We start from the raw sequence: 57,671 nt of genomic DNA, 5'->3' as shown, positions 1-57,671 counted from the left end.
CGCAATGTGCCGCTCCGCATTCCCTATCGGGGGGATCTCCTGCTCCGCGGCGAGGCGCTGATGTGCTATTCGGACTTCGACCGGATTAACCGCGAATTGCCGGACACCGATGCCAAGTACAAGAACCCGCGCAATCTCTGCACGGGCACGGTGCGCCAGCTGGACCCCGCAGTGACGGCCGCACGCGGCGTCTACTTCCATGCTTTCTCCCTGGTGGAGGCGGAGGGGGTCGATTTCAACAATTCACGCGCCGCGCAGTTTGCGTGGCTCCGGGATCAGGGATTCGAGGTCGTCGAATTTGAGGCAGTGACGTCCGACACGCTCCGGGAGGCCGTGGCGCGCTTTGAGGCGAAGATTCCGGAGAACGACTTTCCGTCGGACGGACTGGTGCTCTTGCTCGACGACATTGCCTACGGCGACTCGCTCGGCAGAACGGCAAAGTTCCCGCGGAATGCGATTGCGTTCAAGTGGCAGGATGAGCAGGCGGAGACGGTGCTCCGCGAAATCGAGTGGAGTCCCTCGCGGACGGGGCTCATTAACCCGGTTGCGATCTTTGACCCGGTGGATCTTGAGGGCACCGAAGTGCGGCGCGCGAGCGTCCACAATGTGAGTGTGCTGCGCAGTCTGAAACTGGGCCTCGGCGACCACATCCTGGTCTACAAGGCGAATATGATTATCCCGCAGATTGCGGAAAATTTAACAAAGAGCGACACGGCAGAGCCGCCCGCGCACTGCCCGGTCTGCGGCACGGCGACGGAACGCCGCAAGGAAAATGACGCCGAGACCCTCTACTGTGTGAATCCGGACTGCGCGATTAAGCGCGTGAAGCGCTTTGCGCTGATGACGAGCCGCGACGCCTTTCATATCGACGGGCTCTCGGAGACCACGCTCGAGAAACTGATTCAGGAGGGCTTCATCCACCGCTACGCGGATCTCTTTCACTTAAAGCGCGCGGAGGCCGCGATTGCGGCGATGAAAGGCTTCGGCGAGACTTCGGCGGCAAAACTGATCGAGGCGGCCGAGAAGGCGCGGCACTTGCCCCTGTCCCGCTTTGTCTACGGGCTCGGGATTCCGGGCGTCGGCGTGCAGAATGCCAAGGTGCTTGCGAAGGCGTTTCAGGGCGATATACAGGCGCTGCTCTCGGCCGATGTCGAGACGCTGACCGGCATTGACGGCATCGGCGCGGTGATGGCGGCGGATATTGTGACTTTTTTCCGGGACCCGAAGGAGCGGGAGATTATCGACGAACTTCTGCAAGAGGTGACGCTGGAACCCGAGGCGAGCGCGGGCGCGGAGGCGCAGCGCTATGCGGGACAGACCTATGTGATCACGGGCAGTCTCGTGAATTTTCCAAACCGGACGGCGCTCAAAGACTATATCACGGCGCGCGGCGGCAAGGTCGCGGGCGAGGTTTCCGCAAAGACCACGGCGCTTATCAACAACGACATTCACTCGACTTCCGGCAAGAACAAGAAGGCGCACGAGCTTGGCATTCCGATTCTGAGCGAGGCGGAATTTCTCGCGGCGGAGTCGTGAGCAGACAGCGGCAAGGCCGCTGAATCAAAGCAATGAACAGGAGGTGCGGCAATGCCCATACGCATACAGAACGATTTGCCGGCAAAGGCGATTTTGGAACAGGAGAACATCTTCGTGATGGACGAAAAACGCGCGGTGTCGCAGGACATTCGCCCGCTGCAGATCCTGATTCTGAACCTGATGCCGCTCAAAGAGGACACGGAGCTCCAGCTGCTCCGCGCGCTCTCGAATACGCCGCTCCAGGTGGACTGCACCTTTTTGATGACGAGTTCCCACGAGGCGACACACACAAGTAAGAGCCATATCTCGAATTTTTATGTCTTTTTCGAGGAGGTGAAGCACCGTCATTTCGACGGTCTCATCATTACGGGGGCGCCGGTCGAGAACCTGCCCTACGAGGAAGTGAGCTACTGGGCGGAGCTCTGCGGCATCATGGAGTGGTCAAAGACCCATGTGACCTCGACCTTCCATATCTGTTGGGGCGCGCAGGCGGGGCTCTACTATCACTACGGGATTCAGAAGTACCCGCGGAAAGAGAAGCTCTCCGGTGTCTACTGCCACAAGGTGCTGCACCACTCGGTGCCGCTGGTCAGGAGCATGGATGACTATATGAACTGCCCGCACTCCCGCTGGACCGAGGTGCGGCGCGAGGACATTGTAAAGCACCCCGAGCTCGAGATTCTGGCCGAGTCGGACGAGGCGGGTGTGCTCCTCATCATGGACGAGACCGGGCGGCAGATTTTTGTGCAGGGGCATCCGGAGTACGACCGCATGACCTTGGACAGCGAATACCGGCGCGACAAGGCGCGGGGCATGGAGCCGAAGCTCCCGCTTCACTACTATGAGAACGATGACCCGAGTGGCCGGCCCCTGCTCACCTGGCGGAACATGGCAAATACGCTCTACACGAACTGGCTGAACTATTATGTGTATCAGGTGACGCCCTATCTGCTCGAAGAGGGACAGCAGTCGTGATTTATTTCGATCACGCGGCGACTGTGGCGCTCCGCCCGGCAGCGCTCGAGGCCATGCTTCCGTACCTGACGGCGCAGTGCGGAAACCCCTCGGCGCTCTATGAGAGCGGCAGAAAAGCGCGGCAGGCGGTCAGCCGGGCGAGACGGGAGCTTGCGGAGACCCTCGCCTGCCTGCCGGAAGAGCTCTACTTCACCTCCGGCGGCACGGAGGCGGATAACTGGGCGCTGCTTGCGACGGCGGAAGCGGCGCGGGCGCGCGGCGAAGCGCCTTTTCTCGTCAGCACGGCGATTGAGCACCATGCGGTACTCGAGACCCTGCGCTACGGCAGAGAGACGGGAATTCTCGACTATGCGTTGCTCCCGGTCACCGGAGACGGCGTCGCGGAACTTTCGGGGCTCGACGCCCTGTTGGCAAAGAGACCGGTGCTCGTCTCCTGTATGGGGGCAAACAACGAGACCGGAGCCTTGCAGCCGCTCGGTGAACTGCTCGCGCGCTGCAGAGAGCGGAACATTCCGCTGCACAGCGACCTCGTACAGGTTTACGGCCAGCTGCCGCTTAAGAGCTTACTCGGCGAAGAACTGCCGGATCTCTTTTCGGTGAGCGCCCATAAGTTCGGCGGGCCGAAGGGCGTCGGCTTTCTCTATATACGCCGCGGACTGGCTGTCGGCGCGTTTTTACACGGCGGTTCGCAGGAGAGAGGGCGGCGCGCCGGAACCGAAAATGTCGCCGGAATCGTCGGGATGGCAGCGGCGGCGAAGGTCGCTTTCGCAGAGCTGGCGGAGGGCGGAGAAAAGAAGCGGGCGCTCACGGAGCTGTTTTTCCGCCTGCTGCGGGAAGAGCTTCCCACCGTATACCGAAACGGCAGCGAGACCGCGCGGCTTCCCGGACACCTAAATCTCTGTTTTCCCGGTGTCTCGGCGGAACTTTTGCTGATTCTTCTCGATCGGGCGGGCATTGCGGCGAGCGCGGGCGCGGCCTGCGCTTCCGGTGCGCTCGAGCCCTCTCATGTGCTCCTCGCGATGAGGCGAAGCGAACAAGAGGCGCGCTCCTCGCTCCGCTTCAGCTTCGGTGCGGAGAATACGGAGGAGGAAGTGCGGAAAGCCGCACAGATCGTCACGAACTGCGTCAAAGGCTTACAGGAGGAACAAAATGTTTAAAGACTTTCGGAGTGCCTTGTTTCGCTTAAAAGACTATCGGCAGCTCATGCGGCGGCGGACGGGCCGTTTTTTCGCCTACTGCGCCTTTCTCTGCCTGCTGACCTGGCTCACGGGCTTTGTGCTGCCGCTCGGCATGTTCTGGCAGCGGCAGGGCGGTGTGCGCCATTTCTTTGAGGCCAATATCCCCGAATTCACGATTCAAAGCGGCAAGCTCTCGGTGCCGGGTGGCTATCACCGGGAGGGGGCGGACTACTATGTGGACATCAATACGGATGCGAGCCACAAGATTGATTTAAATGCACAGGAGACCCGCACGCTGATGGCGTTGAAGTCGGTCGTGCTTCTCGGCGACGCGGATCAGCTCGTCATGAAAAACGACAGCAGCGGCATTGCCGCAGACCTGCGGACCATTCGGTTTCAGGATTTTCAGGACGGCATCAGCAAAGAAACGCTGCTCTCCCTCACCGGCTATGTCAAATGGGGGCTCGTCATCGCGGGCGTGATTGTCTACGCCGGTCTCCTGATCGGCTTTTTCCTGCTGAATCTCGTGGAAGCCGTGCTCGCGGCGCTGCTTCTGCGCTTTGTCGGCGTCTATACCGATTTCGGCAGCACCTATCGCCTGACCGGCTATGCGCGGACCATGTCCACGCTCATTGTCGCGCTGCTTGCGCTGCTTGGCTTTGACACGGATCTCACCATGTATCCGGCGGTTGTCCTGGACCTCTTTATCGTGGCGCGCGCCGCGCAGTGTATGCGAGCGGCGGGAAATGCGCGGAACACCGGAGACGACCGCGCACCGCATACGGGCGACACAAGTATTCGCGCGCTCACACCGGAACCCGCGCCGGAAGAGAAGCCGAGCGGCGAGGACGAGGCAGCGGACAGCGCAGAGCGTGAGATCGAAGTGCAGACCGAGACAGAAGCACAGACTGCGACGGAAGCAGAGACGGAAGCAAACGACAGCGGAGACAAAGATACAGCGCCGGATGAGAGCGCGGGCGAGGAGAAAGCCGCGGATCATACGGCGGAACCGTCGTCGCGAGACGACATCACGCCGAGCGACGGCTGGAGTTTCTGAGACAGAGAGGAAGTACAGGATGGGAAAGAAGGTAGTCGTCGGGATGTCCGGCGGCGTGGACAGCTCGGTTGCGGCCTATCTCCTGAAGGAGCAGGGCTATGAGGTGATCGGCGTGACCATGCAGATCTGGCAGAGCGAGACAAAGTGCGAGGTCGAGAAGAAGGGCGGCTGTTGCGGCATTTCCGCCGTGGAGGACGCGCGCCGCGTCGCCGAGGTGCTGGACATTCCCTACTATGTGATGAACTTTCGCGCGGAATTCAAGCGCGATGTCATTGATTACTTTGTGCGGGAGTACCGCCTGGGGCGCACCCCGAATCCCTGTATCGCCTGCAACCGCTTTGTGAAGTGGGAGGCGCTGCTGCAGCGGAGTCTCCTGCTCGGCGCGGATTATATCGCGACCGGCCACTATGCGCAGGTTCTTTGCCTCGAGAACGGGCGCTATGCGCTCGGTCTCTCGAAGACCGCCGCAAAGGATCAGACCTATGCGCTCTACAATCTGACCCAGCGGCAGCTCTCGCACACCCTGATGCCGATCGGGGCGTATGAGAAGCCGGAGGTTCGCGCGATTGCGGCGGCAGCCGGGCTTCCGGTCGCCGCGAAACCCGACAGCCAGGAAATCTGCTTCGTGCCGGACGGCGACTACGCGCGCTTTATCGACGAGAGTACGGGAGAGCCGAGTGCGCCGGGCAGTTTTGTGGACACGGCGGGGCAGGTGCTCGGACAGCACAGAGGCATTACCCACTATACGGTCGGGCAGCGGAAGGGGCTCGGGATAGCCTTCGGTGAGCCTCGCTATGTGACCGCGCTTCGCCCCGAAACCAATGAAGTCGTGCTCGGTACGGGTAAAGAGGTCTTTGCGTCAAAGCTTCTCGCGGATGATGTGAACTGGATGGCTGTTTCGCAGCCGGAGATCGGGACAAAGCTTCGCTGTCGCGCAAAGATACGCTATAACCACGGCGGTGCAGACTGCGAGGTCCTTGTGCTACCGGACGGGAAGATACAGGTCATGTTCCCGACACCGCAGCGCGCCGTGACGCCGGGACAGGCCGTTGTGCTCTATACGGAGGCGGGAATCGTGCTCGGAGGAGGAACCATTGAGAGGTAGAAGAATTGCGGCGATGCTCGCATTGCCGCTTGCACTTGCGATGTTCACGGCCTGCGGCAAAAAGAAGCAGGTGACCATAAGTCTTGCGGAGAGCAGTTCCGTGATGGAACTGCATGGCAGCAGTGAGAGCGCGGCTGCTACGGGAACCGTGGAAGCGCGCCCGGAGGACATTGTAAACGGCTACCGCTTCAGCGGCAGCAATCAGATTGTCTACTGCAAGGCAGAGGAGAGCGAACTCCGCGACCGCCCCGGCACGGACGGAACCGTCGCGGGCAAGATAAAGCGGGGCGAAGCGCTGCGCTGCACCGCGATCAATGTGCGCTGGCTCCGCTTTGACCGGAACGGGAAAATCGTCTACGGCGCGGCGGAGGACTTTGAGACGGCAGACCACAGCGCGCCGGGCGCCGAGGTACAGACGGAATATGAGAGCGCGGAGATCGGCGTCGCACCGCACTGAGAAATGCAAAATTTTGCGTGACAAAGCCGGAAAGCTCTGCTATACTTTTTGGGTATTCGGAGAGTTACCCAAGCGGTTCAAGGGGGCGCACTCGAAATGCGTTAGGCCGGGTGACCGGTGCGTGGGTTCGAATCCCATGCTCTCCGCGAAGCAAAGAGCTGTAGAGAAGAAGTTCTCTACAGCTCTTTTTTGTCGTTCCGGATAAGTCGTGCGGGTTTCTTCCGCGAGCCTGTCTCTGTCTCGTCCCTTGGAAAGCCGGGAGCGGCGTGTTACAATGACGGCGATACCAGTCAAAACATACCGGTGCGCGCGGCGCAGAGGAGAGAAGATGGGAGATATCGCAGAGATTGTCGGAATGTTTGAGCGGGAGATGCCGATTAAGCTCTTCTGGATGGATGAGGACAAGCGGGAGCACGAGGAAGAAGCGCCGCTCCGCATGATCGAGGCGGTGAATCTGCTCGGCTACATCGCCCCGACGGTAAAAACCCTGGACTGGCTCTTTGACGAACTCAGGAATCGCGTTTCGCGGCGCTTTATCCGTCAGCACGAGAACAGCGGTCTGGAGCGCGCCTATGTGGACGGCAAGGTGCGCATGGACAACGAGGCGGTCTATAAGTACTTAGACGCCTTCGATGCGATTGTTCTGGAGCTCCGCGACAACATCACCTTTGTGCGGCTCTCCGAGCGCGGCCGGAAGATTTACCGCGAGGCGGCTGTCCGGGAGTTCAAAGAGAAAGTACAGGAAGACTGAGCGCCATGTACAGTACGACGCTTTGCTATCTGGAGCGCGACGGGAAATGGCTCATGCTGCACCGCGTGACCAAGAAAAATGACATCAACGAGGGCAAGTATGTGGGTGTCGGCGGTAAGTTCCTGGAGGGTGAGAGCCCGGAGGACTGTGTGATTCGGGAGGTCTTTGAGGAGACCGGCTACCGGCTCACGAACTATCGCTACGCGGGGCTCGTGACCTTTGTTTCGGACCGCTATGAGGCGGAACACATGCACCTCTTTACGGCGGACGGGTTCACCGGCGACTATCACGACACCGACGAGGGCATTTCCGCCTGGATTCCGAAGGAGGAGGTTTTGGGACTCCCGCTCTGGGCGGGCGACCGCATTTTCCTGCCGCTCTTACAGCAGAATCTTCCCTTCTTTTCGCTGAAACTCTGCTATGAAGGCGATAGCCTGATTGCGGCGACACTGAACGGGAAACCGCTCTCCTCAGCAGTCTGAAAAAAGAGACGGAAGACCGCGGGATAGGAATCAAAAAACCGTTTTTTTGTGAACTTGCACAGGAAAACGGGGCTATGCTACACTGGGCGGGTAACCGCGAAACGAGGCGGGTCGTCTGACCTGCGGGGGGGCTATGCTCGACAATATTACAAATCTGTTTCTCTTTATCGGAGGACTCGGAATGTTCCTCTACGGCATGCATGTCATGGCGGAAGGAACACAAAAGTCTGTCGGCAGTAAGATGAAGGACTTCCTGGGGATGCTGACTTCGAACCGGCTGAAAGCCGTGCTGGTCGGAACCCTGATCACCGGTATCATCCAGAGTTCGGGCGCGACCACGGTCATGGTCGTCGGTTTCGTGAGCGCCGGTCTCATGACACTGAGCCAGGCGGTCGGCGTCATCATGGGCGCAAACATCGGTACCACGGTGACCGCATGGATTGTCTCGCTGAGCCAGATCGGCGACTCGATGAAGTTTTTGAACCCGGAGTTCTACGCACCGGTCTTAATCGGCATCGGCGCGGGCATCATCATGTTCTCGAAGTCCGACACCAAGAAGAACCGCGCGGAGATTATCATCGGTTTCGGTCTTCTGTTCCAGGGTCTCAAGTTCATGTCGGAGTCGGTCGCGCCTTACACCGACGCGCCGATTTTTGCGACAGTGTTCACGACGCTCGGCTCGAATCCGTTTCTCGGCATGCTCGCCGGTGCGGTCGTCACGGCGCTCTTACAGAGTTCTTCGGTCTCGGTCGGTATTTTGCAGATGCTCGCCGGCAACGGCCTGATTATGACAAATGCCGCGATTTTCATCACCCTCGGTGAGAACATCGGCTCCTGCGTGACCGCCATGCTCTCGTCGATCGGCGGCTCGCGCGATGCGCGGCGTGCGGCGGTCATGCACCTCTCGTTCAACATGATAGGTGCGCTGCTCTTTACGGTCATCAGCATTGTGCTCTTTGCGCTGAAGCCGACACTCGCGCACTATCACATCAGCCCCGTGCAGATTTCCGTGTTCCACACGGGCTTTAAGCTGACCATGACCATTTTGCTGTTCCCGTTCGGCGAGCAGCTGGTCAAGCTCTCGGGCATGCTGGTGCCGGAGAAGCAGGCGCTGCTCACGGGCGAGAAGAAGGAAGAAGAGTTTGTGACCCGCCTGGATCCGCGTATCTTTGAGCAGCCGGCGATTGCGGTCGCGGCGCTCTCGAATGCGGTCGCGACCATGGGCAAGCTCACGCTCCGCAATGTGGAGCGCGCCTGCGAGGTCTGCTTTACGCAGGATGAGGCGGTCATCGCCGAAATTTTCGAGACCGAGAAGAAAATTAATGCGATGAACCGCGAGCTCTCGGAGTATTTAATCAAGGCGAACACGCTGCCGGTCAACGACCACCAGCGCCTGGTCGTCACGGATCTCTTCAATACGCTGACGGATCTGGAGCGCTCGGGCGATCACGCGGAAAATGTCGCCAAGGAAGTGCAGCTCCTGATGACGCGTCAGCTCACGCTCTCGGAGACCGGCAAGAAGGATCTCCGCGATATGACGGACGCCGTGCAGGAAGCCTTCCGCTGCGCGGTCAAGGCGCGGGAAGAGCGGAGTGTGACCAGCGCGAGAAAAGTGAGCGCTTGCGAGGATCTTGTGGACTCGCTGCGCGATGAGCAGAAGGAGCGTCACATGGACCGCCTCTCGCGGGGCGAGTGCAAGCCGGAGGCAGGTCTGGTCTTTATTGAGATTATCGACAATCTGGAGCGTATCTCCGACCATGCACAAAACATGGCGGAGTACATCATGAATGAAATTTAAATTTAACAAAAGGCCTGACTTCCTAAATTATTGAAAATTAACAAAACAAATGTTAGGATAGCAACAGAGTCCTGACAGAATTGCCGGAGCTTTTGAAAGTGGCGCCTGTGTCGTTCGGACACAGGCGCTTTTTGCGTTACAGAATTGCCGGAGACAGGTAGAACATGCGTGCAACGCGAAAATAAGGAGGCGCAGGGATGGGACAGTGCAAGCATTGTGGCAGTGAGGTGAAGGCAGGCATGCGCTTTTGCGGCAACTGCGGCGCGCCGCAGGAAGCGGCGGCGGAAGCAATCGGAGAGGTTTCCGAAGAGAGTGCCGCGACGGCGGCCGAAGAGAATGCTGTGATGTTTGTCGAAGAAAATGCGGCAGCGACTGCCGGAGAAAGCGGGACAGAAGGACAGGAAGCGCCCGACGAGGCTGTGTATCCGGCAGTACCAAGACCTGCGGCAGAGACTACCGGAGAATCTGTGGCGACAGCTACCGGAGAGAATGCTCCGACGGCTGTCAAAGAGAGCGGGACAGAAGAACGGGAAGCGCCCGGCGAAGCTATGCATCCGGCGTCAGGCAGAGCGGTCGGAGAGGTTTCCGAAGAGAGTGTCGCGACGGCGACCGAAGAGAATGCTGTGATGCCTGTCGAAGAGAGCACGGCAGCGGGACAGGAAGCGCCCGGCGAGACCGCGAAGCGGAAACCGGGCCGTCTGCGGGCGGCTCTTTTTGCCGCCGCGGCGGTCGCGGTTGCGGCGGTCGGCGCGGCTGTGCTACTGCACCGTATGACGGCCATGACGGGGGAACGCTTTGTCCGCGTGCAGGCGGAAGCGCTGCGGCAGGAGGCTGTGCCGTTCGAGGGACTCGGCGCGGTCTTTGAGAACGGTTTCTCGAGCGACTTTGTGCTCAGCATGCAGATGTCGCGCAGCAGACTGCTCGCAATCTCGCGGAGCGGCAATGAGGACTATATGCTGGTCGCAAAGGCTCTGCAGCGCGGCATTCAGGCCAAGGTGGACCTCGGGAGACATCTGGAGACCGCCGTGCTGAACCTGGAGTTTGGCACCGACGATAGCGCGAAACTCAATTTTGACTGCTTTCTGGACAGCGAGAAGTTCGGCTACCGGATTCCGCAGGTCGGCAAGCAGGTCTTTGTTCTGAACTACCCGGAAGTGCTTGGGCAGTACAGCGGCGGGGCGCGCTTCAGCACGGCGGCGCTCGCCGGGCTGGTGCCGTCGAAGGAGCTGCTCTCCGCGTCCGCGGCGCGTTACGGGAATGTGCTCGCGGCCGCTGTCAAACCGAAGGAGATCAAAGTTAAAAAGCGGGCGTATACCTCCCATGTTCTGAAGCGTCAGCTGGACCACGAGATGAAGGGGGAGTATACGGTCTACACCTGGAATCCCGATCAGGAGACTCTGGAGGCACTCTTTCGGAATCTCGCGGTCGAGATGCGGAAGGATAAGGACTTTGCCGACTGGTATAACAAACGGCAGGAGGCGGGCGAAGAGCTTGCCACGGCACTCGGCATGGGACGGGGCAGGGCGGCCCACTTTTCGGATGTCGCCGACTATGTCGAGAAACACGCTGCGGATTGGGCGGAGACACTGGAAAAGCGGAACCTGCGCTGGAAGCTTGTGATGAAGGGGAAGGAAGTCGCGGCCATACGCGTGGTCGACAACGGCGAGAGACCGCTCTTTTGCTACGAGCGGGATCAGGTCGGCGACACGCTCTACCACGGCGTCGGCGGTGAATTGTTTCTCGGTACCTTCGCCGAAGAGCGCAGCAAAAAAGAGAATAGCTATGAGGGGCGGGCCATCGGGCGCCTCGCGATGTTCGGCGACGCCTGGCTCTGGGGCTTCCGGCTGTACTACAGTAAGGTGCCGCTTGACGGAAAGCCTTCGGTGCTCGGATTGCCGAACGGTAGTTATCGCTACACCTACTTTGACGCGGACCGGCCGGACCGGAAGTATACCTTTGAGGTCAAGGAGAAGTGGGGTCGCTCTGTCTACGAGCTTGACGACGGCTACGACAAGTTCACGCTGACGGCGACGCGGAAGGGTAGCGCCGAGAAGCCGACGGGCCGGGAAGTGGATATCAGCGACGAGTTGTCGGGCAGCGGCAAGAGTCTGCCGCAGGAGAAGTTTTCGGACATCATCGAGAAGCTCTGAGCGGAAAAGGAAACACGAAGCAAGCTGGCAAACTTTTCCGGAGAGATGTTCCGGAGAGGTGGCAAAAATTGTCGGAATATCAGAGAGGAAAGGCTCGAAAGAGCCGGAAAGATTGCGGTTTAGCACAACAAATGTTAAGATAAAAAGGAAAGTCCTGACAACATTGCCAGAGATTTTGCGCAAGGCGTCTGTGTCGTTTGGACACAGGCGCCTTTTTGCACGCAACGGGGGAACACACGGTCTCGGATTGAAAAAGGGGGAAGTGACCATGGGCAAATGCAAGCATTGCGGCAGCGAAACGGGGGAAGGCGAGCTCTTTTGCGCGAACTGCGGCGCGAGACTCGAGGAAGAGAAGCCCAGAGGAACCGCGGAAGAAGCGGCGGCAGAAACGAAAGAGGCGGAACATGAAGAGGTGGCGGAGCCCATCGTGAGAGAGGAGCCGACGCCGAAAGAGCCGATTGTGAGCGAGGCTGCGGCGGAGAAAGAGGACGCGGCGGAGCACAAGGACGCGGCGGGCCCTGCCGCGGAAGACAGGACTTCGGGCGCAGAAACCGCGGAGGATGCGGCAGCGGAAGGCAGTGCGGGAAAGAAGAAAAAAATCGGTTCCGCCGCGCTCATCGCCCTCGCCGTGCTGGGACTGGCGATCGGTTTCGGCGCGCGCACCGTGTCGAAAAATCTCGGATCGCCCGGGGAGCGCTTTCTCGCCGGACAGTTCCGGGCACTTTCCAAGGAGGCCGCGGTACTAAGCAGCGCGGAGCAAGTCTTTGAGAACGGTTTCTCAAGCGATTTTCAGCTCACGACAGAGCTCTCGGATAGACAGGTGACAGCGCTCACGCGGCGCGGGCTCTTCTCGGGGCCGTACGAGCGCATCTTGCGGGACGGCAGCGAGGCGCGCATTTTTATCGGCAAGAAATTTGAAAAGGCTGTCTTAAACCTGGAGCTCGGGCGCGGGGATGACCCGGTGCTGCAGGCGGACTGCTTCATCGATCCGGATCGCCTCGGTTTCCGCCTTCCGCAAAAGAGCGACAAGGTCTATGTGACGCGGTATCCGGAGGTATTACAGGAGCTCGGCAGCGAGTCGCGGCTCAGCACCTCTATGTTTGCGGACTTACAGTTTTCGAAGGAGCTCCGCGCCGCTACGGTGAAGCGCTACGGAAAAATTGTGGCGGCGGCCATCAACCGCAACAATCTGAAGACCGAGAAGCGGAGCTACCGCTCGCGCGTCTTAAAGCCCGAGTTAAAGCATTCGCTTGAGAAGGACTATACGATTTACAGCTGGGAGCCGAATGCCGAGGAGCTCGAGCGGCTGTTCCGGAACATTGCGGATGAAATGGAGAAGGACAGGGCGCTCGCTGCCTGGTATGACAGACGGCAGGAAATCGGCGAGCAGTTTGCGAAGGCGAGCGGTCAGCACCCGGGACGGAGCGTCAGGTTTGAAGATCTCGCAGACAGGCTACGGGACAATGCGGAGACCTACGCGAACCGCCTGGAAGACCGCAAGTTCACCTGGAAACTCGTGACGGAGGGGAGTGAAGTCCGTGCGATTCTCCTCCAGCTGGACGGCGGCGACACGCAGATCTTCTGCTATGAGCGGGATACGGACAAGGGCAAGCTGTACCGCGGGGTCAAAGTGTTTGACTCGGTGCTCACGGAAAAGCGGGATCTCGAGAAGAGCGGCTATTACGGCACCGTCGCCTGCCGCTTCAGCTGGTGGTTCCGCACCGAGAGTTTTGCGCTCAAGTACAGCAATGTGGACTTTAAGAAAAAGAGTGTGCTCGGTCTGCCCTGCGGGAAATACCGCCTGCTGCCGGGCGGCGATGAGGACGGAGACGGCATCAAATTCGAGGTGCGAAACGAGGGCGCAAACTCGCTCTATGAGTTGAAGAACGAGCTCGGCAGTTTCACCCTGAAGGCCACGAAGACCGGCACCGCGGCGCTGCCGACCGGGGAGGAAGAGAACATAGACGATGAACTGCTGGACGGCACGACGCCGCAGCAGGGAATTTCGAAGTTTATCGGCGCACTCTGAAGAAAAGCGGGGGAAAAGAGATGTATTGCAGGTATTGCGGGAGCAAGTTAAAGCCGGGGGCAAAATTTTGTACGAGCTGCGGCATGAAAGTCGAGTCGTCCGAAAAAACAGAGGAGACCGGGGCCAAAGCGGCGACAGCGACAGCGCAGACGGATACTGCGGCAACTGCGAGAGCGGAAGCGGAGGCAACGACAGCGGAAGGCGCGGAGAAGAAACTGACAGAGCGGAAAGAGACGGAACCCAAAAAGACGGAACAAAAAAAGGCGGAACAGCCCAAGCCGTCCGCGTCAACGCCGCCGGAAGAAAAGAAGACAGAGGGCGGGAAGTCGAAAAAGGGACTTCTTCTGATTCCCCTCTTTCTGCTGCTCGCCGGGCTCGGCGTGGTTCTCGGCATCCGAATCGGCTCGGGGCTCGGGCCCGGAGGCGGTTCAATCAAGCAAAACGACCCGTTTGCGAAGCGGGACACACAGGAGAGCGGCAAGGCGGCCACAGCGGAAAGCGGCGAGAGCGGCGCAGACAGGGAGAGCGCGGAGAGCAGTGCGAAGAGCGGGAGCGAGGGCGCAAAGCGCGAGGAGAAGCTGGTGCTTGCAGCCGAGAATACCGAGCTCGGCACCCTGCAGCGAAAAATCGCAGAGCTAAACAGCACGGCGGCGGCTGCCCAGCGCATTGACCTGTCGGCGGTCAACCACGCGGTCGGCACCAGAAATCCGGGCGAGAGCTGGAATTCGGATGTCTTTTACACGCTCGAGGGCTATGAGAACCGCCCGGGCTATGTGAACAAGAACCTTTGCCGCCTCGAGCAAAAGCAGCTCATCAACGCGGCGACCGGAAACCGGATTGACTATGTCATCTACATCAACCCGAACGACGGTGTCGCGAACAAGATTGTCGCAATCGAATACCTGGTCAGCGGGAGTTTGCAGGTCACGGAGTACTACTACGACGCGAACCGCATGCCGCGCTTTGTCTATCAGTACGACATTGACAACTATGTCGCGGGCTATGCGGTGCCGGAGAAGCCGGGACAGCGCTTCCTCTTCGGCAGTGACACGCTGCTCACCTGGAGAGAAGTCCGGGACGGCGGCTTCAAGTGGAACTGTGCGGCCAATGCGACGGAGGCTGAGCGGCTCCGGAAGTCCTGGCCCGCCAACACGATTTTTCTCTACCAGAATGAGAGTGCCGATATGCGGCGCGCCTTCGACGAGCGGGAATCGATTATGTTGAATGCCGCGTACAACACCTATGAGACCGTGATGAACGCGCAGAACCTGACGAGTATCAGCGGCTATGCCTACGACGAGCAGGGCAACGGCATAGGCGCGGCGGCGGTCCGGCTTTACCGGAACGAGGACGGCAAGCTGCTCTACGAGAGTCAGACCGATGCGGACGGCAAGTACCAGATTTATGTGCCGAGCGAGGCGAGACAGTACATGCTGCAAATTGCAAAGCAGCCCTATCAGGCCTGCGAAATTTACGGCATCGGTGTCGAGAGCGACCAGCTGGTCGCCTACCAGACACCGGTATACCTCTTCGAGCGCGGCGGCGCGACCATCGACTACCGCCTGAAACTCGGCGATGCGCTCCACTACAACGAGAGCCGGAGCGGCATGCAGACCGTCATCGCCTCGGCGATCAATCTGCGCGAAGGCATCAATAACCGCACGGGTACCATTGTCGCGACCGCAAAGGCCGATGAGTCCGGCGAGGCGGATGTACAGCTGAAGCCGGGCGTCTACACGGTCGAGCTGATTGCGAGCGGCTACGAGACGGTCTACGACACGCTGGTCGCGCGGCAAAACGGCGAGACCGAGCGGGAGTTCTTTGCGGCGCCGACGGTCGGTTCGGGACAGGTGTCGATTGTCCTGACCTGGGGCGCGGTGCCATCGGATCTTGACTCTCACCTCTTTACGCAGCGCGGCACCGAGACCTCGCATGTCTGGTTCGGCAGCAAGGAGGACGCGTTCGGCAACGACCTCGATGTCGACGACACGAGTTCCTACGGGCCGGAGACCGTGACCATCAAGCAGTTCTCCGCGCAGGACTACTACAAGTACTGTGTCTTTGATTTCACGAACGGCGTGCGGGAAAATACGCAGAGCTATGAACTTTCGAACTCGGGCGCGACCGTGCAGGTCTACACAGATCAGGGCCTCGCGGCGACCTACCATGTGCCGACCAACCGGCCGGGCGTAGTCTGGGAAATCTTTGAAATCCGAAACGGCAGAATCACGCCGATTCAGCGCTATTATAACTATGTGAGCAGCCAGGACTGGTGGATGCACAGTTAAAGAAAGCGAGATTTCCTTTCTTGCATTTTTGCAGGCACACGGTTAGAATGAAATAGAAAGATAATTCATTTCCGCAGCAGATACAGGAGGAGAAAAGCCATGGTTAAAGTTGCGATTAACGGATTTGGACGCATCGGACGTCTTGCGTTCCGTCAGATGTTTGAGACCGAGGGCTATGAAGTCGTTGCGATCAACGACCTCACGAAGCCGGAGATGCTCGCACATCTTCTGAAGTACGACACTTCGCAGGGTAGCTTCCTCGGCAAGATCGGCGAGGGCAAGCACACGGTCGAGGCAGGTGAGGATTCCATCACCGTCGACGGCAAGAAGATTACGATTTACAAGGAAGCGGACGCAAAGAACCTTCCGTGGAAGGCTCTGGATGTCGATGTTGTCCTGGAGTGCACCGGTTTCTATACCTCGAAGGAGAAGGCTTCGGCTCACCTCGAGGCAGGCGCAAAGAAGGTTGTCATCTCGGCACCGGCAGGCAACGATCTGCCGACCATCGTGTTCAACGTCAACGAGAAGACGCTGACCAAGGAAGACAAGATTATTTCCGCAGCTTCCTGCACGACGAACTGCCTCGCACCGATGGCAAAGGCACTGAACGACTACGCGCCGATTCAGTCCGGCATCATGAGCACCATTCACGCTTATACCGGCGATCAGATGATTCTCGACGGCCCGCAGAGAAAGGGCGATCTCAGAAGATCGAGAGCCGGCGCTGCGAACATTGTCCCGAACTCCACCGGTGCCGCGAAGGCGATCGGCCTGGTCATCCCGGAGCTGAACGGCAAGCTCATCGGTTCCGCACAGCGTGTCCCGGTCACGACCGGTTCCACGACCATCCTGGTCGCGGTTGTCGCGAAGGATGAGGTCACGAAGGAAGAGATTAACGCAGCGATGAAGGCAGCGGCAAACGAGTCCTTCGGCTACAACACGGACGAGATTGTCTCCTCCGATGTGATCGGCATGCGCTACGGCTCCCTCTTCGATGCGACCCAGACCATGGTCAGCAAGATCGCGGACGGCTGCTATCAGGTGCAGGTGGTCTCCTGGTACGACAACGAGAACTCCTACACGAGCCAGATGGTTCGCACGATCAAGTACTTCGCAGAGCTGTAAGCATCTGCTTTTGCAAGGCGACTCTCGCGGGTCCGGTCTTTGGACCGGGCCCGCTTTTTTATGACAAAGACGGAGGACAAGCATGTTAAACAAGAAGACCGTAGACGATCTCAAAGACTTAAAGGGCAAAAAGGTACTGGTGCGCTGCGACTTCAACGTTCCGCTGAAGGACGGCGTGATTCAGAACTATAACCGCATCGACGGCGCGCTGCCGACCATCAAGAAGCTCCTCGACCAGGGCGCAAAGGTGATTCTCTGCTCCCACCTCGGCAAGCCGAAGGGTGAGCCGCTGCCGGAGATGAGTCTCGCTCCGGTCGCACCGGCACTTTCCGAGCGCCTCGGTGTTCCGGTCAAGTTTATCTCGGACCCGCAGGTGACCGGCGAAGAGACCCGGAAAGCGGCTGCGGACTTAAAGGACGGCGAGGTGCTGCTCCTTGAGAATACGCGCTACCGCGGCGAGGAGACCAAGTACGGCAAGGACGAGGCGGCCGAGAAGTACGCGGAAGAGCTCGCGGCGCTCTGCGACAACGGCATTTTTGTCGATGACGCGTTCGGCACCGCGCACCGCGCGCACTGCTCGAATGTCGGCGTCACGAAGCACTGCAAGGAGAATGTGGTCGGCTACCTCATGGAGAAGGAGATCCGCTTCCTCGGCCAGGCGGTCGAGAACCCGGTGCGCCCCTTTGTCGCGATTCTCGGCGGCGCAAAGGTCTCGGATAAGCTGAATGTCATTAACAACCTGCTCGACAAGGTGGATACGCTGATCATCGGCGGCGGCATGGCGTATACCTTCTTAAAGGCAGAGGGACAGAGCATCGGCAACTCGCTCTGCGAGGAGGATAAGCTCTCGTACTGCCTCGACATGCTGAAGAAGGCGGAGGAGAAGGGCGTGAAGCTTTTACTCCCGGTGGACCATGTTGCGGCGGAGAAGTTTGCGGCCGATGCACCGCACAAGGTGGTCGATGAGATTCCGGAGGGCTACATGGGCCTCGACATCGGACCGAAGAGCATTGCGCGCTTCACCGAGGCGCTGCAGGGCGCAAAGACCGTGGTCTGGAACGGCCCGATGGGCGTCTTCGAGTTTGAGGCGTTTGCGGCGGGCACGCTGGCAATCTGCAAGGCAGTCGCAGAGCTGAAAGATGCGACGACTGTGGTCGGCGGCGGCGACTCCGTGAACGCGGTGAAGCGCCTCGGCTTCGCGGATCGCATGACGCACATCTCGACCGGCGGCGGCGCTTCGCTCGAGTTCCTCGAGGGCAAGGAGCTCCCGGGTGTTGCGGCGGCGGATAACAAGGACTGAAGGAGCGAGAGATGAGAAGAAAGATTATTGCGGGCAACTGGAAGATGAACATGACGCCGACCGAGGCGAAGGCACTGGCGACCACGCTGGCGCCGCTCGTCAAGAACCCGGAGGTCGACGTAGTTTACTGCGTGCCGTTTATCGATATCTTCCCGGTCAAGGAAGTGATTGCGGGCACGGCCGTGCATCTCGGCGCGGAGAATGTCTACTTCGAGGAGAAGGGCGCCTTCACCGGTGAGACTTCCCCGGCGATGTTAAAGGACGCGGGCGTCGAGTATGTGATCATCGGCCACTCCGAGCGGAGAGAGTATTTCCATGAGACCGATGAGATCATCAACAAGAAACTCTTAAAGCTTCTCGAGCACCAGTTTAAACCGATTCTCTGCTGCGGCGAGAGCCTTGCGCAGCGCGAGGCGGGCGTCACGATGGACTTCATCCGGATGCAGTTAAAGCTCGCGTTTCAGGGCGTCAGCGCTTCGGATGCGGCGAAAGTCACGATTGCCTATGAGCCGATTTGGGCGATCGGCACCGGTAAGACCGCAACCGTCGCACAGGCCGAGGAAGTGTGCCGCGGCATCCGCGAGACCGTGAAGGAGCTCTACGGCGAGGCGATTGCCGAGGAAATCCGCATTCAGTACGGCGGTTCGATGAACGAGAAGAACTGCAAGGAGCTGCTTGCGGAGCCGGACATCGACGGCGGCCTGATCGGCGGCGCGTCCTTAAAGCCGGAATTCGGAAAAATCGTAAACTACAAGGCACTCTGAGCCTTTTGGTGGGCTTCATACAGAGGGCGGCATCGCTTCGGCGGGCCGCTCTTCTTTTGTCGGAAAGTAAGTTGACAGAGATAGAGTAACGGTGTATTATGCGGATAGTAAGCTATTTCGCATAACGGTGTGCGGTGAGTTCACGAAAAGTTTACGGACTTTCGAGGACCGTTTGTAATGGTTGCCGGTTATTTATGGTAAAATGGCTTCGTTATAACAGATTCATACAGCAAAGCGAGGTACCGGAATGATTCGTGGAAGAAAATCCCTTGCATGCCTACTGAGTGCGGTCGCGGTGGTGAGCACCGTGGCCTCTCCGCTCAGCGCCTATGCAAATACAAGCAGTAACTTTGCGTATCGCCGTCAGGTCATAGCGCTCTCGGGCATTATGCCGACCACCGGCGGCATGTCCGAAAAGGTGACGCGCGCACAGTTCGCGCAGATGTTGGTCAGAGCCTCCGCGTATCGCAGTGTGCTCACGAAGACCAGCAATGTCTCCGTCTTCGCGGATGTGAAGTCGGGCGATGAATATGCGGCTTCGATTCGGCTTGCGGCGGAGCAGGGCTGGATGACCGGCTATCTCGGCGGCAAGTTTAAGCCGTCCGAACCCGTGCGCTTAAACGAGGCGGCAAAGGGCGTGCTGGGGCTCCTTGGTTACACGGCGGATGATTTTGCGGGCGATCAGTTCAACAAGCGCATGGCGCAGTATGCGAATTCCGACTTAAACGAAAACATCGGCTACAGCGACCCGCAGACCGAACTCACGAAGGCGGACTGTGTGAATCTCTTTTATAACCTCCTGAAGGCAAAGCAGAAGAGCGGCACGGTCTATGCGGGCGTTTTGAATGCCGAGGTCGATTCGAACGGCGAGGTGAACGCGCTCAAGATGGCGGACAATACGACGCGCGGCCCGAAGGTCGCGGAGAGCCGCACCCAGGTCGACAACATCATCCCCTTCCGCCTGGACGATGCGACCATCTTCATGAACGGCAGAGAGGTGCAGAAAGAAGCGCTCTACGCGGCGGCCGCGCAGTATGCGGTCATCTACTACAGCTCGCAGACCAAGACGGTCTGGGCCTACAATGCGGACACCGATTCCGACGCCGACAAGCGCGTGGCGCGCGGCGTGGTCGAGGCCATCTACTATCAGAACACGAACACGCTCACGCCGAGCGCGGTCAAGCTGGACGACGGCAATGTCTATCAGCTCAATTCGACCGAGATGCAGTTTGTGTTTTCGGTCTACGGCAGCGTGAAGGTCGGCGATCATGTCGTATTGATTTACCAGGTTGCGGGAAGCGGCGCGGCGACCGAAGACGGTGAGGCGAGCCAGAGCTTCAGCGTCGTGGACTATGTGGAGCCGTAAGCGGAAAGGGGGCAGGCAGTGGCAGAAGAAGTAAAGCCGAAGAAGAAAGGGCTCAGCAGAGGGGCAAAGCGGAACATCCGGCGCGCGGTCATCGCGCTCGCGGTTCTCGGGCTCGGTGGTGCCTTTGTGCACAGCCGCATGGCGGCGGCCAAAAAAGCGGCGGCGGCAAGCATGGCGGTGGACACCGGCAAGGCGACCGTCGAGGACATCACTCAGAAGATTTCCTCGACCGGCACCATTTCCGCAAAGGACACCTATTCGATCACCGCGCTCGTGCAGAGCGGCACCATCACCGAGGCGAATTTTGAGGTCGGTGACCATGTCGCGAAGGATCAGGTTCTCTACCGGATCGATGACAAGCTCGCGGCCTCGGAGATGAAGAGCGCGGAGAGCGCACTCGCGCGGGCACAGAAGAGCCTCGCCTCGGCGACGGCGGACTTACAGGACGCGCAGAGCAAGTACGGCGACGGGGTCTATAAGGCGACCCGCGCGGGCTATGTGACCAAGGTCTATGTGACGGACGGCGAAAAAATTTCGGGCGGCGCGACGCTCGTCGACCTGACCGATGAAACGAGCATGAATGTGCGCATTCCGTTTCTCTCGGGCGAGGCGGATCTGATTCAGGCCGGCGCCCCGGCGACCTTGACGCTCTCGGACACGCAGGAGCAGGTCGAGGGCACGGTGGTCGCGGTCGGCGCGCAGGAGAGAACCCTGACGGGCGGCCGCCTTGTGAAAGATGTGACAATTTCCCTGAAGAACCCGGGCGGTCTGACGAGCAACACCTCGGTCAGCGCGACGATCAACGGCTTCCGCTGCGTCGAAGAGGGAAAGTTTGAGGCGCACTACACGACCAATATGGCGGCGGATCTGCCGGGCGCGGCGGACAGCGTGAAGATTCTGGTGCATGTCGGCGATTACATTCAGCCCGGGACGCCGATTTTCACGATGACACCGAAGTCCGTGAAGGACATGCTCGAAACCTATTCGGACAAGGTCGACAGCGCGCAGAGCGGTGTCGAAGGCGCGCAGAAGGGCGTGGACAGCGCCAAGGAGACGCTCGACAACTACACGATTAAATCCCCGATTGACGGCGAAGTCATCACAAAGAGCTATAAGGTGGGCGATAAGCTCGGCGGCGCGGGCATGAGCGGCACGAAGTCCGCGACGACGCTCGCGACCATCTATGACATGAGCGCCTACACATTTAAGATGGCGATTGACGAGACGGATATCTCGAAAATTCAGGTGGGACAGCGCGTCGAAATCACGGCGGATGCAATTCCGGGCGAGACCTTCGGTGGCACGGTCACGAATATCAGCCTCGAGGGCAGCTCCCAGGGCGGTGTCTCGACCTATCCGGTGACGGTCACGCTCGACAACACCGAGAAACTCCTGCCGGGCATGAATATCAACGCGAAGATTGTGATCGGTTCGGCTTCGGGCGCGCTCTGCATTCCGGCGGATGCGCTGATGCGGAACAACCAGGTCTATGTGAAGGACGACTCGGTCACCGAGGCCAAGGGCGAGGTCCCGGCGGGCTTCCGCGCGGTCACGGTCGAGACCGGTCTCATCAACGGCGACAAGGTGCAGATCACTTCGGACAATATCAAGGCGGGCGATGAAGTCTATGTGCAGCCCAAGGCACCGGACACGAGTGACAGCATGAGTATGTACATGAACGGCGGACAGAGCGCGGAGGGCGAGGCCGGCGGAAGCGGCGGTGAAGCGAACGGCGACACGGCAGGCGGCGAAGCGCAGGGCGGTGACGCGAATGGGCAGAATTAAGACGGTCCACATCCCCCAGGGCGAAGTTCTGATTGAGATGAAGGACATCTGCAAGACCTATGTGATGGGCGATGAGGTCGTGCACGCAAACGACCACTTAAACCTCACGATACGGATGGGCGAATTTGTCGCGATTGTCGGCAAGTCCGGCTCGGGCAAGTCCACACTCATGAATATCATCGGCGCGCTGGATGTGCCGACTTCCGGCACCTACCTGCTCGGCGGGGAGGATGTCGGCGACATGACGCAGAACGAGCTCGCGGATATCCGGAACCGTATGATAGGCTTCATCTTTCAGCAGTACAACCTGCTGCCCAAGTTAAACCTCCTCGAGAATGTGGAGCTCCCGCTCCTCTACGCGCATGTGCCGGGCGACAAGCGAGAAGAGCGCGCCCTGCAGCAGCTGGAGCGCGTGGGGCTCGGCGACAAGGCGCGAAACATGCCGAACCAGCTCTCGGGCGGTCAGCAGCAACGCGTCTCGATTGCGAGAGCGCTCGCCGGAAATCCGTCTCTTTTGCTCGCCGACGAGCCGACCGGTGCGCTTGACTCGAAGACCAGTCGTCAGATTCTCGACTTTTTCAAGGAGCTGCACAAAGAGGGCAATACCATCGTCATGATCACGCACGACAATTCGATTGCGGTGCAGGCGAAGCGCGTCGTGCGGATTCAGGACGGAAAGATCAATTTTGACGGGAAGGCGGAGGACTATGCTGCAATCATTTAAACTCGCCTTAAAGAGCATCTGGAGCAACAAGGTGCGCTCCGCCCTCACCATGTTCGGCATCATCATCGGCGTGGCCTCCGTCATCATCCTCGTGAGTCTGATGAACGGTTATCTGAACAGTCAGATTTCCCAGTGGGGCGATCTCGGCGCGACGAATATCAATATCACGGTCGTGAACCAGCCGAGCCGCTCGGTCACCATGGATGAGATGTATGCCTATCTCGCTGACCACAGGGATCTGTTTGCCGGCATGAGCCCTACGGTCTCGCCGGGGGACGGAACCCTGAAGGTCGGCAACAAGAAGTCCGAGGGCACCACAATCACAGGTGTCAGCGAGAGCTATGCGTCTCTCGTGGACAAACAGTTGGAACAGGGGCGCTTTCTCAGCTACGCGGATGTGCTCTCGAAGCAGGAGGTCTGTGTCATCGGGCCTTACACGGCGAAGCGGCTGTTCGGCTCTCCGGAGGCCGCGCTCGGCGAAAAGGTTACCTACGGCGGCGTGAATTTGACCGTCATAGGTCTCCTCAAGCAGAAGAGCAAAGGCAAGATGGAAGAGAGCGGCACGGACGATGTGCTTCTGCTGCCGTATTCGACGGCGCTCAAGATGGCGCACACGGCGCAGCCTTCGGCCTATCTCTTTGCGGCGAGCAGCACGGACAAGGCGGCTGTTCTGAACGCCAAAAAGTCGCTCGAAGACTATCTCCACGGTATTTTCCACAACAAAAAGCACTACACACTGATGGCCATGGTCGAGATGCTCGACCAGATCAACCGGATGATGGCGCAGATGTCGGTATTAATCGGCGGCATAGCGGGTATCTCGCTCTTTGTCGCGGGCGTCGGCGTCATGAATATCATGCTGGTTTCGGTCACCGAGCGGACGCGGGAAATCGGCATCCGGAAGGCGCTCGGCGCGCGTCCCGGGGTCATTTTACAGCAGTTCGTGCTCGAGGCGATTACGACCTCGGTGCTCGGCGGTCTGATCGGTATCGGCATCGGCAGCGGAATTCTGAATATCGTCGGAATGTTCCTCGGCTACAGCGTTGCGGCGACGCCGAAGGCAATTTTCATCTCGTTTACCGTCTCGGTGGCGATCGGCCTCTTTTTCGGCTATATGCCGGCAAAGCGCGCGGCGGCACTGAATCCGATCGACGCGTTGCGGAGCGAATAAAGAGAGACAGGTACAAAAAAAAGTCAGGTCGAAAGACCTGACTTTTTTGTCTCAAATCAAAGAATCTGTGTCCCCGCTCTGTCTCAGGGATGTTCGACCGACGCTTCGTCGCAGGCGGCGGCTTCTGTCTCAGCGGAAGCCGCCGCTGCATCTTCGGTCGCTGTCACTGCGGCGGACAGCGTCTCAGCGCTGTCTGCCGCCTCAGCTTCGTGTTCGGTCGGAACCGCTTCCGCTGTGTCCTGCGGTTCCGTGCTATACGGTGCCGTTGCGCTGTGTTGCTCGGCGCTGACGGATGCATCCGGTTTCTTCAGCACGGCCTTTCCGTAGTGGCCGCTCTCAAAGAGTTTCTTGTAGAGTTCCTCGGAGAGGGCCTCTATGTAGCCTTCGTCCATGCCGTCGTAGCGCTGTAAGAAGCAGTCCTGAATAAAGTCGAAGCGCTTCAGGGCGAGCGCCTCCGCGCGGAGCGGATGGCGGGTTGCACCGAGAATTTCGAGGTCAATCTGCTCCGGCGCATAGCTTGCGAGGAACCAGCGCTCCAGTTCTTCGGTGATGCGCTGTTCCTCCTCGATGTGCGAGTAGGCGCGGGAAGCTTCCCGGCGCGTTTTCCAGTAGAGACCGAAGGCACCGAGCGCAAAGACAAGGAAGAAAAAGCGCATCAGTGCGGTGGTCGGCAGAGCGAAGGGGAGATGCAGCTGTTGACCGAAGCTTAGCAGCGTTAGCACGCTCATCACGATGCCGACAATCAAAAAGGCCGAGGCCGAGGAACTCAAATCTTCATAGCGATCTTCCTGGCGCACATAGAGGCGGGGGGTCTCCCGCGAGGTGCGGTCGGAAGCAGGTTCGTTTACTTGCATAGCGTCATCCTTTCGCGCGGCTTGGAACAGCCGTTGTTTACTCAAAGTATACTACAAAGCGGGCTTTTTTGCGACAGGCGCTGTGCAGCTTTCCTTTTTGCGGGAAGCTGTGTAGAATAAAGAGTAACACGCGCTGCATCGCAGCGCGAAGGTCAAGTCGAGAAAGGAGTGTTCCGATGCCGCAGCATCCGCCGTTTCCGAAAAAGCTGCCGCCTCTGCGCCTCAAAAATATCCTCATTGTGCTGTTTCTTCTTGTGGGGCTTCTGCCGCTCTGTCTCGCTGTGTCGGTGGCGACCAACAGTTTCCGGCAAAGTCTCCTGGATACCCACAAGGCGGAAGTGCAGGAGAGAAGCGGCATCCTGTCGACCAAGCTGACCCGGACGGGGTATCTCCACAACCAGGACAAAAAAGATAACAGTCTGAATTCGGAACTCGAGATCATCGCGCAGAGCTACCACGGGCGCATTCTGGTCGTGGATCAGAACTATCGCATCATAGAGGATAGTTTCCATCTCGCCGAGGGGCGGTACCATGTCGCGCCGGAGGTGATACGGAGCTTTCGCGGCGAGAACGCGACCAACTACAATGCCGACAAGTACTACATGGTGCAGACCACGCCGATTTACGACTCCCTGGATGTAAAGGCGGAAGACAGAGTGGTGGAGGGGGTGCTTCTCTTCATCTCGTCCACGGAATTGCAGCGCACGGAATTGCAGGGGGTAAGTGAGACCCTGCGCATTTTTACGGTGGCGGTCGGGCTGCTGCTCGCGCTGCTCAGCGTGATACTGGCCTCTCTGATTCTGCGCCCGTTCGCGGAACTCCGCGCGGCGCTCCGCAAGGTGTCGGTCGGCAATCTGAATGAGACGGTCGAGCAGAACAGCTACCTCGTGACCGCGCAGATCAGCGAGGATGTCAACGCGACACTCCGGAAACTCCGCGCGCTGAACGAGTCGCGCCAGGAGTTTGTCTCGAATGTCTCGCATGAGTTAAAGACGCCGATTACCTCGATGCGCGTGCTCGCGGACTCCCTGATTTCGGCGGGCGATGCGCCGCTGGAGCTCTACAAGGAGTTCATGAGCGATATCTCGAAGGAGATTGACCGCGAGGCAAAGATTATCGACGACCTTCTGAGTCTGGTCCGCATGGACCGCTCGGGCACGGTGCTGAACCGGAAGGAGACCGATATGCACGAGATGCTCGAGCAGATTCTGAAGCGTCTCCGACCGCTCGCGAGAGTAAATCAGATTGAGCTGACCCTGCACACGGTGCGGGAGGTCACGGCCGAGGTGGACGAGGTGAAGTTCTCGCTCGCCATCATGAACTTAGTCGAAAACGGCATCAAGTATAACGGCAACCAGAAGGACGGCTATGTGCAGGTCACGCTCGATGCGGATCACCAGTTCTGCTATATCCGCGTCGAGGACAACGGCATCGGTATCCCGGAGGATCAGCAGGAACTGGTCTTTGAGCGCTTCCACCGCGTGGACAAGGCGCGCTCCCGTGAGACCGGCGGTACGGGCCTCGGACTTGCAATCACGAAGGAAATCATCCTTCTGCACCAGGGTATGATACGCCTGACCAGTGAGGTCGGAAAGGGCAGCACCTTCCTGGTGCGCATTCCGCTCAAATATATCGAGAGCAGCACGCCCGCCCAGGCGGCCTCGCAGAAGAAGAACCGGAGAGAACGGGGAAAGAGAGGTGAGGCGCGTGGCGAATAAACAAAAAGGGTGGCTGGTCCTGCTGCTCTGCCTGCTCTGCTTCTGCGGCTGCGGCCCAAAGAAAGCAGGCGCGGACCCGGCGGCGGGGCGCTATGCGATTTACTATCTGGACAAGACGGCGACCAAACTGACACCGCTCATTTACGAGACGCAGACCACGGACAAGAATCAACTGGTCGGCGAACTCATGCAACAGTTTCTGCATGTGCCGAGCGCCGAGGATCTGATCACGGCGACGGGAGACAAGACGCGTTACGAGTCCTTCAGTTTTGACGACAAGGTGCTCTATATCTACTTTGATGAGAACTACCAGGACTTGAAGACCGACCGGAAGACCCTCTGCTCGGCGGCATTGACTGAGACGCTCGCGCAGATCAAAGGCGTCGAACATGTCGGCATTTACAGCGGCGGGAAGCCGCTCGCCGGGGTGGACGGCAGTCTTCTGGGACCCTTTAGCGAAAACGATTTCGTGAACAGCGTCTCGGATGTGAACAGCTACGAGACCGTGGAACTGCCGCTTTACTTTGCGTCTGCGGACGGCAAAAAATTCACCGAGGAGACCCGTAGCGTGACCTACCGCGCGAATACCCTGCTCGAGCAGGTCGCGGTGGAGCAGCTGATTGCAGGGCCGCGGGGCAGCGGCAAGGCCATACTGCCGCCGGAGACCAAGCTGCTCAGCATCTCGGTCAATGAAAACATCTGCTATCTGAATTTCAGCAAGGAATTTCTGAATCCGGTCACAGGCGTGAGCCCTGATGTGAGCCTCTATGCGCTCGTGGACACCTTGACCGGACTCAAAACCGTACAGCGGGTTCGCATTTCGGTCGAGGGCTCGCAGTCCGTGCTGTTCCGGGATGCCATCTCTCTCGACGCGCTCTTTGAGCAGAATCTCGACTATGTCGGCAAGGGCCTGCCCGGGAATACCGCTTCGCCTAGCGAAACCGCCGCGACGGATGAATCGAAGTAAGCAGTCGGGTTGAAGTAAATTTATTTCATCATTAGAAAATTCATTTCGGAGAAAACAGAATATGAGACGTCCGCTGGAAGTACTGGCAGTCGGGGTTGTGCTTGGAGAGCTGCTTTGCCTCGCCGGAATCCGCGGAATCTTGCTTTTTCTGCTCTGCCTCTGCCCCGTGCTCTTAGCGCTTTTTCTGCGCGGGGTGAGGCGTCGCATCCTTCTTGTCCTTGTCCTCGGCGCAGTCGCCGGGGCGCTTCGGTTGCAGGCGGCCCTTTTGCCGGGCCGCGCCGAACGGCAGTTACAGCGCGCCGAGGGAGCCGCTGCGACCTTTCGCGGGCGCATTGCGGAAATCGAGCCGCGCGGCGAGCTGACGCGCGTCCGCTGCGGCAGCGTGTACCTTTTGCTGCGGGAGAGCAGCGGAGAGACCCTCGCGCTCGGGCGCGTATTGACGGCGAGCGGCAGCTTAAGCCCGATTGCGGCGCCGACCAACCCTGGAGAATTTGACTACCGGGCTTATTGCCGCGCGCGCGGCGTGACGCACCGCATGCAGGTGCGGCAGTATACCGTGGAGGGCAGGGCGAGTCCGCTCGCGGAGTGTCTCCGGCGCTTTCGAAGCGCCGCGCTGGAGCGGCTCAAAGCAGTCTGCCCCGAACAGGAGGCAGGCTATCTTGCCGCGCTCCTACTCGGCGACAAGCACGCGCTCAGCGAGGACTTCTACGATCTCTACCGGAAAAACGGCATTGCGCATCTGCTCGCAATCAGCGGGTTGCACACCGGTTTTCTGGGACTCGCGCTCTACCGCCTGCTTCGGAAAAAGTGCGGGCTTTCTCTGAGCGCTGTCGTCACGGCGCTGTTTCTCTGCCTTTATGCGGCATTGACCGGCGGAGACACCGGCGTTCTCAGGAGCAGCCTGATGCTCGGCCTCGGTTTTCTCGCGCTCTGCCTCGGCAGAAGCTACGATCTTCGGAGCGCTGCCGCCTTTGCCCTTCTGTTTCTTCTTTTCTTCTCGCCGCTTCAACTCTTTCAGTGCGGCTTTCAACTCTCTTTTCTCGCAGTCTTTTCGATCGGCGGTCCCGGCAAGGCACTCACGGAGCGCTTTGCGGCAAAGCGAAACCTTTGTGCCGCGTTTTTGCAGAGCCTCACGGTCTTTCTCGTCACCCTTCCCGTCATTTCCTACTGGTTCTTTTCCCTGCCGCCCTACGGCATCCTTCTCAATTTACTCGTCATTCCGATGACAGGTGCCCTGCTGTTACTCGGATTTGTGCTGCTCGCCGCGGCCTTCGCCGCGCCGCCGCTCGCGCTGCTTTGCGGACAAATTCTGCATCTTGCGCTCGGTGCGCAGATTCTGCTCTGTCGTCTCGCGGAGTGCCTGCCGTTTCACCGCATCCTGCTCGGGCGGCCTAGGGGGTGGCAGCTGGCTGTCTACAGCGTTTGCCTTGCGCTCGGCTTCCGGCTGCTGCTCGGCAGAGACTCTCGTCCCAAAGAGAAGCGGCAGCGGGAATTGCGCCGCGTGCTGTTGCTTTGCGCCGCACTCGGCGCGGGGCTTAGCCTCCTGCCGATCCGGAGCCGCGTGCCCCGTGTCTGGGTTCTCGACATAGGCCAGGGCGATGCCATCGTGATTGAACAGGGCAGCCGCTGCATCACGATAGACGGCGGCAGCACTTCGCGGCCGGACTGCGGGAAACAGGTCATAGAGCCGTTTCTCGAGAGCCGCGCGCTCGGAACCGTGGACGCTGCCTTTCTGACCCATGCGGATCTGGATCACACGAACGGACTGAGCTACCTTGCAAGCAGGGACTCGGGGATACCGGTGAAGCGCGTCATTTTGAATCCGGCGGCGGAGACCGATGCGCATTATGCGAAATTGATGGCTGCGCTCAGAGAGAATCCGGAGACAGAACTCTGTTTTATGGGCGCGGGCGATGTCTACGGGAATTTTCACTGTCTCTGGCCGCCGCGGGAAGCGCTGCCGGAGGAAGTCAACGAGCAGTCCTTAATCCTCCTCTTTACGGCAAACGGCAAGCGCTGCCTCTTTACGGGCGATGCGGGACAGCCGAGCGAGGAGAAACTGCTGGAGCGGCTTGCCGCCCCCGAACGGGCTGCCGAGCGCGCCGCGCTCACGGACATTGACCTCCTGAAGGTCGGGCACCACGGCTCAAGAGGGGCGAGCAGTGACAGCTTTCTCGCGTTGCTTTCGCCGGACTGCGCGCTGATTTCCTGCGGGCGGGGCAATTCCTACGGGCATCCGCACGCCGAGGCGATGGAGCGACTCCGCCGCCATGCGGAGCAGGTGCACAGCACGGCGAAGGAGGGAGCTCTCTCGGTGGAACTTGGGCCGAACTGAAAAAAGTCAAAAAATTAGCACTCATTTATTGACAGTGCTAATAACAGCTGCTATACTGATTACAGTTCAAAGAATGTTATATAGCATGTATAGCATTCGTAGCAAAGCGAGGTGAAGTGCATGAATATCAGCAAGTTTACACAAAAATCTCAGGAAGCGATTGCCGTAGCGGAGAAGCTGGCAATCCAGAACGGTAACCAGCAGATTGACGAAGAGCATCTGCTCAGCGCGCTGCTGACGGTTTCGGACTCCCTGATTGCAAGCCTCGTCGCAAAGATGGGAATACAGAAAGAAGCCTTTCTCAATGAGAGTGAGGCTCTGATTCAAAAGCTCCCGAAGGTGAGCGGCGGCGGGCAGGAATATGTGAGCGCGGACTTGAACCGCGCTTTGAACGGCGCGGAGGATGAGGCAAAGGCGATGGGAGATGACTATGTCTCCGTCGAGCATTTGTTCCTGAGTCTCTTAAAGAATCCGAACCGCGCCCTGAAGGAACTCTTCCGGACTTACGGCATTACCCGCGAGAAGTTCCTGCAGGCACTCTCGACAGTGCGCGGCAACCAGCGCGTCACCTCGGATAACCCCGAGGCAACCTACGACACGCTGAATAAGTACGGCTACGACCTCGTGGAGCGCGCGCGGGACCAGAAACTCGATCCCGTCATCGGCCGCGATGAGGAGATTCGGAACGCGGTTCGCATCCTGAGCCGTAAGACCAAGAATAACCCGGTTTTAATCGGTGAGCCCGGCGTCGGTAAGACGGCGGTCGTCGAGGGGCTTGCGCAGCGCATTGTGCGCGGCGATGTGCCGGAGGGACTCAAGGACAAGCGGCTCTTTGCGCTCGACATGGGCTCTCTGGTCGCAGGTGCCAAGTACCGCGGCGAATTCGAGGAGAGACTGAAGGCTGTGCTCGAGGAAGTCAAGAAGAGCGAGGGCGAGGTGATTCTCTTCATCGATGAGCTCCACACGATTGTCGGTGCGGGTGCATCCGAGGGCAGCATGGACGCCGGCAATATGTTAAAGCCGATGCTTGCGCGCGGCGAGCTCCACTGCATCGGTGCGACGACCCTTGACGAGTACCGGAAGTACATTGAAAAGGATCCGGCGCTCGAGCGGCGTTTCCAGCCGATTCTCGTGGATCAGCCGACCGTAGAGGATACGATTTCGATTCTCCGCGGCTTGAAAGAGCGTTATGAGAACTACCACCATGTGAAGATTCAGGACGGCGCACTGGTCAGCGCGGCCGTGCTCTCGGACCGCTATATCACCGACCGCTTCCTGCCCGACAAGGCAATCGATCTGGTCGATGAAGCCTGCGCAATGATTAAGACCGAGCTCGACTCTCTGCCGGCGGAACTCGATGAGATGAACCGCCGCCGTATGCAGCTCGAAATCGAGGCGACGGCGCTCCGGAAGGAGACCGACAACCTCTCGAAAGAGAGACTCGAGGCCATCGAGAAAGAGCTTGCCGAGAAGAAGGCAGCGTTTGCCGAGGCCAAGGCAAAGTGGGAGAACGAAAAGGCAAGTGTCTCGAAGCTCGCCGAGATCCGGCAGAAGATTGAGGATACGAACCACGAAATTCAGGCAGCACAGCAGGCCTATGACCTGAACAAGGCCGCAGAGCTTCAGTACGGCAAGCTCCCCGAGCTGCAGAAACAGCTTGCGGCCGAGGAGGCGAAGGTGCAGGGGCAGGACTTCTCGCTCGTGCACGAGGCAGTCACCGAGAATGAGATCGCAAAGATTATTTCCCGCTGGACCAACATTCCGGTCGCAAAGCTGACGGAATCCGAGAAGAATAAGACCCTGCATCTCGATGACACGCTGCATCGGCGCGTCATCGGTCAGGATGAGGCGGTACAGAAGGTCGCGGAGGCCATCCAGAGAAGCAAGGCGGGCATCAAAGATCCCTCGAAGCCCATCGGTTCCTTCCTGTTCCTCGGTCCGACCGGTGTCGGCAAGACCGAGCTCGCGAAGAGCCTTGCGGCGGCGCTCTTTGACGATGAGAGCGCCATGGTGCGGCTTGACATGTCGGAGTACATGGAGAAGTTCTCCGTGTCGCGCTTAATCGGAGCGCCTCCGGGCTATGTGGGCTACGACGAGGGCGGCCAGCTGACCGAGGCGGTCAGAAGAAAGCCCTACTCTGTGGTGCTCTTTGACGAGGTCGAGAAGGCGCATCCGGATGTGTTCAATGTCCTCTTGCAGGTGCTTGACGACGGCCGCATCACCGACTCGCTCGGGAAGACCGTCGACTTCAAGAACACGATTATCATTATGACGAGCAATCTCGGTTCCCAGTACCTTCTGGACGGCATTGACGAGCAGGGCAATATTAAGCCCGAGGCGGCTGCGGCGGTCGACGCCGATGTAAAGGCGCACTTCCGCCCCGAGTTCCTGAACCGGCTGGATGAAATCATCATGTTCAAGCCGCTCACGAAGCAGAATATCGGCGGCATTGTGGATCTCCTCTTACAGGAGACCAACGAGCGTCTCGCGGATCAGGAGATCTCGATCGAACTTACGCCTGCGGCCAAGCAGTATGTCGCGGACGAGGGCTACGATCCGGCCTTCGGCGCACGGCCGCTGAAGCGCTTCCTGCAAAAGCATGTCGAGACACTCGCGGCAAAGCTGATTCTGAGCAGCGACAGCGGACTTCACAAGGGCGCTGTGATTCGGATGGATGTCGACGAGAAGAAGGGTGGTCTCAAGGCGGAAGTGGTCGCCTGAAAGACAGGATCGGCGAAATCGGTATCAAAATAAGCTCCGGGAAACCGGGGCTTATTTTTGTGTCCGGAGAGGCTGTCTCGTCAATTTCCTGACATTGTGGTAAAATAGATAAAAATACAATCGCCGTGGGAAGGAAGTGCGTATGATTCGCGCCGTTTTTTGTTTCTTAGAGATTTTTTTATTTCTGGTTCTGGGTCTCCCGGTGCTCCTGGTGCTCTGGGTTTATCAGCTGTTCAACCCGCATCGCGTCTCGGAGCGCGCGCAGTGGTATGTCGCCTGGATACTCGGCATCATCACGCGGACCGCACTCGGCGGGAAGAAACTGACCGTCCTGGGACTCGAGAATATACCCCGGGACGAGGGCGTTGTCTTTATGGGCAACCACAGAAGTTATTTTGATATCATTTGCACCTATCCGATTCTCCCGGTGCAGACCGGTTTCCTTGCGAAGGACGGGCTCTATAAGGTGCCGTCGCTTCGCCGCTGGATGCAGCTTCTGCATTGCCAGTTTCTCGACCGGAAGGACATCCGGAAGGGCATGGAGACCATCAAGACCTGCACGGAACTCGTGAAAAACGGGATCTCGATCTGGGTATTCCCGGAGGGCAGCCGCGCGAAGAATTCGGATCAAACCGCACTGAGCCCCTTTCACGCGGGTAGCTTTAAAATTGCCGAGCGCGCGAATGCGTATATTGTGCCGGTCGCAATCTACGGCACCGATGTGCTCTGGGAGAATCAGTTTCCGGCAGTCCGACCGACCGACATCACGATTGAATTCGGCAAACCCTTCCGCGCGTCCGAACTGCCGCAGGAGATGAAGAAAAAGGTCAGCGAGTACACGGCGGCGCGGATTCACGAGATGCTGGTCGAAGAAGAGCGGCGCCGCGCATGAGTCAAGATACTTTCGGTTACGAGTGCTGTGACCGCCTGCCGCACGCAGAGCGCATTGTCTACCAAGGTCTCGAGGGGGCTTACAGCAATCTCGCGGCCGTGCGATTTTTTGCGAACTATCCGGAGGCGAGCTTTTCGCATGTGAAGACCTTTGATGCGGCGGTGCGCGCGGTCGATGAAGGCACGGGCGACTATGCTGTGCTACCGATCGAGAACTCGACAGCGGGCAGTGTCGCGGACAGCTACGACGCGCTCGCAAAGCGCGAGGTCTCGGTGGTCGGCGAGTATCTGCTGCCGGTTCGGCACGCACTGCTCGCGTGCGGCGACGCCGAACTCGCGGACATCCGGACCGTCTACTCGCACCCACAGGGCATCAAGCAGTGTGCGCCGTTTTTTGAGGAGCACCCGGAGATTGAGGCGGTCGCGGTCTCGAATACCGCCGTCGCCGCCCAGCTGGTGCAGGCGATGGGAAAAAGAAGTGCCGCGGCGATTGCCTCCGCCTATGCGGGACAAATTTACGGCCTCAAGGTGCTGATTCCGACTTTGAACTACCGCGCGGAGAATACAACCCGCTTTTTAATTGTCGGAAAAGAAAAGGTATACTTGCGTGGCGCAAAGACCGTGAGTCTCATGATGGAGACCCGCCACGAGGCGGGCGCGCTCTACCATGTGCTCGGCGCGCTTTATGCGGAGGGCATCAATCTGCTCCGTCTCGCGGCGCGCCCCGTGCCGGAAGTCAGCTGGGCGTACCGCTTTTTTCTCGATTTTGCGGGAAATCCGGAAGAAGGTACGGTGCAGCGCGCGCTCCGGGAAGTGGAGCGCCTCAGCACGAGTTTGCGTATTTTGGGTTGCTTCTAGGAGGAACTATGGCGTTAAAACGCTTTGCTTCGATTGACGTAGGGTCATTTGAAATCGAACTGGGTATCTATGAGCTCAGCAAGGGCGGCGGCATTCGCCTCGTGGACAATGTGCGTCATGTCATTGCGCTCGGCTCCGACACCTACCGGAACGGCGAGATCAGCTTTCCGCTCGTACAGGAACTGATCACCGTTTTAAAGGACTTTACCCGCATCATCGCGGAATATCGCTGTGAGGCGTACCGCGCCATCGCGACGTCCGCGATGCGCGAGGCGACGAACAGCGCGATTGTGCTGGATCAGATTAAAACCAGGACAGGGCTATCGGTACAGATTCTCTCGAATGCCGAACAGCGCATGCTGGTACTGAAGGCGCTCGCTGCCTGCGGCGAGCGCTTTGACGCGCTTGCGAATGAGGGAGCCGCCGTTGTGGAAGTCGGCTTCGGCTCCATGCAGGTGAATCTCTATGAGGCCGGAAAAATGCAGAGCACACAGAATTTGCGGCTCGGCGCGCTCCGGCTCCGCGACACGCTGCAGCAGCTAAACTCCGCGCGGGATGACAGAGAACGCATTCTGCAGGAGACCGTGGCCCACGAACTGGACATCTACGAGCACCTGCATCTTTGCGGGCGCCGTGTGAGACACTTGATTGCAATCGGCGACCCGATTCGCGTGCTCTATGACAAGATTATGCGCGCGCAGCAGCTGAATCCGGAAGAGGAGAGCTTTGCCGACATTGACAGGATGAAGGGACTCTACCAGTACGTGATTGCGCGCACCGAGGCCGAGCTCGAGGAGACGCTCGACTTAAATCCGGCGACCACGGGTGTCCTGCTGCCGGCAGCGGTGCTCTACCAGCGCATGGCGGAGACCGTCGGCGCGGAGAAGGTCTGGTTCCCCGGTACCCGTCTGATTGACGGTGTCGCGGCGGACTACGCCTTTGAAAAGCAGCTGGTGCGGCGCACGCACGACTTTGACGCGGATATTCTGGCGGCTGTGCAGGAACTCGCGACGCGCTACGGCGAGCGAACGGTGCACCGCCGCTACACGGTCGGCTGCGCCCTGCAGATTTTCGACGCATTGAAAAAGGCGCAGGGCTTCACGGCGCGCGACCGCCTGCTCCTCGAGATTGCGGCGACCTTGCATCACTGCGGGCGCTTCCTGAACATGGGCAATGCGAGCGAGTCGAGCGGCGACATTATCCGCGCGACCGAGATTGTGGGACTTTCGACCGAGGAACACGCGCTGATTGTACAGATTCTTCGAAATGAGGACGATGTCTTCGGGCGGCGCAACATTCCGCTCAAGGCGGCCAAATTTGCGGCCGTGATACGGCTCGCGAACGCAATGGACCGCTCGGCCAAGCAGAAGGCGGGCGCCTACCGTATCCGCCTCCGGGAGGACGGCAGTCTGCTGGTTGCGACCGATTTCGGCGGTGACATGACCCTGGAGTGCCTGAGTTTCGGACAGTGTATCCCCTCGTTCAGCAATGTGTTCGGCATCAGCCCGGTATTCCGGCAGAGAAGAAGCCTTGGGAGCGGCGTCGTATGAAGAGAGAAAACGAGAAGAAAAATAAAAAGCAGGGACAGCGGCAGGAGAAGACTCTGAACCTCGCAAATCCCGACTACTATGTGTGCCGCGAACTCTCGTGGCTCCAGTTCAATCTCCGCGTTCTGAATGAGGCGCGCGATAAAACCATTCCGCTCTTTGAGCGGCTCAAATTCCTGAGCATTGTGAGTTCCAACCTGGACGAGTTCTTCATGGTCCGCGTGGCCTCCCTGAAGGACCAGGTGCTCGCAGACTTCACGAAGCGGGACATCGCGGGGCTCACGGCGGCGGAGCAGCTGAAGAAAATCTCCAAAGAGACCCATGAGATGGTCGAACTGCAGTATCACAGCCTGAAGCGGAGTCTGCTGCCGGCGCTCGAGAAGGAGGGGGTGCATCTGATTGCCCGCCACGAGGAACTCGGGGAAAAAGAGCGGATCTTTGTGGACCGCTATTTTAAGGACACCATCTACCCGGTGCTCACCCCGATGGCGGTGGACTCTTCGAGACCTTTCCCGCTGATTCGGAATAAGACCTTGAATATCGCGGCGCGCATCCGGAAAAAAGAGCATGTAAAGCCCTTAATCCGCATCGAGGAGAAGAAGAAAAAAGGCGGCCAGCGCCCGGACTTTGCCATTGTGCAGGTGCCGTCGGTGCTTCCGCGCCTCGTGGAACTGCCGCCCGAAGTCACAGGTAGGCCGGCGGGAGAAAAGACCTTTATTTTGCTCGAGGAAATCATCGAGCGGAACATAAGCTCTCTTTTCTTAAACTACGACATCCTCGCGGCGCATCCGTTCCGCATCATGCGGAACGCGGAGTTTGAGCTGGACGAGGAAGAGGCAGCCGACCTTCTGGTTGAAATTCAGAAGAAGTTGAAGCGGCGGCAGTGGGGCGAGGCCATCCGCCTCGAAGTCGAAGAGGGCATGGACGAAGAACTCCTGAAAATATTGCAGGATGAGCTCGAGATTGAGTCGGAGGACCTCTTTTTTATCAACGGCCCGCTCGACCTGACGGTGCTCATGAAGCTCTATGGCGTCGGCGGCTTTGATCGCCTGAAACTTCCGAAACATGTCCCGCAGCCGGTGCCGGCGCTTGTGAACGAAAAGAGCATTTTCGCAAACATCCGCGAGGGCGATATTCTCTTAAGTCACCCCTATCAGTCCTTTGACCCGGTCGTGAACTTCATTCAGGAAGCGGCAAAGGACCCGGATGTGCTCGCCATCAAGCAGACCCTGTACCGCGTGAGCGGCAATTCGCCCATAGTCCAGGCGCTCGCGAAGGCGGCGGATAACGGCAAGCAGGTCACGGTACTGGTTGAATTAAAGGCGCGCTTTGACGAGGAGAATAATATTGTCTGGGCAAAGATGCTCGAGAAGGCGGGCTGCCATGTCATTTACGGTCTGCTCGGCCTAAAGACGCACTCGAAAATCACACTGATTGTCCGCTCCGAGGAGGACGGCATACGCCGCTATGTGCACCTCGGCACAGGGAACTACAACGACTCGACCGCAAAGCTCTACACGGATTTGGGGTTACTCACCTGTAAGCGTGAGTTCGGCGAGGACGCGACCGCTGTCTTTAACATGCTCTCAGGCTACTCGGAGCCGCTGTTCTGGAACCGGCTCATTGTCGCGCCGCTCTGGATGCGCGAGCGCTTTGTCCGCGAAATCGAGCGGGTGCGCGCGGCGGCGCGCGCCGGAAAACCCGCTTTCATCATGGCGAAGATGAACTCGCTCTCGGATCCCGATATGATACGGGAGCTGTACCGCGCGAGTATGGACGGCGTGCAGATCGATCTCATTGTCCGCGGTATCTGCTGCCTCCGGGTCGGCATACCGGGCATCTCGGAGAACATCCGTGTGCGCTCGATTGTCGGCAATTTTCTCGAGCACGCGCGCATCTTCCGCTTCTATGCGGACGGCGAGGAGACACTGTATCTCGGCTCGGCCGACTGGATGAGCCGGAACCTCGACAACCGCGTTGAGATTGTGTTCCCGGTCACGGACAGCGCAATCCGACAGGAAGTACAGCACTATCTGGAGACCGAACTCCGCGACAATGTGAAGGCAAGTATTTACCGCCCGGACGGCAGCTACGAGAAGGAAAACCGCCGCGGCAGAGCGCCGCTCAACTCGCAGGAAGTGTTTGCCGAGGAAGCGACGGCCGCAGCCGCGGTCGCGCACCTCGAAGAAAAGCAGCGCGGAAAGCAGGAGGAGAGAGGCTTCACGCCGTTACTCTGAGCAAAAAGGAGAAACATGGGTAAGAGAAAGAAAAATACAGGCAGTGCGGGGGGATTGCGGGAAGCGGACAGCAATGCGCTGCGGGCGGAAAAGAAGGTTGCGGCAAAGCGGGAGCAGCCGGGCGAAGCGGAGGACAGTCGGGCTTCTTGGCTTGCGGGCGCATGGGTCATGCTCATGTTCGCGCTCTTTCCGCTGATTTTTACCGACCACTACTTCAACATTCTGCAGACCAAGGATGTGACGTTCATTGTCCTGGCGCTGCTGCTCTCGGTCGGCATGGGCATCGTCTATCTGGACGGCGGCCGGAAATTCCGGCCGCTCGGCAGCCGGGAGGATTTAAACCGGGCCGATCTTTCGGTGCTCGCCTTTTTCGGCATTGCGCTGATTGCGACCTTGCTCTCCGGCAAGTTCTGGTTCCAGGCACTGACCGGGCTTGACGGCCGCTTTGTGGGTCTCTTTTACATCGCGTTAATCACGGCGGTCTATTTTATCGTGAGCCGGAATCTGCGCTTTTCCGGAAAGTACCTGACCGTATTTCTCGCGGTGGGGCTTCTGGTCTGCCTGCTCGGCTATACGGATTTCTACAACATGGACCTGCTCGGCTTCCGCACCGAGATGCTGCCGGAGCAGTATGCGATGTTCATGTCGACCTTCGGCAATGTGAACACCTATACGACTTATGTCGGACTTGTCGTCGGTGTTTCGGGCGCGCTGTTTGCATTGAGTGAAGAGAAGACCGGACGCCTCGTATTCTACTACCTGGTCTATCTGATTGCGATGCTCGCGTTGATTACCGGCGCCTCGGACAATGGCTACTTGAGTCTTGCGGGCTTTTTCGGGGCACTGCCCTTTGTCGCCTTCCGGAGCCGGAAGGGAAGAGCGCGCTACCTTCTGCTGTTTGCAACCATGTTGCTGGTCATCGACTATCTGACCGGAGTCAGCATCGCGAAGGTGGGCAAGGTGATTCCGATCTACGGTCTGTTCCTCGTCATCGGGAAACTGCCGGGGCTGCCGGTCATCGGCGCCGTGCTCGGTCTACTCGCGCTGGTACTTCTGTACCGCGAGAAGGGCAAAGAGGCTGTGCGGAGCCCGCACGCGGCGCTTTGGCTTCGCGGCTACGCGGCATTTTTGATCCTCGCGCTCCTCGCGCTGATCGGCCTCTTTGTCTATGCGAACAGCCTGCCCTATGAGACCGTGCACGCGAAGTTCGGAATGCTCGGCGATTATCTGAAATTCCGGAATGAATGGGGCACCTTCCGCGGCTATGTGTGGCGCGCGACGCTTGACGAGTACAGCAAGCTCCCCCTCTTGAACCGCATCTTCGGCAGCGGCCCCGACACCTATGTCGGCTACATGGTCACGAATCGCTGGAACGAGATGAATCAGATCACCGGGCAGTTCTACGACGCCGCCCACAACGAGTACCTGCAATATCTCTTCACCGTGGGACCGTTCGGTCTGCTTGCGCACCTCGGTATCCTCGTGTTCAGCGTGAGAGCCGCTTTTTCGAAGGCGAGAGCGCTGCGGGAGAGACAGGACGGGAGCCTTCCGCGGGTGTACAGCGCCTATCTCAACGCGCTCGGCATTGCGGTGATTTGCTATGCCTTCCAGGCTATCGTCAATATCAATGTTCCGGTCGCGGCCCCGGTTCTCTGGGCGCTTCTTGCGGTCGCGAGAGCGGCGGAGTGACAGTATGGAACAGATGGAACGCTATAAGCGCCTCATTAAGTTCGGCGCGGCGGCGGTGATACTCTTTGTCGAGATCGGGCTCTATTACCTGCTCTGGACACACTACTATAACCGCGTGATTACCATGCCGTTCTGGCGCCGGGGCAACTGGTTCATGACCGGTCTCTACGGCACCCTGCTCTTTGTCTTTCACAATCTCTACGGCGGCCTGAAAATCGGCTTTTTCCGGAAGAATAACATCATCTACTCGCAGTTTCTCGCCATTCTCGCGACGAATGTTTTCGGCTACCTCCTGCTCGCGCTCGTGGAGCGCCACTGGTATGTGCCGTTGCCGTTTCTTTTGCTGACCGCAGCGGATATGATGCTTGTCTTTTTCTGGGCGAGCATTTTCCAGTGGACATATAACCTGCTCTTCCCGCCGCGGCAGCTCCTGCTGATTTACGGCAAGCGCTCGGTCGCCCATGTGCTCGAGAAGATGAACTCGCGGGACGACAAGTATGTGCTGACCGCCGCAATCCGGATTGACGAGGGCATAGAGCGCATCATGGAAGAAGTACCGAAGTATGGCGGTGTGATCATAGGCGACCTCGGAAGCCACGATCGGAACCTGATTTTCAAGCGCTGCTATGAGATGGATAAGCGCGTCTACATGATTCCGAAAATCAGCGATGTGCTGATCCGGAGTTCGGACGAGTTAAAGCTCTTTGACACCGTGCTCTTACTCTCCCGGAACGACGGCCTGCAGGTCGATCAGCTCTTCTGTAAGCGCGTGCTCGACATTCTGAGTGCGGGCGCGCTGCTTATTCTGAGCCTGCCGCTCTTCTTGCTCTTTGCGATTGCGGTTCGTTTAGAGGACAGAGGCCCGGTTTTTTATAAGCAGTGCCGTCTGACCAAGGATGGCAAGACCTTCGACATTCTGAAATTCCGCACGATGCGGGTCAATGCCGAGGCCGACGGCGTGGCGCGCCTCGCGGCGCAGGCCGACGACCGGATTACGAGGGTCGGCAAAGTGCTCCGCGCGACCCGGCTCGACGAGCTCCCGCAGGTGCTGAATATCCTAAAGGGCGATATGAGCATGGTCGGACCGCGTCCCGAGCGGCCGGAAATCGCAGCTGAGTACAAGAAAGAAATTCCGGAATTCGACTATCGTCTCAAAGTCAAGGCTGGTCTCACGGGCTATGCGCAGATTTACGGCGTTTACAATACGACGCCCTATGACAAGTTAAAGCTCGATCTGATTTATATTCGCAACTATTCGATTTTTCTCGATTTAAAGCTCATTTTCATGACGCCGAAGATACTCTTTATGAAAGAGAAGACCGAGGGCGTTGCGGAAGGGCAGCTGACGGCGGTGCAGCAGAAGGGGGATTTGAGCGGCGAGCTCAAGTTCTGACTGAGGTGTGCACTGCCGAAAGAGGAGGGAAAGAAATGAGCGGGAGCAAAAAGGCGCTGCTGGTCACAACCGTGAGTGGCTTCGTGCCGCAGTTTGAGATGAACAACGTGCGCCTCCTGCAGGAGAGAGGCTATGAAGTGCACTATGCCTCCAATTTTGACATGCCCTCCTACGGGGACAATAACGACAGGTTAAAGGGCACCGGCATACGCTGTCACCAGATTGCGTTTGCCAGGGAACCTTGGAATGTACAGAATATGAGCGCTGTGCGGGAACTCACGGCGCTCATTCGCCGTGAAGGGGTTTCGCTCCTCCACTGTCACACACCGATGGGGGCCGTCTGCGCGCGGGTCGCGGCAGCGCGCACCGGACTTCGAAACGTGATTTATACGGCGCACGGGTTTCACTTTTTTGACGGCGCGCCGAAGAAAAACTGGCTCATCTACTATCCGGTGGAAAAAGTTTTGTCACGCTATACGGACAGCCTTCTCTTAATTAACCGCGAGGATTATGTGCGCGCGAAAAAAAAGTTCTCCGCGCGGCACACCGACCTCCTGCCGGGGGTCGGCATCGACATCGAGGCGGTACAGCGCGGCAGTGCGGAGAATGCCGGACTTCGGGAGGAACTCGGCATCCTGCCCGGGCAGCGGGTGTTGCTGACAGCCGGGGAGATGATACCGCGAAAAAACCAGACACTGCTTCTCGAAGTCTTGCGGCGCCTGCAAAATCCGGCGCTCACGCTGATTATTCTCGGACACGGGAAACTGCAGGGAGAATTAAAGGCAAAGGCGCGGGCACTCGGCATTGAACGGCAGGTCATCTTTCCCGGCTACCGGACGGATGTGTTCCGTTTTTACGGCATTGCGGACCTGTTTTTATTTCCCTCGCTGCAGGAAGGATTGCCGGTCGCGGTCATGGAAGCAATGGCTGCCGGATTGCCGGTCGTCGCTTCGGCGGTGCGCGGCAACCGGGACTTGATTCTGCCGGGTGATGGCGGGGAACTCTTATCGCCGCACCGTGCGACGGACTGGGAAAAAGTTGTAAGTGTTTTGCTCGAGGATTGTAAAAAACGGGAGGCCTACGGGCTGTATAATAGACAGCGAATCGGCGCGTTTTCCCGTGAGGCAAACGAAACCAAAATGAGGGAAATATATGCGCGCTACGATGAAGCGTAGAGCTCTGGTTTTTTTGAAAAATGAGGAGGACGGCTCCTCGTATTATCGCCTGTACCAGTATTTACAGGGGAAATCCTGCCGCATGGTCAATATGACGCCGACCTGGGTTTACCGCCTCTTTTACGGCAGGCGTTACGGCAAGGCCGCGAAGCTTGCGTTAAAGCTCTTTATGGGAGGTATTACGTTCGGCACGACGCTATGCATAATGGCGCTCGATGCCCTTGTTTGGAAATCGGAAGCTGTGATAGTAAACAGGCGCTTTTTTCCGCGCGCCTGTCCGCCCCTTCTCGCTGTCATCTTGAAGCGGTATCTCCGCAGGAAAAAAGTCTACTGGGACTTTGACGACAACATTTCGCTGGACGGCGAACTCTCTCGGGCCGAGAAGGCCGTGCTTGAAGAAGCGGCGTGCAGCATCACCGTGACCGGCGCCTACCTCAGGGAAACAGTAAGCGAAACCGCAAGAGAGAAGGTAAAGCTGCTCCCGACCACGGACCTCGCCTTTTGGGGCGAGGAGACAGAAGAGCTTCTTGCGGGCAAGGGGAGAGACAGTGCTGCGATGAAACTCCTCTGGATCGGCACCCGCGATAACCTGAAGTATCTCGAAGCGCTCATTCCGGCACTGGAGCAGGCTGCCGAAACGATTGCGCGGGATACAGGAAGGCGCTTGGAACTATCGGTGGTCTCAAATGCGCCGCTCAGCGCAGCGGTGAGGCAGCTGAAACTGCGAAACATACGCTGGAGCCGCGAGCGCGGCGTCGAAGCTCTCCGCGAGGCGGAGATTGGGCTCATGCCGCTCACGGAGAGCGCCTATACGCTCGGCAAGGGCGGCTTTAAGGCCATTCAATATATGTCGGCCGGAGTTGTTCCGATTCTCTCTCCGGTGGGCTATAATAAAACCGTGATAGAAGATGGCGTGAGCGGTTATTTTGCCGCGGAGAGCGGCGCGTTTGCCGCGCGGATTGCGGAACTCGCGGCAAATCCCGCGCGGCTTAAAAGCATGGCGCGCGCGGCAAGAAAACGCTTTGATACCTGCTTTTCCCCGGAAGAAACACAGGCATTCTGGAATCAGGCAATTGGAGAGAGTGAATGAACAGACTTCGCGTTTTTTTTGAAAAAGATAAAAAGATGATAGGGAAGCTCGTCAAGAACGACTTTAAGGCGCGGTACAGCGGTTCCTACCTCGGCGTGGTCTGGGGCATTGTGCAGCCGCTCATCACGGTACTCATTTACTGGTTTGTCTTTACCGTAGGTTTACGGAACGGTGAGCGCCCGGACGGCACCCCTTATATCATCTGGATGATATCCGGCATTGTCGCCTGGTTTTTCTTCTCGGATGCGCTCGGCGCGGGCACCAATGCCTTTCTCGAATACTCCTATCTCGTGAAGAAGCTGAACTTTAACGTGGGGCTTATTCCGCTTGTGAAGGTCGGAACCTCGCTCATCATTCACGGTATCTTTCTCGGCATTGTGACCGTCATCCTGAACTTTTCGGGCTACACGGCGGACTGGTACTATCTGCAGCTCGCCTATTATATTTTCTGTAACTTCATGCTGGTCTTTGCCGTGGTGCTCTTTACATCCTCGGTCACGGTCTACATGCGGGATGCGAGCCAGCTGGTCGGCATTTTTATCCAGATTGGTTTCTGGGCCATTCCGATTGTCTGGGGGCCGGAGGTGCTGAGCGGAAAGCTGCGCCTTGTTTTTCAGTTAAATCCGGTCTACTACCTGGTCGAGGGTTACCGCGACTCGCTCTATGCGCATGTGCCGGTCTGGGACAAACCCCTCTATACGCTCTACTTCTGGGCGCTCACGGGGGCGCTCTTCGCACTCGGGATGTACACCTTCCGGAAACTGAAACCGTACTTTGCAGACGTGCTCTGAGGATAAACGATGAATCAAAACGAAAATGCCATTGAAGTGAGAGGCGTGAGCAAGTTCTATAATCTTTACGAGAGACCGCAGGACCGGGTCAAGGAACTGTTCTCGCTCACCAAAAAGAAATATCACACGCTCTACAAGGCCCTGGATCAGATCTCCTTTACGGTGAAAAAGGGCGAGACCCTCGGCATCATCGGCCGGAACGGCGCGGGTAAGTCGACGCTCTTAAAGCTCATTACCGGCGTCATCACGCCGAGCGAGGGCATCATTGAGACACACGGCGAGATTTCCGCCCTGCTCGAGCTCGGCACCGGTTTTAACCCGGAGTACACGGGCTATGAAAACATCTTCCTGAACGGCTCCATGCGCGGCTTCTCTGACGAGGAGATGCAGGAGAAGGTCAAGGAAATCGTGGACTTCGCGGACATCGGCGAGTACATGGGGCAGCCGGTCAAGACCTATTCGAGCGGTATGTTTGCCCGCCTCGCCTTCGCGGTTATGATCAGTTTCAAACCGGAAATTCTGATTGTCGACGAGGCACTCTCGGTCGGCGACATCTTCTTCCAGCAGAAGTGCAATACCTTTATGAAGGAGGAGATGAAGGGCGTCACCAAACTCCTCGTGACCCACGACATGAACAGCATCGCGAATATGGCGGACCGCGTGATTTTAATCGATCGCGGAAAAATAATTCGCGAGGGCAAGCCGCTTGAGGTCATCGAGGACTATTTAAAGCTGCTCCACACGAGCGTATTTCAGAGCGAGGAGGCGGCCGCAAAGGACGAGGATGCGCGCCTCAAGACAGCGGAGCGGAGCGAAGCCGCGGAGCAAAAAGCCGTTGCCGCCGAGGCGGCCGAGCGGGAAAAGGAAAAGGCGGAAATCGGCTGGGTCGACTCGCCGAAGGAGAGCATAGGCGGCGCGCAGGATATTTTAATTGATCGCTGCCGCATGCTGATTAACGGGGAAGCGGTCGATGTCGTAAAGCCCGGCGATGCGGTGCGAATCGAGCTTTTACTGCACTCGAAAAAAGATGCAGACAATATCATAATCGGCTATACTTTTAAGGATAAGTACGGAAACAGTATTTTTGCGCAGAGCACCCTCGGCGAGGGCATTATGATTGAGGGTGTGAAGCAGGGAGAGGTGAGAAAAGCCTCTCTTTCCTTCCACTGGCCGGAGGTCAAGGAGGGCGATTACTTCCTGACCCTCGGACTCGGCGAAGGCTATGACCAGATGGTGCACACCGTGCAGTGCTGGGTGCACAGCGTCCTGCATGTGCAGGCAATCGCGTTAAAGCCCATGCACGGCGTCATCAACCATGTGATTGAAGAGTTTAAAATCGAGAGGATAGAGCATGAATCATGACGAACCCTGGGTCGTCTCCGACCCGAGCTATGACGCAGATCAATTAAACCCGAAGCTTAAATTTGCCTATTGGGAAGGGCACCGGGATTTTGCCTACGACTTACTGCACTTTGTGCGCCCGGCGCGCCTTGTGGAGCTCGGCAGCCAGTACGGCTGCTCGCTCTTTACCTTCTGTCAGGCCGTGCGAGATTTTAAGCTGAATACCGAGATCAATGCGGTCGATATGTGGAGCGGCGACATCGGCGCCGAGATGAGCGGCGAGGAAGTCTATGCGCTCGTGCAGAAGACCGCCGCAACCTATTATCCGGAGGTGAATCTGCATCTCTTCCAGATGCGCTTTGATCAGGCACTGCCGGAGTTTGCAGACGAGTCGATTGACATCCTCCACATTGACGGCGGACACACCTTTGAGGACGTGGAGCGCGACTTCACGACCTGGCTTCCCAAGTTAAAGGAGAACGGTATCGTCCTCTTCCACGATGTGTACAGCCCGATCGATCAGGGGTCCTGTGACCACTGGGAGAAGACCAGGAAGGAGTACGACTGCTACTTCGACTTTACGCACAGCTGCGGTCTCGGCGTGCTGTTCCCGAAGGGACGCTACTGGTACGACAAGCTCGAGGCAGCGGGCTTTTTCAAGTACTATAAGGACCTCTACTTCTACCGCTCCAAGTACAAGTACACGCAGGCACGCTTTGACGAGTTGAAGGGTCTTTACGAGGAGCGCTACCTCGCAATTGAGCGGCAGTCGAAGATGATAGACGAGCGGGATGCGCGGATTGCGGCGGATGAGAAACTGGTCGCGGAGAAGGATGCCGCGATTGCAAGCCAATCTAAGATGATAGATGAGCGTGACGAGCGGATTGCGGCGGATGAAAGATTGGTCGCGGAGAAGGATGCTGCGATTGCCAATCAGGCCAAGATGATAGATGAGCGGGATGCACGGATTGCGGCGGATGAAAAACTAGTCGCGGAAAAGGATACAGCGATTGTCAATCAGGCCAAGATGATAGACGAGCGGGATGCGCGAATTGCGGCGGACGAGAAATTAGTTGCCGAAAAGGATGCGGCCATCGAATCGCAGGCAAAGATGATTGACGAGCGCGACCGCAACCTTGCGGAGGCACATAAAATCGCGGAGGAGAGACTCGGCATCGTGCAACAGCAGGGCAATATGATTCTCACGCTGCAACAGCAGAACGCGGAGTATGAGGCAATTATCAAGCGACACTGGATGTCGCGTCGTGAGTTTCGAAAGAGGTACGGGGAGGAAAAATGAGAGCTGCGTGGGTACTGCCGTCGCTGATCGAGGGCTCCGGAGGGCACAGAACCATACTCCAGAACGTGCAATACTTGATTCGCAAGGGCTATGAATGCGATGTCTATGTGGAAGACAAGGGAGAAGTCAAGAATTCCGAGGAGCTTCGCCGCCAGGCGGAGACCCTCTTCGGCAAGCACGACTGCCGCTTTATTCTGGGCTACGACATTCAGGGAGAGTACGACATCATCTTCGCAACTGCCTGGTTTACAGCCAAGGTGGTGCGGGACTGCAATAGCAAGGCGGTAAAAGCCTACTTCATTCAGGACTTTGAGGCGCTCTTTAACCCCATGGGTGACGGCTACATTCTCGCCTGCAATTCCTACGGCTACGGCTTAAAGCCGGTCACCATAGGCCGTTGGCTCTCGCATAAGATGCAGACGGAGTACCACACGCCTTCCCGCTATTTCGATTTCTGCGCCGACCGGCGCATTTACCGCCCGTTGCCGGACGCAAAGAAGGAATACGCCATCTGCTTTGTCTACCAGCCGGACAAGCCGCGCCGCTGCAGCGTACTGGGCATTGAGGCACTCGGCATTGTGAAGTTCCTGCGCCCGGATGTGAAAATCTATCTCTACGGCTCGAACATCAAGGGGAATGTCTGGTTTGAACACGAGAACCTCGGCATCATCCCGCTCGAAACGTGCAATGCGCTCTACAACAAGTGCGAGGTGGGACTCTGCATCAGCTCTTCAAACCCCTCGCGCATCCCGTTTGAGATGATGGCGGCCGGGTTGCCGGTCGTGGATCTCTACATGGAAAATAACTTTTACGATATGCCGAACGAGGGCGTGCGTCTTGCACACACCACGCCGGAGTCGATTGCCCAGGCGTTAATCGAAATTCTGGACCACCCGGAAAAAGCGGCCGAAATGTCCGAGGCGGGCAAGCGCTATATGGCGGATAAGGATTTAGAGCACGGCTTTGAGCAGTTCTACGCGGCGGTCAGTGACATCGCAGAGCGCCGGGAACCGGCAGAGCCCGCAGTCTACGACAGAAGTTACACGCGCCCGGCTGTCTCGGCGGATGTGGTCATGGACGAAAAACTCGCGGAGCAGAGCTATGCGCCGCCGGTCATCGTGGACAATTCGCTCTTCGGGCGCCTCAAACGAATCGGTTTTATCCGGAAGAGCAAGCTGCTCCGCAAGCTCTGGTATAAGCTCCGCGGACTGTAAGGCCAAAGAAAGGAGATGTGCGCGCGTGCCGTCTTATCAACTCTTATCACTGGATATCTGGGACACCATACTGCGACGCGACTGCCACCCGGATGCAATCAAAGTAGAAACCGCTGCCGTGCTGCTCGAGCAACACGGCGGAGAGCTGCAGGAAGCCTACCGAACCCCACGGGCGCTGTTTCGCTTGCGGCAGGACGTGGAACGGCAGCTCGGCGCCGCGAAAAAGACGCAGGGCTTTGATGACGAATATACGATACAGGATGTGTTCCGGGAGCTATTAGCGCGCGCATACCGGGATCCGCTTCCGGAAGCGGCGGCAGAAGAACTCGCAACGCGCCTTGTGCGGGAAGAACTCGCAGCTGAGAAGCGACATGTCTACCTGGATCCCGGCATAGAGGCGAAGATTGACAGCATCCCGCACGAGAGGCTGGTCTGCATCTCGGATTTCTACGCGGATGAGGCGTTCCTCCGTGAGTTACTCACGGCGGCGGGCTTTTCAAAGCCCTTGGAGCGCGTGCTGGTCTCCTGCGACTTCGGCGTTAACAAGCGCTCGGGGCGCCTCTTTGAGGAAGCGGAGAAGTTACTCGGCGTCACACCGGCGGAGCACATGCATCTCGGAGACAATGCCTACAGCGATGTGGAAGTCCCGAAGCGGCTCGGCATTGCGGCTGAGCGCTATCTGCCTGCGGAGGAGCATAAAAAAAGAGAGGAGCGGGAGCGGAACTTTGTCGGCGACAGTAAAAAGCCGTTACAGTATCCGGGCGCGCCGCTTACCGGCACCGACGATGTGAGCCTCTTTTTCTATGGCTTTGTGCAGAACCTTGCGGAAGAAGCAATGGCAAGGGGCATCGAAAAGATATACTTCTTTACGCGCGAGGGCGAGTTCTACAAGGAGATTTACGACGCGATGGCGGCGGTCTCGAAGCGCGCTTACCCGAAGTCTTATCTCCTCGAGGTGAGTCGCCTTGCGACCTTCATGCCCTCGCTCCGCGAAATCAGCACAAAGGAACTCATGCGCCTCTGGAACCAGTATTCGATTCAGTCCATGCAGGCACTCTTCACCTCGCTCGGTGTGGAACTCGAAGCCGTGCGCGGTTATCTCGTGCGACATGAACTTCCGCCGGAAGAAGTGATCACCTACCCCTGGCAGGACAAGCGCGTGCAGGCGCTCTTTGCCGACGAAGAGTTCCTCGACTGCATGGAAGCGGAGCGGGACGAAAAACGTGCCCTCTTACGTTCCTACTGCGAGGAGCGGGCGCTCAGCGGTGCGAAAGAGGAAATTGCGATTGTGGACATCGGCTGGAGGGGCACCATTCAGGATAATCTCTGCCACCTGTTCCCGGAGACCGAGATGCTGGGCTTCTACATCGGTTTAATTCCCTTCCTGAACGAGCAGCCGGCGAATGCCGAGAAGCGCGGCTACATTGACGCGTTCCGCTCGGCGCGGGCTCTCATGACGGTCTCCACGCCGTTTGAGATGATATGCAACTCGCCGAACGGCAGTACCGTCGGCTATCGCCGGGAGGACGGCAAGACCTTTGCAATCCGGAACTGTGAGCAGGAGGAGGATGCGATTTTCTTCTCTTACACGAAAGAACTGCAGAAGCACATCATCGAAACCTGTGCGGCGCTGTGCATTTACTGTGAGAACCAGCTCGTGACCGAGTTTGAGCTCCGCCCGCTCGCCTGGGAGTCCTTAAAACGTTTTATTTATGAGCCGAAGCGGGAGACCGTGAAAGCCTACTTTGCGCTTCGCCATAACGAGGAGTTCGGCGTCGGCAGCTATGTGGACCGGCGGACGCGTTTTCGCCCGCTCTTAATGGCACTCGCGCTGGTCAGTAAACAGAAGCGGAAAGAGTTTAAGGACTTTCTCCGCGACACGACCTGGCCGCAGGGCTATCTCACCAAGTACCGGCTGTATCCGCTGATCGGTATGTACAACCGCATTCTGGAACAATATTACTGAGGGAGAGCAATGAAGAAAAAAATAGCGATGGCGTTCTTGCTGGCGACGCTCGCGGCGACGCCGGTCTACGCAGCGGAAGTACAGGATTTCGGCACGGCGGGCAATGTAAGCGTGCAGCAGCAGCCGAATGACAACGGCGGAAGCGATGACTGGATCGTCGTGAGCCCGGGCGAGAGCGGAAGAGGCGTCAAGGTTGTCGATGAGAACGGCAAGGCTGTGGTCTCCGTGGACCGCTACGGCGGTGTCTATGTGGACGGCAAGCTCTATGTGAACGGCAAAGAGTATAAGGAAGACGGCAGCATGAAGGCGGCATTCACGCCGATTAACGGTTTTTTGTATGCGGCGGTGTTACTCTCCCTGCTTCTCAATGTCCTGCAATTTGCAAGACGAAAATAAGAGCGGTACAGCACTTGCTCTAAGGGGTGCTGTGGCAAAGAATTAAGCCTGACTGAAAGGTTTGATCAGTGTGAATGTCGGTGAAAGAGAGACAATGAGATGAAAAAAGTTCTGGTGACAGGTGCAGACGGTTTTATCGGGAGAAATTTAATCAGAGGCTTGCTTAAGCAGGGGGTAGAGGTCTATGCAATTGTCTATCCCGGTCACAACATCTACCGCGGAGAAGAGGATCCCAAGCTGCATGTCTACAGTCTTGACCTCAACCAGATTTTAAATCACATTGCGGATTTTCCGGTGGATATCGATGTGATGTATCACTTTGCCTGGAACGGCGTGAAGCCGGAAGTCCGGAATGAGCTGGACATTCAAATCGGAAATGTGAACATGTCTCTGGATTGCATGAAGCTCGCAATCGCAATCGGCATACGGAAGATTATCTTCCCGGGCTCCACGAATGAGTATCTTTACTACGGGAAGCCGCTCAACAAGGATGCCGTGCCCTCGCCGAACAATGCCTACGGTGCCGCCAAGATAGCCCTTCGCTATCTCTGCAGCGACTTTGCGTCGAGAAACGACATTGACTTTATCTACACGATTATTGCCGGTATTTATGCGGCGGATCGCCGGGATAACAATGTTATTTTCTACACCATCGATAAGCTTTTACATCGCGAGAAGCCCTCACTCACCAAGCTTGAGCAGCTCTGGGATTATGTCTATATCGACGATGTGGTCTCCGCGCTGATTGCGGTCGGCGAGAGGGGAAAGGACGGCGCGGTCTATGCAATCGGCCACGGAGACAACTGGCCGCTCCGAAATTATATTCGCATCATCCACCAGAAGATTGATCCGTCTTTGCCGCTCGGCATAGGCGAGATTCCGTACAACAGCGACAGGTTGCCCTGCTCCTGCATTGACTTGACGGATATCAAGCGGGATACAGGCTTTGAACCGAAGATAGACTTTGAAACAGGAATCAGCAGAGTGATAGACCGCGTGCGCGGGGATATGGGGAGAGACTGATGAAATACTATATTGTGGGCAGCGGCATTGTAGGCGCTGTGTTGGCGGCAGAGCTCGCCAAAAAAGGAAATACGGTGCAGGTACTGGAGCGCCGCGCGCATGCGGGCGGAAATGTCTATGACTATGACGATGAATACGGTATTCATGTGCATCACTACGGACCGCACATCTTCCACACCAATGACGATGAGGTCTATCGCTATGTGAGCGACAACTGCGAGCTCAAGGACTTTAACCTGGTCTGCGGATCGGTGATGGACGGCAAGTGCGTTCCGACCTCCTTTGACTTTAGCTCCGTGGATACCTTCTTCCCGGAGGAAGCAGAGGAGATTAAGGCGCATATCAAGGCAGAGTTCGGCGACCGTGCTTCGGCGACGGTCTTAGAAATGCTGGAAAGTCAGGATAGCTACGTGAGACGCTTTGCGGACTTCCTTTACGAGAAGGACTATAAGCCCTACACCGCAAAGCAGTGGGGCATAGATCCCGAGAAGGTGGATCGCCAGATTTTTAAGCGTGTGCCCATTCTCTTCTCCTACGGCAGCAAGTATTTCAGCGACAAGTATCAGGCAATGCCGGTCAAGGGTTACATGGAGTTCATCGAAAATCTCTTGAAGACCCCGGGCATTGAACTTCGCCTGAATGAGGAGGCGCTGGATCGCTTCTCGATTCGGGACAATCAGGTCATGGACGGCGATAAGCCGCTGGACGGTGTCTTAATCTTTACCGGCGCTCTGGATGAACTTTTTGGATGCAAGCACGGCAAGTTACCCTACCGTTCGCTGCGTTTTGTGTGGAAGCACGAGGACATTGACAGCTTCCAGGATATGCCGGTGGTTGCTTACCCGCAGGCGGAGGGCTTTACGCGCATCACGGAGTACAAGAAGCTCCCGGTGCAGGAGGTCAGAGGAACCACCTATGCCGTGGAATATCCCTTGCCCTACAAGCAGGGCGAGGCGATGGAGCCCTACTATCCGGTGCTGACCGAAGAGAGTCAGGAGCTGTTTCAGAAGTATTACGAGGAGGCAAAGCAGGTCAAGGGACTTGCGTTTGCGGGACGCCTCGCGGAGTTTAAGTACTACAATATGGATCAGGCAATTCGCAGAGCGCTTGACTTGGCACGCGAACTGCAGTGAGGGGAGAGTATGAGAGACACGTTATATATTGTGATGCCGGCCTACAATGAAGAGGCAAATATCCGAGAGGTTGTGGCGGAATGGTATCCGATTCTGGAAAACGGGAGTGAGGATTCCAGAATGGTCATTTCGGACGGCGGTTCTAAGGATAAGACTTTGGAAGTGCTCTATGAATTGCAGAAGCAGTATGAGAAGCTGGTGGTGATTCCGAAGCCCGGAACAGATCACGGCACAAAGGTCATTTTATTATATCGCTATGCGATTGAGCACGGTGCGGATTGGATTTTCCAGACCGACTCGGACGGTCAGACGGTTCCGGCGGAATTTGCGGCCTTCTGGAAGTTGCGTGAAAAATATGATGTCATTATGGGCGACCGCAAGAAGCGCGGAGACGGTATGGGGCGCAAGGTCGTTGAGAACGTACTGCGCGTCTATCTGAAAATCTTCTTCGGTACCTTTGTGCCGGATGCCAATGCACCGTTCCGTCTCATGAAGAGTTCTGTGGTTGCCAAGTATCTGGATCTTATGCCGGCGGATTTCAATCTGCCGAACGCGATACTCGCAGCTTGCTTTTCAAAATACCACGAGAAAGTGTGCTACCGCACCGTGACCTTCCAGCCGCGTCAGGGCGGAAAGAATTACATGAATGTGCGGCGCATTTTCCAAATCGGAATGCAGTCGATTCGTAACTTTGCGGAGATTCGGAAGCGCATGAAATCCTTTGACAGTAAGCGCGCATAACAAGAGGAGGGAACCATGAAGGTCGTCATACTTGCGGGCGGATTTGGAACAAGAATTTCCGAGGAGAGCTATCTGAAGCCGAAGCCGATGATTGAGATCGGCGGACAGCCCATCCTCTGGCATATCATGAAGTACTACTCGAGCTTTGGCTACAAGGAATTCATTATTCTGGGCGGATACAAGCAGTACGTGATTAAGGAGTATTTTGCGGACTACTTCCTTCACAATTCGGATATCACCTTTGACCTCGCAACCAACGAGATGCAAGTGCATGACAAGAAGGGCGAGAATTGGAAAGTCACCATTCTGGATACCGGCCTCAACACCATGACCGGCGGCAGAGTCTTGCGCGCAAAGCAATATCTGGAGAACGAGCGCTTTTTGCTCACCTACGGAGACGGTGTGGCGGACGTGGATCTCAATGCACTTCTCGCCTTTCACGAGCAGCACGGCGGAATTGCTACCATGACGACTGTAAGCCTTGCGCAGCAGAAGGGTGTGCTTGAGAAAGATGAGAACGGGCAGATTCTCTCCTTCCGCGAGAAGAACGATGAGGATGCGGCCATCATCAACGGCGGCTTCATGGTTCTGGAACCGAAGGTCTTCGACTATCTGGAGGGCGATGCGACTGTGCTCGAGCAGGAGCCCATGCGGAAGCTCGCGGCGGAGGGACAGCTCTTCGGTTATGCGCACGATGGTTTCTGGCAGTGCATGGACACACAGAGAGAAAAAGAAAAACTCGAGACACTTTGGGACGAAGGCAAGGCTCCCTGGAAGCGGTGGTAAAGATGAACTATACAGAGGATATGAAGCGGTTTTACGCGGGAAAGCGCGTGTTTTTGACCGGTCACACCGGTTTTAAGGGAAGCTGGATTTCGGTTATGCTCCGCCTGCTCGGCGCGGAAGTCTATGGCTATGCGCTGCAGCCGGCGAGTGATCCGGATTTGTTCTCGCTCCTCGATTTACAGGATAAGATGCATTCGACAATCGCGGACATCCGTGACTTTGCCCGTCTCAAGGAGGCTGTTCGGGAGGCAAAGCCGGACTGCGTACTGCATCTCGCGGCGCAGCCTCTGGTCAGAGAGTCCTACCGCTATCCGCGTGAGACCTACGAGACCAACGTGATGGGCACCGTGAACCTCCTCGAGGTCGTGCGGGAACTCGGCGGTGTGGAGAGTTTCCTCAACGTGACAACCGATAAGGTCTATGAGAACCCGGAGCAGGCGAATCACGGTTTTACCGAGGATGAGAAGCTGGACGGCTACGATCCCTACTCGAATTCGAAGAGCTGCTCGGAGCTGGTGACCCACTCCTACCAAAAGTCCTTTTTCTCGGAGCCGGGTGCAATGCGCATTTCCACCGCGCGCGCGGGCAATGTGATTGGCGGCGGTGATTTCGCGAAGGACAGAATTATCCCGGACTGCGTGCGGGCAACGGTAAAGGGAGAGGCAGTGGAACTTCGGAATCCCTATTCGACCCGTCCCTACCAGCATGTGCTGGAGCCGCTCTACGCGTATCTCATGATTGTGATGCAGCAGGCGAAGGAAGCAAAGTATGCGGGCTATTACAATGTAGGACCGGATGACTGCGACTGCGTGAGCACCGGAGAACTCGCGGATCTCTTTGTGAAGCACTGGGGTGAGCCGGCATCTTGGAAGAATGTGGCCGAGGCCAATGCGCCGCACGAGGCGGGTTTCCTGAAGCTTGACTGCGCAAAGCTCAAAAAGAGCTTTGGCTGGGCACCTATTTGGCATGTAGATCAGGCGGTCGGTGAGACCGTTCATTGGTATCAGGCCTGGGCTGAGGGCAAGGATTTGAATGCGGTGACGGAAGAGCAGATTCGAAATTTTCTCTCCGTAAAGTAAAATTTAGAGAGATGGCGAAATGCCATCTCTCTTAGTCGTGAGGGGGCTTACAACGAAGAGCATGAAACAACAGACGAAACAAAAGAAGGCGGGCTTATGGCAGCGCCTCGCATTACTCTTACTCTTGGAACTGGTCTTTTTCTATCTGGTGCAGCTTATTGTGCCGAGTTGCAATGTGCTGGTGGAGAAGGTTGACAATCGGTATGTCGGATATGTGAATGATCGTGAAGGATATCGCAAGATTACTTTTTCGAATGAGGGAAAAGGGCGAGTGCACAGCGATTTATATCACATTGACGAAGCCGTAGAAATAGATATTCCGAAGGAAACGGCAAGTGCGACTGTACCGGTCACGGTTTTGAATTTGGAGAAACTGCATCCGTACACATATCAAGGGATGTATGATGTGGTCATCCATAATGCAATTCCGAAACAGGCAGGAATATTCTTAGCACTTAATATCTGTCTGGCGCTTGTCTTGCTGTTTGCAAAGAAAAAGAACTATACACTGGCACAGTTTGCGACCTGCTTTTATTACCGCAGCAAAAAACAAACACCTTGGACGAAGAAGCAATGGACTTTATTGGGGATTATTCTGCTGATCAGTTTTGTGGTGGCGCCCGGCGTTGATTTGCCGAGTATCACTCGAATGATGTCACAGTTTGCGTCAGGAGGGGACATCTACCAAATTCAGAATCTGCGTGAGATTGAAGTGCATTTTTTTGAGTTCAATTCTTATCCCTATAATCCGGTGATGCTTTTGCTATATGCAATTCCCAATTTGCTTAGCTTTGGGTTTGCGCCGATTTATTTGCAGACCGCTTCACTCTGGTTACCGGCTGTTATTCTTAAAGTTTGCAATGCTCTTATGATGCGGGAGATGGTTCTGTCTTTAGAAGGATATATGCTGGACTGCGGCATGTTAGAGACAGTCTCAAAGACAAAATTTTGGCAGGCCTTTTTAACACCGCTCGTGTTTTATGTTGCCATTGTTTACATCCAATTGGATGTTCTTCCGATGTACTTACTCGGTGAAGGACTATTGCAACTGTTGCGGGAAAACGGTTCCAAAAAGAATCAGGCAATCGGCTCCGTCCTTGCAGCACTGGGCTGTTTTTGCAAGATGCAGAACCTGATGATGGCTCCGGCTTGTTTGCTGGTTTACTTTGTTTTAATCTGGCAGAGAAGAGGAGAACTGGTCAATGCAGTACTTTTTTTGGAGACACTGGTGCTTGGAATTGCAAATGTTTATGTAATCAATCCCAGCATAGGAATCTTTTTATCGCAGAATAAACAGAGCGATAGGATCTGGTTCTCCGTTTTTCAATATGTGCAAGGGGTGTATTTGTATATCACTCTGTTTGCTCTGATATTGCTGTTTTCCCTGGCTGCACTGCACTTAAAATCGACTGTCAGCCGGAGCGAATTGTTATTCGGAGCACTGCTGTTAAATGCAGCGATAGTGCTTCTCTTCAGTGCGACGATACTTGCAACACCCTCCGTATATATTCTGACTTTTCCTGCCTTTGTTTATCTTTTGCTTCGCGAGGATGATGCATTGCGGCGTTTGCTTATCTGGGGATTCTCGGCATTGATTTTGGCGGATGTCGTTCTGATGAGAATCGGTGATATTACCTCGGCTGTCAGTTACTTCGGACATGTCGGTTTCTTTACGCAGTTAGAGCAAAGTATGGCAGGAACAGAAGAGGGAATTAAAATTACTTCTTCACTTATGACAATTGCGAAGACCGGTATGGTATTATATACGATTTTGTTTTACGGAGAATTAAAGGCCTTGTTTGGCAAAAAGGCTGAGGAGGCTATCCACTGAGAGGAGATTTTCATGCAATCGGAAACCATTCACGAGGATATTTTTGACCGCATAATGGGCTTACCGGGGTTGCGGATTTTGAAGCCCTGGTACAGCAAACACAAGGAGGTACTCCTTTACCTCTTCTTCGGCGGGCTGGCGGTTTTCCTTAACCTGAGCCTCTTTGTCTTCTTCACTAAGAAGCTAGGCTGGGGTGACTTGTTTGCGAATGTCGTCGACTGGGTGATTTGTGTCCTGTTTCAGTTTATCACCAATAAGACTTGGGTATTTGAGGCAGAGACAGATTCCGCGAAGGGCTTGCTTGCACAGCTTGCCGGATTTTTTGGTGGGAGGTTATTGACCTTACTTCTGGAGGAATTGATTCTGGGAATTTTCATCGTGAGTCTGCACTGGAACCGAATTGGGGTGAAACTCGCAGCGCAGATTTTTGTAATCGTTTCGAACTATATCATCAGTAAGTTCTATGTGTTCAAAAAGAACGACTGAGTAAAAATCGCTGTTTGATATGTACCCTCTTTACTGGACACGAAAGTGTCACAGTAAGGAGGGTTTTA

General features: G+C 57.3%; 45 protein-coding genes and 1 tRNA gene (1 of these 46 running past the window's edge). 45 read left to right on the top strand and 1 reads right to left on the bottom strand.

Going from position 1 to position 57,671, the window contains the following annotated elements:
* The 20 genes from ligA to ACO4XG_RS01410 all read left to right on the top strand — a co-directional run.
* Positions 1–1,536, top strand: the 3' portion of a protein-coding gene (ligA, locus tag ACO4XG_RS01505) for an NAD-dependent DNA ligase LigA (protein ID WP_308508653.1). 429 nt of this gene lie to the left of the window's left edge; only the last 1,536 of its 1,965 coding nucleotides appear in the window; its start codon lies off the left edge, out of view; the stop codon is at positions 1,534–1,536.
* A gap of 51 nt (positions 1,537–1,587) precedes the next feature.
* Positions 1,588–2,511 carry a homoserine O-acetyltransferase MetA gene (gene metA / locus ACO4XG_RS01500; protein WP_308508652.1) on the top strand — a complete coding sequence of 308 codons (924 nt, stop codon included), beginning with the start codon at positions 1,588–1,590 and terminating at the stop codon, positions 2,509–2,511.
* Positions 2,508–3,668, top strand: a complete 1,161-nt coding sequence (locus tag ACO4XG_RS01495; protein ID WP_308508651.1) for a cysteine desulfurase family protein — start codon at positions 2,508–2,510, stop codon at positions 3,666–3,668. The genes metA and ACO4XG_RS01495 overlap by 4 nt, the downstream gene beginning before the upstream one ends.
* Positions 3,661–4,746 carry a DUF1189 family protein gene (locus ACO4XG_RS01490; protein WP_308508650.1) on the top strand — a complete coding sequence of 362 codons (1,086 nt, stop codon included), beginning with the start codon at positions 3,661–3,663 and terminating at the stop codon, positions 4,744–4,746. The genes ACO4XG_RS01495 and ACO4XG_RS01490 overlap by 8 nt, the downstream gene beginning before the upstream one ends.
* Before the next feature lie 19 nt (positions 4,747–4,765).
* Complete coding sequence (gene mnmA, locus ACO4XG_RS01485; RefSeq protein ID WP_308508649.1) at positions 4,766–5,851, top strand: tRNA 2-thiouridine(34) synthase MnmA; 1,086 nt, start codon at positions 4,766–4,768, stop codon at positions 5,849–5,851.
* Positions 5,841–6,308 (top strand): hypothetical protein, encoded by a 468-nt coding sequence (locus tag ACO4XG_RS01480; protein ID WP_308508648.1) that lies wholly within the window; start codon positions 5,841–5,843, stop codon positions 6,306–6,308. Before mnmA ends, ACO4XG_RS01480 begins: the two co-directional genes overlap by 11 nt.
* A 58-nt stretch (positions 6,309–6,366) precedes the next feature.
* A tRNA-Ser gene (locus tag ACO4XG_RS01475) sits at positions 6,367–6,454 on the top strand.
* Positions 6,455–6,636: 182 nt separating this feature from the next.
* Positions 6,637–7,059 carry a hypothetical protein gene (locus ACO4XG_RS01470; protein WP_308508647.1) on the top strand — a complete coding sequence of 141 codons (423 nt, stop codon included), beginning with the start codon at positions 6,637–6,639 and terminating at the stop codon, positions 7,057–7,059.
* Positions 7,060–7,064: 5 nt separating this feature from the next.
* Positions 7,065–7,541, top strand: a complete 477-nt coding sequence (locus tag ACO4XG_RS01465) for an NUDIX hydrolase (protein ID WP_308508646.1) — start codon at positions 7,065–7,067, stop codon at positions 7,539–7,541.
* A gap of 133 nt (positions 7,542–7,674) precedes the next feature.
* On the top strand, positions 7,675–9,339 hold the full coding sequence (locus ACO4XG_RS01460) for a Na/Pi cotransporter family protein (protein WP_308508645.1): 1,665 nt from the start codon (positions 7,675–7,677) through the stop codon (positions 9,337–9,339).
* 197 nt (positions 9,340–9,536) lie between these two features.
* A complete protein-coding gene (locus tag ACO4XG_RS01455; protein ID WP_308508644.1) occupies positions 9,537–11,489 on the top strand; it encodes a zinc-ribbon domain-containing protein in 1,953 nt (650 codons plus the stop codon).
* Between the two features lie 268 nt (positions 11,490–11,757).
* Positions 11,758–13,518 (top strand): zinc ribbon domain-containing protein, encoded by a 1,761-nt coding sequence (locus tag ACO4XG_RS01450; protein WP_308508643.1) that lies wholly within the window; start codon positions 11,758–11,760, stop codon positions 13,516–13,518.
* Positions 13,519–13,538: 20 nt separating this feature from the next.
* Complete coding sequence (locus ACO4XG_RS01445) at positions 13,539–15,806, top strand: zinc-ribbon domain-containing protein (RefSeq protein ID WP_308508642.1); 2,268 nt, start codon at positions 13,539–13,541, stop codon at positions 15,804–15,806.
* A 99-nt stretch (positions 15,807–15,905) separates the two neighbouring features.
* Complete coding sequence (gene gap / locus ACO4XG_RS01440) at positions 15,906–16,931, top strand: type I glyceraldehyde-3-phosphate dehydrogenase (RefSeq protein ID WP_009533067.1); 1,026 nt, start codon at positions 15,906–15,908, stop codon at positions 16,929–16,931.
* A gap of 82 nt (positions 16,932–17,013) precedes the next feature.
* Positions 17,014–18,231: a phosphoglycerate kinase gene (locus ACO4XG_RS01435; RefSeq protein WP_308508641.1), complete on the top strand. Its 1,218-nt coding sequence runs from the start codon at positions 17,014–17,016 to the stop codon at positions 18,229–18,231.
* An 11-nt stretch (positions 18,232–18,242) separates the two neighbouring features.
* Positions 18,243–18,995, top strand: coding sequence for a triose-phosphate isomerase (gene tpiA / locus ACO4XG_RS01430; RefSeq protein ID WP_308508640.1), 753 nt, complete (start codon positions 18,243–18,245; stop codon positions 18,993–18,995).
* 247 nt (positions 18,996–19,242) lie between these two features.
* Positions 19,243–20,361, top strand: a complete 1,119-nt coding sequence (locus tag ACO4XG_RS01425; protein ID WP_308508639.1) for an S-layer homology domain-containing protein — start codon at positions 19,243–19,245, stop codon at positions 20,359–20,361.
* A gap of 18 nt (positions 20,362–20,379) precedes the next feature.
* Positions 20,380–22,146, top strand: a complete 1,767-nt coding sequence (locus tag ACO4XG_RS01420; RefSeq protein ID WP_308508638.1) for an efflux RND transporter periplasmic adaptor subunit — start codon at positions 20,380–20,382, stop codon at positions 22,144–22,146.
* Positions 22,133–22,870, top strand: a complete 738-nt coding sequence (locus ACO4XG_RS01415) for an ABC transporter ATP-binding protein (RefSeq protein WP_308508637.1) — start codon at positions 22,133–22,135, stop codon at positions 22,868–22,870. The genes ACO4XG_RS01420 and ACO4XG_RS01415 overlap by 14 nt, the downstream gene beginning before the upstream one ends.
* Entirely contained in the window at positions 22,854–24,041 is a 1,188-nt protein-coding gene (locus ACO4XG_RS01410; RefSeq protein ID WP_308508636.1) for an ABC transporter permease, read from the top strand. The genes ACO4XG_RS01415 and ACO4XG_RS01410 overlap by 17 nt, the downstream gene beginning before the upstream one ends.
* A gap of 83 nt (positions 24,042–24,124) precedes the next feature.
* Here ACO4XG_RS01410 and ACO4XG_RS01405 read toward each other — a convergent pair whose 3' ends face one another.
* The gene (locus ACO4XG_RS01405; protein WP_308508635.1) at positions 24,125–24,895 is read right to left on the bottom strand and encodes a hypothetical protein; all 771 of its coding nucleotides are present in this window, start codon (positions 24,893–24,895) and stop codon (positions 24,125–24,127) included.
* 176 nt (positions 24,896–25,071) lie between these two features.
* Here ACO4XG_RS01405 and ACO4XG_RS01400 point away from each other — a divergent pair, with 176 nt between their 5' ends.
* The 25 genes from ACO4XG_RS01400 to ACO4XG_RS01280 all read left to right on the top strand — a co-directional run bounded on the left by ACO4XG_RS01400 (position 25,072) and on the right by ACO4XG_RS01280 (position 57,603).
* Positions 25,072–26,613, top strand: a complete 1,542-nt coding sequence (locus ACO4XG_RS01400; protein WP_308508634.1) for a sensor histidine kinase — start codon at positions 25,072–25,074, stop codon at positions 26,611–26,613.
* Complete coding sequence (locus ACO4XG_RS01395) at positions 26,603–27,580, top strand: GerMN domain-containing protein (protein WP_308508633.1); 978 nt, start codon at positions 26,603–26,605, stop codon at positions 27,578–27,580. The genes ACO4XG_RS01400 and ACO4XG_RS01395 overlap by 11 nt, the downstream gene beginning before the upstream one ends.
* A 61-nt stretch (positions 27,581–27,641) precedes the next feature.
* On the top strand, positions 27,642–29,915 hold the full coding sequence (locus ACO4XG_RS01390) for a DNA internalization-related competence protein ComEC/Rec2 (protein ID WP_308508632.1): 2,274 nt from the start codon (positions 27,642–27,644) through the stop codon (positions 29,913–29,915).
* Positions 29,916–30,035: 120 nt separating this feature from the next.
* Positions 30,036–32,636 carry an ATP-dependent chaperone ClpB gene (gene clpB, locus ACO4XG_RS01385; protein ID WP_308508631.1) on the top strand — a complete coding sequence of 867 codons (2,601 nt, stop codon included), beginning with the start codon at positions 30,036–30,038 and terminating at the stop codon, positions 32,634–32,636.
* Positions 32,637–32,778: 142 nt separating this feature from the next.
* A complete protein-coding gene (locus tag ACO4XG_RS01380; RefSeq protein ID WP_308508630.1) occupies positions 32,779–33,528 on the top strand; it encodes a lysophospholipid acyltransferase family protein in 750 nt (249 codons plus the stop codon).
* Positions 33,525–34,385, top strand: a complete 861-nt coding sequence (locus ACO4XG_RS01375; RefSeq protein WP_308508629.1) for a prephenate dehydratase — start codon at positions 33,525–33,527, stop codon at positions 34,383–34,385. Before ACO4XG_RS01380 ends, ACO4XG_RS01375 begins: the two co-directional genes overlap by 4 nt.
* An 8-nt stretch (positions 34,386–34,393) precedes the next feature.
* A complete protein-coding gene (locus tag ACO4XG_RS01370) occupies positions 34,394–35,935 on the top strand; it encodes a Ppx/GppA phosphatase family protein (protein ID WP_308508628.1) in 1,542 nt (513 codons plus the stop codon).
* Positions 35,932–38,169: an RNA degradosome polyphosphate kinase gene (locus ACO4XG_RS01365; RefSeq protein ID WP_308508627.1), complete on the top strand. Its 2,238-nt coding sequence runs from the start codon at positions 35,932–35,934 to the stop codon at positions 38,167–38,169. The genes ACO4XG_RS01370 and ACO4XG_RS01365 overlap by 4 nt, the downstream gene beginning before the upstream one ends.
* Positions 38,170–38,184: 15 nt before the next feature.
* Positions 38,185–39,858: an O-antigen ligase family protein gene (locus tag ACO4XG_RS01360; RefSeq protein ID WP_308508626.1), complete on the top strand. Its 1,674-nt coding sequence runs from the start codon at positions 38,185–38,187 to the stop codon at positions 39,856–39,858.
* A 4-nt stretch (positions 39,859–39,862) separates the two neighbouring features.
* Complete coding sequence (locus ACO4XG_RS01355; protein WP_308508625.1) at positions 39,863–41,251, top strand: exopolysaccharide biosynthesis polyprenyl glycosylphosphotransferase; 1,389 nt, start codon at positions 39,863–39,865, stop codon at positions 41,249–41,251.
* A 35-nt stretch (positions 41,252–41,286) separates the two neighbouring features.
* Entirely contained in the window at positions 41,287–42,426 is a 1,140-nt protein-coding gene (locus tag ACO4XG_RS01350; RefSeq protein WP_308508624.1) for a glycosyltransferase family 4 protein, read from the top strand.
* The gene (locus ACO4XG_RS01345) at positions 42,404–43,516 is read left to right on the top strand and encodes a glycosyltransferase (RefSeq protein WP_308508623.1); all 1,113 of its coding nucleotides are present in this window, start codon (positions 42,404–42,406) and stop codon (positions 43,514–43,516) included. Before ACO4XG_RS01350 ends, ACO4XG_RS01345 begins: the two co-directional genes overlap by 23 nt.
* Positions 43,517–43,551: 35 nt before the next feature.
* On the top strand, positions 43,552–44,307 hold the full coding sequence (locus tag ACO4XG_RS01340; protein ID WP_485129633.1) for an ABC transporter permease: 756 nt from the start codon (positions 43,552–43,554) through the stop codon (positions 44,305–44,307).
* A gap of 9 nt (positions 44,308–44,316) precedes the next feature.
* The gene (locus ACO4XG_RS01335; protein ID WP_308508621.1) at positions 44,317–45,669 is read left to right on the top strand and encodes an ABC transporter ATP-binding protein; all 1,353 of its coding nucleotides are present in this window, start codon (positions 44,317–44,319) and stop codon (positions 45,667–45,669) included.
* The gene (locus tag ACO4XG_RS01330; RefSeq protein WP_308508620.1) at positions 45,659–46,948 is read left to right on the top strand and encodes a class I SAM-dependent methyltransferase; all 1,290 of its coding nucleotides are present in this window, start codon (positions 45,659–45,661) and stop codon (positions 46,946–46,948) included. The genes ACO4XG_RS01335 and ACO4XG_RS01330 overlap by 11 nt, the downstream gene beginning before the upstream one ends.
* Positions 46,945–48,162 carry a rhamnosyltransferase WsaF family glycosyltransferase gene (locus ACO4XG_RS01325; RefSeq protein WP_308508619.1) on the top strand — a complete coding sequence of 406 codons (1,218 nt, stop codon included), beginning with the start codon at positions 46,945–46,947 and terminating at the stop codon, positions 48,160–48,162. The genes ACO4XG_RS01330 and ACO4XG_RS01325 overlap by 4 nt, the downstream gene beginning before the upstream one ends.
* Positions 48,163–48,187: 25 nt before the next feature.
* Positions 48,188–50,128, top strand: coding sequence for a hypothetical protein (locus ACO4XG_RS01320; protein ID WP_308508618.1), 1,941 nt, complete (start codon positions 48,188–48,190; stop codon positions 50,126–50,128).
* A gap of 9 nt (positions 50,129–50,137) precedes the next feature.
* On the top strand, positions 50,138–50,524 hold the full coding sequence (locus ACO4XG_RS01315; RefSeq protein ID WP_308508617.1) for a hypothetical protein: 387 nt from the start codon (positions 50,138–50,140) through the stop codon (positions 50,522–50,524).
* A gap of 99 nt (positions 50,525–50,623) precedes the next feature.
* The gene (locus tag ACO4XG_RS01310; protein ID WP_308508616.1) at positions 50,624–51,547 is read left to right on the top strand and encodes an NAD-dependent epimerase/dehydratase family protein; all 924 of its coding nucleotides are present in this window, start codon (positions 50,624–50,626) and stop codon (positions 51,545–51,547) included.
* Positions 51,547–52,680 (top strand): UDP-galactopyranose mutase, encoded by a 1,134-nt coding sequence (gene glf, locus ACO4XG_RS01305; protein ID WP_308508615.1) that lies wholly within the window; start codon positions 51,547–51,549, stop codon positions 52,678–52,680. The genes ACO4XG_RS01310 and glf overlap by 1 nt, the downstream gene beginning before the upstream one ends.
* Before the next feature lie 9 nt (positions 52,681–52,689).
* On the top strand, positions 52,690–53,421 hold the full coding sequence (locus ACO4XG_RS01300; protein WP_308508614.1) for a glycosyltransferase family 2 protein: 732 nt from the start codon (positions 52,690–52,692) through the stop codon (positions 53,419–53,421).
* Between the two features lie 15 nt (positions 53,422–53,436).
* On the top strand, positions 53,437–54,207 hold the full coding sequence (gene rfbF / locus ACO4XG_RS01295; RefSeq protein WP_308508613.1) for a glucose-1-phosphate cytidylyltransferase: 771 nt from the start codon (positions 53,437–53,439) through the stop codon (positions 54,205–54,207).
* Between the two features lie 2 nt (positions 54,208–54,209).
* On the top strand, positions 54,210–55,286 hold the full coding sequence (gene rfbG, locus ACO4XG_RS01290; protein ID WP_308508612.1) for a CDP-glucose 4,6-dehydratase: 1,077 nt from the start codon (positions 54,210–54,212) through the stop codon (positions 55,284–55,286).
* Positions 55,287–55,347: 61 nt separating this feature from the next.
* Complete coding sequence (locus tag ACO4XG_RS01285) at positions 55,348–57,117, top strand: hypothetical protein (RefSeq protein ID WP_308508611.1); 1,770 nt, start codon at positions 55,348–55,350, stop codon at positions 57,115–57,117.
* A 12-nt stretch (positions 57,118–57,129) separates the two neighbouring features.
* On the top strand, positions 57,130–57,603 hold the full coding sequence (locus tag ACO4XG_RS01280; protein WP_308508610.1) for a GtrA family protein: 474 nt from the start codon (positions 57,130–57,132) through the stop codon (positions 57,601–57,603).
* Positions 57,604–57,671 lie beyond the last annotated feature (68 nt).

Source organism: Stomatobaculum sp. (genome assembly GCF_057248925.1).
The sequence above is the reverse complement of the archived record's forward strand: the minus strand, read 5'-3'. Positions and strand labels throughout refer to the sequence as shown.

What these genes read in the sequence shown, in the direction of transcription:
- ACO4XG_RS01365 (WP_308508627.1), top strand. Translation starts at nt 35,932, where the DNA reads ATGAAGAGAGAAAACGAGAAGAAAAATAAAAAGCAGGGACAGCGGCAG.
- ACO4XG_RS01370 (WP_308508628.1), top strand. Translation starts at nt 34,394, where the DNA reads ATGGCGTTAAAACGCTTTGCTTCGATTGACGTAGGGTCATTTGAAATC.
- ACO4XG_RS01300 (WP_308508614.1), top strand. Translation starts at nt 52,690, where the DNA reads ATGAGAGACACGTTATATATTGTGATGCCGGCCTACAATGAAGAGGCA.
- ACO4XG_RS01285 (WP_308508611.1), top strand. Translation starts at nt 55,348, where the DNA reads ATGAAACAACAGACGAAACAAAAGAAGGCGGGCTTATGGCAGCGCCTC.
- gap (WP_009533067.1), top strand. Translation starts at nt 15,906, where the DNA reads ATGGTTAAAGTTGCGATTAACGGATTTGGACGCATCGGACGTCTTGCG.
- ACO4XG_RS01310 (WP_308508616.1), top strand. Translation starts at nt 50,624, where the DNA reads ATGAAAAAAGTTCTGGTGACAGGTGCAGACGGTTTTATCGGGAGAAAT.
- ACO4XG_RS01360 (WP_308508626.1), top strand. Translation starts at nt 38,185, where the DNA reads ATGGGTAAGAGAAAGAAAAATACAGGCAGTGCGGGGGGATTGCGGGAA.
- ACO4XG_RS01355 (WP_308508625.1), top strand. Translation starts at nt 39,863, where the DNA reads ATGGAACAGATGGAACGCTATAAGCGCCTCATTAAGTTCGGCGCGGCG.
- ACO4XG_RS01425 (WP_308508639.1), top strand. Translation starts at nt 19,243, where the DNA reads ATGATTCGTGGAAGAAAATCCCTTGCATGCCTACTGAGTGCGGTCGCG.
- ACO4XG_RS01325 (WP_308508619.1), top strand. Translation starts at nt 46,945, where the DNA reads ATGAGAGCTGCGTGGGTACTGCCGTCGCTGATCGAGGGCTCCGGAGGG.
- mnmA (WP_308508649.1), top strand. Translation starts at nt 4,766, where the DNA reads ATGGGAAAGAAGGTAGTCGTCGGGATGTCCGGCGGCGTGGACAGCTCG.
- ACO4XG_RS01280 (WP_308508610.1), top strand. Translation starts at nt 57,130, where the DNA reads ATGCAATCGGAAACCATTCACGAGGATATTTTTGACCGCATAATGGGC.
- ACO4XG_RS01375 (WP_308508629.1), top strand. Translation starts at nt 33,525, where the DNA reads ATGAGTCAAGATACTTTCGGTTACGAGTGCTGTGACCGCCTGCCGCAC.
- ACO4XG_RS01450 (WP_308508643.1), top strand. Translation starts at nt 11,758, where the DNA reads ATGGGCAAATGCAAGCATTGCGGCAGCGAAACGGGGGAAGGCGAGCTC.
- ACO4XG_RS01455 (WP_308508644.1), top strand. Translation starts at nt 9,537, where the DNA reads ATGGGACAGTGCAAGCATTGTGGCAGTGAGGTGAAGGCAGGCATGCGC.
- ACO4XG_RS01340 (WP_485129633.1), top strand. Translation starts at nt 43,552, where the DNA reads ATGATAGGGAAGCTCGTCAAGAACGACTTTAAGGCGCGGTACAGCGGT.
- ACO4XG_RS01465 (WP_308508646.1), top strand. Translation starts at nt 7,065, where the DNA reads ATGTACAGTACGACGCTTTGCTATCTGGAGCGCGACGGGAAATGGCTC.
- ACO4XG_RS01490 (WP_308508650.1), top strand. Translation starts at nt 3,661, where the DNA reads ATGTTTAAAGACTTTCGGAGTGCCTTGTTTCGCTTAAAAGACTATCGG.
- ACO4XG_RS01345 (WP_308508623.1), top strand. Translation starts at nt 42,404, where the DNA reads ATGCGCGCTACGATGAAGCGTAGAGCTCTGGTTTTTTTGAAAAATGAG.
- ACO4XG_RS01390 (WP_308508632.1), top strand. Translation starts at nt 27,642, where the DNA reads ATGAGACGTCCGCTGGAAGTACTGGCAGTCGGGGTTGTGCTTGGAGAG.
- ACO4XG_RS01380 (WP_308508630.1), top strand. Translation starts at nt 32,779, where the DNA reads ATGATTCGCGCCGTTTTTTGTTTCTTAGAGATTTTTTTATTTCTGGTT.
- ACO4XG_RS01415 (WP_308508637.1), top strand. Translation starts at nt 22,133, where the DNA reads ATGGGCAGAATTAAGACGGTCCACATCCCCCAGGGCGAAGTTCTGATT.
- ACO4XG_RS01335 (WP_308508621.1), top strand. Translation starts at nt 44,317, where the DNA reads ATGAATCAAAACGAAAATGCCATTGAAGTGAGAGGCGTGAGCAAGTTC.
- ACO4XG_RS01400 (WP_308508634.1), top strand. Translation starts at nt 25,072, where the DNA reads ATGCCGCAGCATCCGCCGTTTCCGAAAAAGCTGCCGCCTCTGCGCCTC.
- ACO4XG_RS01435 (WP_308508641.1), top strand. Translation starts at nt 17,014, where the DNA reads ATGTTAAACAAGAAGACCGTAGACGATCTCAAAGACTTAAAGGGCAAA.
- ACO4XG_RS01350 (WP_308508624.1), top strand. Translation starts at nt 41,287, where the DNA reads ATGAGCGGGAGCAAAAAGGCGCTGCTGGTCACAACCGTGAGTGGCTTC.
- ACO4XG_RS01445 (WP_308508642.1), top strand. Translation starts at nt 13,539, where the DNA reads ATGTATTGCAGGTATTGCGGGAGCAAGTTAAAGCCGGGGGCAAAATTT.
- clpB (WP_308508631.1), top strand. Translation starts at nt 30,036, where the DNA reads ATGAATATCAGCAAGTTTACACAAAAATCTCAGGAAGCGATTGCCGTA.
- rfbF (WP_308508613.1), top strand. Translation starts at nt 53,437, where the DNA reads ATGAAGGTCGTCATACTTGCGGGCGGATTTGGAACAAGAATTTCCGAG.
- glf (WP_308508615.1), top strand. Translation starts at nt 51,547, where the DNA reads ATGAAATACTATATTGTGGGCAGCGGCATTGTAGGCGCTGTGTTGGCG.
- rfbG (WP_308508612.1), top strand. Translation starts at nt 54,210, where the DNA reads ATGAACTATACAGAGGATATGAAGCGGTTTTACGCGGGAAAGCGCGTG.
- ACO4XG_RS01460 (WP_308508645.1), top strand. Translation starts at nt 7,675, where the DNA reads ATGCTCGACAATATTACAAATCTGTTTCTCTTTATCGGAGGACTCGGA.
- metA (WP_308508652.1), top strand. Translation starts at nt 1,588, where the DNA reads ATGCCCATACGCATACAGAACGATTTGCCGGCAAAGGCGATTTTGGAA.
- ACO4XG_RS01330 (WP_308508620.1), top strand. Translation starts at nt 45,659, where the DNA reads ATGAATCATGACGAACCCTGGGTCGTCTCCGACCCGAGCTATGACGCA.
- tpiA (WP_308508640.1), top strand. Translation starts at nt 18,243, where the DNA reads ATGAGAAGAAAGATTATTGCGGGCAACTGGAAGATGAACATGACGCCG.
- ACO4XG_RS01315 (WP_308508617.1), top strand. Translation starts at nt 50,138, where the DNA reads ATGAAGAAAAAAATAGCGATGGCGTTCTTGCTGGCGACGCTCGCGGCG.
- ACO4XG_RS01470 (WP_308508647.1), top strand. Translation starts at nt 6,637, where the DNA reads ATGGGAGATATCGCAGAGATTGTCGGAATGTTTGAGCGGGAGATGCCG.
- ACO4XG_RS01410 (WP_308508636.1), top strand. Translation starts at nt 22,854, where the DNA reads ATGCTGCAATCATTTAAACTCGCCTTAAAGAGCATCTGGAGCAACAAG.
- ACO4XG_RS01405 (WP_308508635.1), bottom strand. Translation starts at nt 24,895, where the DNA reads ATGCAAGTAAACGAACCTGCTTCCGACCGCACCTCGCGGGAGACCCCC.